Raw genomic sequence first — 55880 nt, 5'->3', positions numbered from 1 at the left:
CGACGACAGCACGTCGGTGTAGTTCTTCCAGGCGAAATGCTCGGGCCAGAACACCGGCGGATAGGCGGCGTTGTCGACCTCGAACTTCACCGACAGCGAGATCATCCAGAGGAAGAACAGGATCGCAGGCGAGACGATCAGGAAGACGCCGATCGCCAAGCCGAGCCGGCCGAGGATGGTGTTGACGGTCATGCCTCGTTCCCCAGCGCAGTCCACTGCGCGCGCCGGCGCAGCACCAGGAGCAGGGCGGTGAGCGCGATGATCAGGACGAAGAACACCACCGCGATCGCCGAGGCATAGCCGAGATCGTAATAGACGAAGGCGACGCTGTAGAGATAGAGGTTGATGGTCTCGGACGCCGAGCCCGGTCCGCCTTGGGTGATGGCGAAGATGATGTCGAAGCTCTTGATCGCGTCGATGGCGCGGATCATTGCGGCGATGAACAGAAACGGCATGATCAGCGGCAGCGTGATGTAGCGGAACATCTGCCAGGTCGAGGCGCCGTCGATCTGCGCGCTCTCATAGGGCTCGGTCGGCAGCGAGGCGATGCCGCCGAGCACGATCAGCATGACCAGCGGCGTCCATTGCCAGGTCTCGACCAGCACCAGCGACGGGATCACCGTACCCGGGTGAAATACCCAGAGCTGCGGTGGCAGGCCGACCAGCGACAGCAGATAGTTCAGAATGCCGAGTTGAGGGTGGAACATCATCGTCCACACCAGGGCGATCGCCACCGGCGTCGCCATCATCGGCATGATGAACAGCGCGCGCAGCAGACCACGTCCCGGAAACCGCGCGTGGAACAGCACCGCGGCAAAGGTGCCAAGCACCAGCGGCAGCAGGACGGACAGCGCGGTGTAGGACAGCGTGTGTCCGACCGCCTCGACGAAGCGGGGGTCGGTGGGCAAGCGCAGATAGTTTGCCAGTCCGACAAACGTCGTGGGCGAGCCGACCTTCCACTCCTGGAAGCTCATCCAGATCGTGAACAGCCAGGGGAAGATGATCACTGCGAGCACCGTCACGAGCGCCGGCACCACGAAAGGCCAGTAGGACGGCGGCCGTAAGGCGCGCTCCGGCGCAGCAGCTTCCGCTGCCGCGCCCGCCTGTTCGACGATCGTGCTCACGCTTTCTCGCTGCGCTCCAGGATCGGGCGGAACTGCTCGTGCGCCTTCTTCAGCTCGGTGGCGGGATCGGCGCCCGACAGCGTCGCGGTGAGCGCCGCGCCGACGATGTCGCGGAATTCGGCGACCGGGATGATCACGGGCAGGCCGAGCTTGCTGATCTTGCCGGAGTCGATCGCCGACTGCAGCCATTCCTTCGGCATCTTCACGCCGCCCTGGATCTCGGCATCGTTGAGCACCGAGTTGCGGAACGGCACGCCGCCGCCGGCCTGCACCAGCCGGGCGCCCTGCGGCTTCGACACCAGCCACTGGCAGAGCAGCCAAGCCGCCTCCTTGTTCTTGCTCGCCGCCGCAATGCCGATGCCGTCGCCATAGGTCGCCGAGTACTGGCCCTTGGGACCTGCCGGCACCACGGTGTAGCCGACCTTGCCGACCACGCGCGAGGCATTGGGATCCTCCAGCGGCGGCGCCCAGCCGACGCCGTCGATCCACATCGCCGAGCGGCCTTGCGTGAACGAGGCCATCGACTCCATCCAGTTGAACCCGGCGACGCCGGGAGGCGCGCAGGTGGTCAGGAGCTTCTGATAGAGCTTGGTGGCCTCGATGGCCTCGGGGCCGTCGGTGAGGATGTTGCCCTTGGCGTCGAGGAATTCGCCGCCATAGTTGAGGAAAAAGTTCGTCCACAGGGTCATGTTGGCGTTGCGCAGGCCGCGGCCGACGAAGCCGAAGGTGCCGTCCTTGGCATCGGTCAGTTTCTGCGCGGCCGTGACCATCTCGTCGAGCGTCTTCGGCACCTCGACGCCCTTCTTCGCGAACAGCTCCTTGTTATAGTAGAGGATGAAGTAGTCGACCGACCATGGCAGCGAGAACATGCGGCCCTTGTCGTTGCTGGCGTAAGTCAAGCCGGCGGCGGAGAAATCGCTGGGAACGAGGTCAGGGGCCGTGAGATTCGGATCCTTCATCATGTCGGTGATGTCGGCGAGCCAGCCGGCCTTCTCGAACTGCCGCTTCTGCACGTGATAGCTCAAGTGAACCACGTCGAAGCTCGGCTTGCCCGACGACAGCTCGATCACCACCTTCTGGCGCTGCTGCTGCTCGGGGATCTGCTCGGACTCCACCTCGATGCCGGTCAGCGCGGTGAATTCCTTGATGTTCTTCTGCAGATTGTCGCCGCGCGGCCCCTTTGCCAGGATCACCTCGAGCTTGGTGCCGGCATATTTCTTCCACTGCGGCTCCGACCGGGCGGGCTGGCCGGTGAGCGCCAGCGCGCCCGCTGCTGCCGTGCCCGCAAGCATGTTGCGGCGCGTGATCGCGGTCATTCAATCCTCCCCAAAACATTCTTGAGATCATTGTTGTTTGGTCGGGAAGTGTAGCGCGATCCACCGGCGCTGCAATAGGGCTTTGCCTCTCGAGGCGCGATCGCGACAACGCAGCGTGGTGCGCTGCGAAATTCCGCTACGCGCCCGCCGCCGTGAAATCCGCACGCTCCAGCATCCAGGAGATCGCGAAGCCCGCGACGAGTCCCCAGAACGCCGCGCCGATGTTGAGCAGCGGTCCGTCGGCCACGGTGACGAGAAAGGCGACGAGGGCGCCGAGCGAGAAGTTCGTCTTGAACGCGGTCACGAACGCCGTCTGTAGCACGCGCAGCATGGCGAGGCCCGCCAGCGCGGTGATCAGCGCCTTCGGCGCGATCAGCAGCAGTGTCGTGAAAGTGGGGGCCAGCAGGCCGAAGCCGAGCGCCAGAACGCCGACCATCATCGCAGCGGTATAATGACGATCAGGCTCGCCGCCGGAGACGACGATGGCATTGGTCGGGCCGGTGAGACAGGTCGAGACGCCACCGACGATGGCGGCCAGTGCCGAGCCGATGCCGCAGGCGACCGTGACGAGATTGACAGGCGGCTTATGGCCCGCGGCGCTCAGCACCGCAAAGCCCTGGCCGTTCTGCACCACGAGCACGGTGACCGCGAGCGGAACGATCAGCTCGATCATGGCGGGGAGCGACCAGGACGGCGTCGGAACGACTGGATGGATCAACGCAAGCTGCAGTGAGGCGCTGTGGTCATATTTGCCGAGCAGGATCGCCGCGACGGTCCCGATCACGAGCGCGCCGATGATGGGCGGACAACGCCGGCCGAGCGAAGGCAGCGCGGTGAGTATCAGCCAGACCATGACCATGGGACCGGCGATGGCGAATTCGCCGAGCACGGAGCGCACCAGGTCGAGGCCGAAGCGCAGGAAGACGCCGGCGACCATTCCCATGACGATCGGCATCGGCACCAATTGCATCGCGCGCTTCACCCACCCGGAGAGCCCGAGTATGAACATCAACAGCGCGGTGCCGTAGAATGCGCCGACCACCTGCGCGAAGCTGAGATGAGTCAGCGATTGGCCGACCAGCACCGTGCCGGGGATGGTCCAGAACAGCACGAGCGGTTCGCGATAACGCCAGGACAGCAGGAGCGTGATCAGACCGTTGATGAAGAACACGCCGAAGATCCACGACGCGATCTCGGCCCGCGAGAGCCCGCCATTGGCGCCGACCGACAAAACGATCGCGACCGGACCGGTGATCGCGAACAGCCAGCCGATGAAGCCGTGCGCGGCGTAGAGCGGACCGAAATCGCCGGCCAGTCGGGCTGCGGAAGGTGGATGGCCGGGCGGCCGTTCAATGGCATTGAACATGAAGGGCAGGCTGAGGCTCTTGTTGTTGTTCTTGGCTTGCTGTTCTTGACTTGTCGTGCTTGGCGTCTCCAACGGATGTTGTGGCGGAAGCGAGCCAGCCGTGCAAGGCTGACGGTGACGTCGTCATCTCGCCAAGAGCGTCGACGCGGCCGTCATGTTCTTTCCGCCAGCTTCAGCCGCTGAGATCAGCGTTGAGTGGCATCCGTCGGAGGCAGGGCAGATCGGCGATATCTTGGTCTCGGGACGGGTCCTCGCCAAGCTGATGCACGGCCGCAAGCCGGGATGGTCGCGACTGGCAGCCAAGGATGGACCGCTGGCGTTGCGTCTGACGATATGAACGGCGGGGACCGAGCTACCCCATCGCGAGCACGCCGACCGACAGCAGCGCCAGCATCACGGTCGATCCCAGCAGTTGCAGCGAACCTTCCGACCGGGTCCGCCAGCGCAGCACCTTGTCGGCGAGGGCGAGCGTCGGATCGTAGAACTCTGCCGCATAGGACTGCTTGAGGATGCGCGGATAGCGCGGGCCGGCGGCCGAGGTCATCAAGATGTGGACGATCGTGGCGGTCGCGATGAAGCCGATGATGCCGGGCCGCAACGCGGTGCTATGCGCGAGCTTGAGGATCAGAGCGGCTCCGGCGTAGGTTGGAATCGCCTGGAACAGGGCGGTGAGCACCATGCCTTCGAGCAGATTGAGAACGGGCGATCTGGGCGTCGCTGAACTGGGAGCAGACGGGCTAGGAGACGATGCGGCGAGCATTGCGAGGATCCGGTGCGGAGGGCCCTCGTCGAGGGCCTGACCGCTTCCTTGTCGCCGACTGGCGCCGCAGCCACCGTGACTCGCATCACGCTTGCCAGACGTCACGTATCGTTGACTACATCCGGCCCTGGCCGTTCACCTGACTCTGCTGATCCCGACGATCCTGCTCCTTGGCGCGATGACGGCCGTAAAGGCATCCGGCGGCGGCGCCCAGCACGCCGTGGTGACCGGCATAATGGCCGGCGACACCGCCGACGATGGCGCCCTTGATGCATCCTTTGGCCTCGGCGGCTTGCGTGGACAGCAGCGCGATGGCGGCGACGGACAAGGCAAACAAGGTCTTCATGATCATGCTCCGCAGGGATGTTTGCTCTCTAACGACAGGCTCGCAGCCTGGTTCCGTGCCGCCGCTTCGGCAGGCGCGACGCGAACCTTTTTCATGATGCCTGCGACCTACCGAGAGAAACGCGCGTATACCCGCCACCGCCAAGCTTGTGTTCACCGTGTCGGCGCATTCTCCCTGCAGACCCTCTGACAGGTGATTGACGACCACTAATCGGTTTCTTCAGAACGGCAACGCGAACCACGGAAATCCCGTCAGTGGAGACAGGATGATCGAGCCCATCAACAAGCAGCGCGTGCGCAAGCTGCTCGAGGCCCATGCCGCCGGAGACTTTGATGTGGTTCTCGCTCATTGCAGCGATGACATCGAACACTTCGCCTCGGCTCCGATCGACATCTTTCCCCATCTTGGTCGGCGGCAGGGCAAGGCCGCGGTGCGCGAGATGTGGGAGGTCACACGAAGCCGCTATGCCGACATCCGGCATGAGATCGTGACCCTGATCTGTGAAGGCGACCAGGTGGCTGCCGACCTCCGCGTCTTCCTGCGCAAGCGCGACAATGAGCGGATCGTGCAATATGATCTCGCCGCCTTCTACACCTTGCGCGATGGCCGGATCAGCCGCATCCGCGAGATCATGGACACGTTCGACCTCGTGCAGCAGGTGCTGGAATGTGATCTCGGCGGACTGCTCGCCGCCAAGACCGCCCGCGCCTGAAACTTCTGCAACAGCGTATTCGAGGCGCGATCACGGAAACGTCACCAACCACGAGCGGCTTCGCGTTGAACCTCGCGGATGCGCCCCGAACCCATTTGCGGGCGAGATACGGGGCATGGGGCATGAGAATAGCATTTCTGGCGATTGCCGGACTGGTGATGGGCGTCGTTGGCGGCGCGACGATTGGAATCGGGCTCGGACTCGCCTGGATCGAGCTGTTCAATACGAGCGAATTTGAAGGCTACGCCGGCATGCTCGTATTTTTCACTTTCATGCCTCTGGGAGCCCTGGTTGGCGGGATCGCTGGCGCAACTCTGTTCGGCATGGCGGCGTTTCGCGACCACGAGGTGGCCATTGCCCGGCAGCGAATGCCGTATGAACGCCGTTAGCAGGCGTGAATCTGTCGCGTCGCGCCGGGGCGCTCTGCATTTGTGCAATGCAAAAACAACCGTTGCGCGTGCCAATCATTCGCGTATGGAGGGGTAGCAGCCAGAGAGTTGGACTAGGCGCACTGCGGAACGTCATTGACGATTCGCCCGGCGTCCGGAGCGCCGCCCTGCAAGCCAGATCAGGATGATGAGCAAGATGACGGAGCACAGCCTCTGGCGTCTGTCGCGTGCATTGCATCGCGCGATCAACGATCGCCAATTCGACGCGCTCGCCGAGATACTCGACGACGACATCGATTGGGCCATCTACGGTCCGATTGATATGTTTCCTTTTCTCGGAGCCCGTCTCGGCAAGGAGGCTGTGCTCGACACCGTCAGGCAAATCGCGAACAACGTCCACATTCGCAAGCTTGAGCGCGAGACGCTGATGCTGGACGAAAGCGCTGCAGCCACGATGGTCCGCTGCGCGATGACGACGCAGGACTCTGAAAAGCCGATCACAGCGCGTCTTGCCCAGTTCATGCAATTTCGCGCCGGAAAACTCGCGCGGCTGCGTATCCTCATCGACACGTTCGATCTGGTGGAGCAGACGCTGGGTCATCCGATCGACCTTCCCCGGATCGGCAGCATCGCATAGATCAACCGTATCGCGGACTGATGCCAAGAGTTGCGCGTGCTGTTGCTCACAACCCAAAACATCGTGACTGACGCGGTCATAATTTTGCGCCAAGATTCCACCATATTCCGGCGAGCAAGTCGGGCGACGGGGGTTGCTCTCATGATATCGAATGGTTGCGCGCTGGCTTTTGTTGTAGCCGGCTTCGAACTTCTTACGTCCGCTGCGCATAGCCAGACGCTGAATGGCCAGACGCTGATCCAGGCGCCGCAACCGATGCAGATCGCACCCTGGCAGCAGATCGCGCCCTCGCAAGACGCTGATGCGGACGAGGCTGAGGATCAGTCCGCCGCAGCCGATCCGATGAAGGGGATCGATGTCGACAAGCTCGATTGGAGCCAGCTTGCGATCGACGAGTTGACCTTCCTCGATCGCCCCGAAGCCGCTGCCGCGGCGAAGCGCAAGGCGGCCGCCGAGAAGGCGGCGGCGCTCGACTGGTCGAACCAGAACAAGGGCAGTCTCGCCTCCGGCGTCTCGGTCAAACAGGCGGTGTCGCCGTTCTGGGATGCCCGCGTCGGTGCCGATATGACAGTCGCGCGGCAGCCCACCACGATGTCGGAATTGCTCGCGGAGAAGGCGGAGAATGGCGGCAGCACGCCGCAATCCGGAGGCTCAGCCTGGGCTGCGGTGACGGCACCTGGGGCCGGCTCGATATGGGACAAGACGGCGATCGAGGCTCGGGTCGATCCCGGCTCGGATCAGGGCCGCCTCGGGACGACGATCACCAAGGCGGTGCCGATCGATCATTACAATCTCACTCTGCAGAATGGCTACAACGTCACGCAGCAAGGTGTGGTGCCGATCCCGGGAGGGGCGGCCAAGACGAGTCGCAGCTTCGATACCGAGCAATCCGCGCGGCTCTCGATCGGCGACACGGGCACCAGCGTAACGGCTGGCCAGACCTTGTCGTCGAGCGATGAGAAATGGCTGCGCAAGCTCGGCGCCGAGCAGAAGCTTAGCGATGGACTGACGGTGTCCGGCTCGGTCAGCGAGACCGCGCAAGGCAGCACCAGCAAGAGCATTTCAGCGGGCTTCAAGCGCAGCTGGTAAGGTTAATGAAATGTGGCTGCCTGCCACGAATGATCGAACCCTCGCCGCAGCTTCGCCGCGTTGCGGCCTAATTTGGCCGCACTGATAGGCTTTGAGAATTTCGTCGTGCGGGGACACCGCGCTCGCTTGAACGCGAACTGAGGAAATAGCCGATGAATGTCATTCGTCCGGACAAGATCGATGGAACTGAAACCGAGCTGGATACGGATCTCGCTGCGGTCTCGGAGGTCGAAGCCGGCATTCGTGATTTCGTGCGTAATGATATCGCCTATCTGCGCCGGCCGAATGCCGCCGCGACGGCTGAGGCCGCGATCGATGCCGATGCGGCGGTCAACAGCGTGACTTCGCTGATCCAGCGTGTGGCCGGCACCTCGCTGTCGGAGATCGAGAACCTGATCGGGGAGCTCGAGAGCTTGCGGGAGCTGCTGCATGCCGAGGGCCAGCGGGTGCAGCGCGAGATCGCGAGCTACGCCCAGCTCAGCCAGGCTGCGATGAAGTCGACCCGGGCCATCGCCGAGAACGTGACCCAGTGGAAACGCGCCGCCGACGGTCTGCGTAGCACCTGATCATTCCGCTTTGTTGTTGAGGTGAACCGCCGCGCGAGTCATCGCGTGGCGGTTTTGCTGTGGGCGACAGGCGCTGTGGAGCGACAGGCTATGTGCCTGAACGGGCCGTGACGGCCCTGCGACCGAATCGTGCCCGTGCGATTTTACGGTCTCACGGGCTGGTTGCGTCTGGGGGGAACTTGATGGAAACAAAGGCCGGACGACACCGAGCGAATGGCGGTCATGGTGCTCATCTGAAGCCGCCAGATCGCGGAAGAGCGGCGACACCGCGCCCCGCCGTTAACGACTGCTTAATCGATCACTCGTTGACCGAGGCCGACGTCTCGAGCGTATAAGAGCCATCGGCATAGCCCTTAACGACCATTCCCGTCGCGAGCATCACCGCGAGCGTCACGCTGGCAAAGATAAAGCCGAGGAGTTTCAGACCACCGCGATCTGCCATACTCATCCCCCACATCCTGATCCCTGGTTGGCTGTCTTATAGAGTCCGGGTTCAGAATGCGTTAGCGCGATGTTGGTTCCGGGAAGACAATCCTGGGCGACGTGACCTTTTCGCCTCAACCCGTGTGTCGTCGTGGCACAAACACCGATGCGAGCACGGAAAACACCAACTCGCCGCGTTGATTATGGCCGCTGTTGCGCGCTTGCAGGATGCCCCATTGCGGGCGCGAGGCGGAGGCGCGGAGCGAATCAATCTCGCTCGAAAAGGTGATCGTATCGCCCGCAAGAACGGGTCTGATCCAGCGCAGCTCGCGGAATCCTGGCGACGGTCCGCCCAGCACGACCGTCTCGCCGCGCGCGCGGGCGAGCTCGGCGAGACGCTGATTGTCCGCGACGATCAGCTTCATGCAGACGGAGCCGACATGCCAGCCCGAGGCGGCGAGCCCGCCGAACAGCGAATTGCGGCCTTCCTCCTCATCGAGATGAAAGCGCTGCGGATCGAACTGCGCGGCGAAGCGTTTGATCTCCTCAGCCGTGAACGTGTAGGCGCCGAGCTCGCGGCGCTGGCCGACCTGAAGATCCTCGAAGAAGCGCATCAGCCCGCCTCCCCACGCCGCTCGACGATGATCGGCGACACCATCTCGCAGAGCTTCTCGCCAGCCGCATTGCGCACGCTGCATTTGAACGTAACGATCCCCGTCGCCGGCCGGCTCCGCGACACGCGCGCCTCCACCACCTCGACATCGAGCATCAGCGCGTCATCGGGCCGCAGCGGCGACAGCCAGCGCACCTCGTTGACACCGGGCGAGCCGAGCGAAGCGGTGCGGCCGATGAAGCCATCGAACATCATTCGCATCATCACCGAGCAGAGGTGCCAGCCGGAGCCTGAGAGGCCCCGGAGCATCGACTGTTTGGCGGCGTCTTCATCGACATGCATGGGCTGCGGATCGAACTCGGACGCGAATGCGATGATCTCGTCGCGGGTGACGTGGCGCGGGCCGAAGCTGCCGAAAGGGCCGGGGGGAAAATCTTCGAAGGTGAGGGTCATGGGATCGGAATGGCTGAAAGAAGCCTGATTGTGGCCGCACTTTGCAGCAATCACAACCAGACCGCTCGCATGGCTGACGTCCGATCCGGTCGCACGAGAGCGCCAGAAGGCGCCGCATACCGCGATCGATGGCTGCCGCCGGTGATGTCGTCTGGTGCTGGATTTGCGCAGGACTTAAAGACGGATGTGCGTTGCGATTCGGGACTTTGCCGGGGGATCAGGATGTTGGAATTTCGCGATTTGTTCCAGTGGGACCGCTTCATCACGCCCACCATTATCAAGACGTTCTATTGGCTCGTCATTGCCCTCGTCATCCTCTGGGGAATCCGCGGTGTCTTCACCGGGCTTGCCGAGATGGCGATCAGCCCGTTCGGCGGCTTCCTGCTGCTGCTCTCGTCGCTCGCCGGCATCATCGTCGGCATGGTGCTGTCGCGCATCGTCGCCGAGTTCGTGCTGATCGTCTTCCGCATCAACGAGCATCTCGGCGCGATCCGCGAGCAGGGGCGGATGTAGTCCGCCCCTCGCCTCAAAGTCCGGCGCCGCTAATTGTTGAAGCGGAAGTGCATCACGTCGCCGTCGGCGACGACATACTCCTTGCCCTCGAGCCTGAGCTTGCCGCCCTCGCGCGCGCCCGCCTCGCCGCCGAGCGCGACGTAGTCTGCATAGGCGATGGTCTCGGCGCGGATGAAGCCCTTCTCGAAATCGGTGTGAATGACGCCCGCCGCCGCCGGCGCCTTGGTGCCGCGATGGATGGTCCAGGCGCGGGCCTCCTTCGGGCCGACGGTGAAGTAGGTGATGAGGTCGAGCAGCTGATAGCCGGCGCGGATCAGCCGGTCGAGGCCGGCCTCTTCGAGCCCGAGCGTCTCGAGAAAATCGACGCGCTCCTCGCGCGACAGGGTCGCGATCTCCGACTCGATCTTGGCCGAGATCACCACCGCGATCGCGCCTTCCTCCTTGGCGCGGGCGAACACCGCCTGCGAGAAGCTGTTGCCGTCCTTGGCCGAGCCTTCCTCGACGTTGCAGACGTACAGCACCGGCTTTGAGCTCAAGAGTCCGAGCATGCCGAAGGCGCGCTCCTCCTCGGGCTTGCGCTCGAGCAGCCGCGCCGGCTTGCCGTCGCGCAGCAGCACCAGCGCGCGGGTGACGAGATCGTGCTGCTCCTTGGCGTCCTTGTCGCCGCCCTTGGCCTTCTTCGCCAGATTGTCGACCCGCTTCTCGAGGCTGTCGAGATCGGCCAGCATCAGCTCGGTCTCGATAGTCTCGATGTCGGCCAACGGGGCGATCTTGCCCTCGACATGGGTGATGTCGGAATCCTCGAAGCAGCGCACGACATGCGCGATCGCGTCGACCTCGCGAATGTTGGCGAGGAACTGGTTGCCCAGGCCTTCACCCTTGGAGGCGCCCCGCACCAGGCCCGCGATGTCGACGAAGGTCAGCCTGGTCGGAATGATCTGGCCGGACTTGGCGATCGCCGCAAGCTTTTCCAGCCGGGGATCGGGCACGGCGACCTCGCCGACATTCGGCTCGATGGTGCAGAACGGATAGTTCGCCGCCTGCGCCGCCGCCGTCTCCGTCAGCGCGTTGAACAGCGTCGACTTGCCGACGTTGGGCAGACCGACGATCCCGCATTTGAATCCCATGACCCGTCTCGCATCCTCTCACGGCGACGTCGCGCGCGCCTCACGCGGCGCCGGCGTCGCCCTTGTCCAGAAAACCCTTGGCCTGCAGCGCCAGATGCACCTTGTTGGCGAAGGTGGAGTCGCGCTTGCCGGTCAGCAATTCCGCGTTGTCGGCCACCGCCTCGCACAGCGCCTCGACCCAGGGCATCTCGCTCTTGGCGAAGTCCGACAGCACGTGGCCGTGCACCAGCTCCTTGACGCCGGGATGGCCGATGCCGAGGCGGACGCGGCGGTAGTCGTTGCCGAGATGCGCCGAGATCGAACGCAGCCCGTTGTGGCCCGCGATGCCGCCGCCGACCTTCACGCGCAGCTTGCCCGGGGCAAGCTCGAGCTCGTCCTGAAACACGGTGACGTCGCCGACGCCGAGCTTGAAGAAGCTAGCCGCTTCCTGCACGGCACGGCCGGATTCGTTCATATAGGTCGTGGGCTTCAGCAGAATGACGCGCTCGCTGTCGAGCGTGCCTTCCGAGGTCTCGCCCTGAAACCTGCGGCGCCACGGCGAGAAGCGGTGGCGTCGAGAAATCTCGTCCACGGCCATGAAGCCGATATTGTGCCGGTTGCGCGAATATTTCGCGCCGGGATTGCCGAGACCGACGAACAGCAGCATGGCGCGGGACCGGGACCTGCCGTCGCTGCGGAGCGCACGGGGACTGCCCGCGCGCTCCGACAGTGGATCGGCTTACTTCTTCTTCTCGGGGGCCTTGGCCGCGGCAGCAGGGGCCTTCGCAGCGGCAGCGGGAGCCTTGGCACCGGCGGCCGGAGCGGCGGCAGCGGCCGGGGCCGCGGCAGCGCCAGCGGCGGCCTTCTGCTCCTCACCATAGCCCGACGGCGGCACGATGGTCACGAGGGTCGCGTCCTCACCACGCGACAGCGTCTTCACGCCGGTCGGCAGCTTGACGTCGGAGACGTGCAGCGAGTGGTTGATTTCCAGCGCGCTGACATCGGCCTCGATGAACTGCGGGATGTTCTCCGCGAGGCACTCGAGCTCGAGCGTGTGGGTCACGATGTTGACCGTGCCGCCACGCTTCACCCCCGGCGAGCCTTCCGAGCCGACCACGTGCAGCGGCACGCTGACGCGGATGGTCGCGCCCTGGCCGAGCCGCATGAAGTCGACGTGGATCGGGAAGTCCTTGACCGGATCGAGATGGAAGTCGCGCGGGATCACCCGGTGCTTCTTGCCGTCGAGGGTGACGTCGAAGATCGTGGTCAGAAACCGGCCGGCGAGGATGCGCTGGCGCAACTCGCGGTCTTCCACCGAGATCGGCAGCGGGGGCTGGTTGTCTCCATAAATCACTCCGGGCACTCTCCCGGCGCGACGCTCTGCCCGTGCGGCCCCCTTGCCGACTGACGGACGGGCGGTCGCCTTCAGTTCTCTGACGGTCGCCATCTTGCTCAAGTCCTTGTTTTAAAAAGTTAAAGGCCGCAATGCGGCCCGTTGCTGGACGTCCCTTCGGCAAGCCTCCAGGGGTGCGGGGGCCGCGGACGTGGCGGCGTTCTAGCGGCAAACCCGGGAAATGACAAGGAAATGAAGGGGCCGGCGGCCCCATCCACCCGCCCCGGTGCGGTCCGCCCGGCCTCAACCGTCCGCGTTGCCGGTGCCCGGCTGACCGCCGGCCGCCCCGCCCAGTCGGGCCTCCAGCGCCGCGATCCGGGCCTTCAGCGCCTCGTTCTCCTCGCGGGCGAGCCGGGCCATGTCCTTGACCGCCTCGAACTCCTCGCGCTTCACGATGTCCAGATCGTTCAGGATCTTTTCGGCCTGGTTGCGGATCACGGAATCGACCTCGCGCTTCATGCCCTGGGCGGCGCCGGCGGCGTCGTTCATCAGGCGGCCGATCTCGTCGAAAAACCGGTTGTTGGTCTGGGTCATGGTCAAACTCCGCTGGCGCGACGCGCGCGATCACACAATGGCGATCCGGCCCGCCGGCTTCAAGATGGGCTCGTCTTGTCACGCCTCGGTTTCCTTGTCATCGTACTTGTGAGGCCGGTTCGCCGCGCTGTATGAGCGGCCCCGAAGGATCTCGCGACGCCGCTGCGGCGGGGTCCGTTCAAAGCCCGCATCGCCTGCGTGCTTGCCGAAACGGAAAGCCGTGCCCACGAAAGCCTGTGAATGACGCCTCTCCTCATCGACTTTCCCGTGTTCGACCCGGTCGCGATCGCGATCGGTCCGTTCGCGATCCGCTGGTACGCATTGGCCTATATCTGCGGCATCGTGATCGGCTGGCTCTACGCCCGCTCGCTGCTGAAGAAGGACCGACTGTGGGGCGGCCCGGCGCCGATCTCGCTGCTCCAGCTCGACGACTTCATCCTGTGGGCCACGATCGGCATCATCCTGGGCGGCCGCACCGGCTATGTGCTGTTCTATAATCTGCCGTTCTTTATCAAGAACCCGCTCGAGATCTTTCAGCTGTGGAACGGCGGCATGTCGTTCCATGGCGGCTTCATGGGCTGCGTGGTCGCGGTGATCTGGTTCGCCCGCCGCAACGGCCTGCCGATCCTGTCGCTCGGCGACATCACCACCGCGGTGGCCCCGATCGGCCTGCTGCTCGGCCGCATCGCCAATTTCATCAATGGCGAATTGTGGGGCCGCGCCGCCGATGCGAGCGTGCCCTGGGCGATGATCTTCCCGCACGATCCGACCCATCTGCCGCGTCATCCGAGCCAGCTCTATGAAGCGGGTCTCGAAGGCGTCGTGCTGTTCATCGCGCTGGCCATCATGATCCGCTTCGGCGCGCTGAAGCGGCCGGGCCTGATCCTCGGCGGCTTCATCGGCCTCTACGGCATCGCGCGTATCGTCAGCGAGCTGTTCCGCGAACCCGACGTGCAACTCGGCTTTCTCTGGCGCGGCCTCACCATGGGCATGGTGCTCTCGGTGCCGATGCTGATCGTCGGTGCAATCCTGGTGATCAGGGCGTTGCGCCAGCCCGAGGTCCATCACGCCACTCCCTCGCTGCAGGCCCAGCCGTGATCGAAACTTCTCCGCTCCAACCCGAGATCAAGCGGCTGATCAAGGCGTCCGGACCGATGCCGGTGTGGCGCTACATGGAGCTGTGCCTGATGCATCCGGAGCACGGCTACTACATCTCGCGCGATCCGCTCGGACGCGAGGGCGATTTCACCACCGCGCCGGAAGTGAGCCAGATGTTCGGCGAGCTGCTCGGCCTGTGGGCGGCCTCGATCTGGAAGGCGGCGGGCTCGCCGCAGCAGTTCCGGCTGATCGAGCTCGGGCCCGGCCGCGGCACCATGATGTCGGATGCGCTGCGCGCGCTGCGCGTGCTGCCGCCGCTGTACCAGACCATCTCGGTGCATCTGGTCGAGATCAATCCGGTGCTGCGGGAAAAACAGAAGGCCACGCTCACCGGCCTGCGCAACGTCACCTGGCACGACAGCTTCGACGAGGTGCCGGAGGGGCCGAGCGTCATCTTCGCCAACGAATATTTCGACGTGCTGCCGGTGCACCAGATGGTGAGGCGCGAGACCGGCTGGCACGAGCGCGTGGTCGAGCTCGACGATGACGAGAACTTCGTCTACGGCACGGCCGCCGATCCGACGCCGGGCTTCGAGCTGTTGCTGTCGCCGCTGGTGCGCGCGGCGCCGGCCGGCGCGATCTTCGAATGGCGGCCGGATACCCAGATGATGGCGATCGCCCGCCGTCTCCGCGAGCAGCGCGGCGCCGCCGTCATCATCGACTACGGCCATGTCCGCAGCGACGTCGGCGATACGTTCCAGGCGATCGCCCGGCACAGCTTCGCCGATCCCTTGAAGACGCCCGGCCTCGCCGACATCACCGCGCATGTCGATTTCGACGCGCTGTCGCGCACCGCGGAGGCGGTCGGCGCGCGCGTGCACGGCCCGATCACGCAAGGCGAGTTCCTGCAGCGGCTCGGCATCGAGACCCGCGCGCTGACCCTGATGCAGAAGGCCTCGCCGGAGGTCTCCGAGGATATCGCCAGCGGCTTGAAGCGGCTGACCAGCGGCGGCCGCGGCGGCATGGGCTCGCTGTTCAAGGTGCTCGGCGTATCCGATCCGTCGATTCCCGTGCTCGCCGGTATCAGCGACGAGCACACCAGCGAGAAGACCGGAGGCGCATGATGCTGCTGTCATCGGATGTGATGTCCGCCATTCCGGGCCTGCGCCACGCGTTCTTCACTCGCGAGGGTGGCGTGTCCGAGGGCATCTATGCCGGTCTCAATGGCGGGCTCGGATCGAACGACGTGCCGGACAGCGTCCGCGAAAACCGCCGCCGCATGGCGGCTCAACTCGGCGTCGCGCCGGAGCACTTCCTGAGCGTGCACCAGATCCATTCGCCTGACGTCGTGGTCGCGACCGGGCCGTGGGACGGCGCCGCCAGGCCGAAGGCCGACGCGCTGGTCACCGCGACGCCCAACCTTGCGATCGGCGTCACCACGGCGGATTGCGGGCCGATCCTGTTCGTCGATCCCGAAAGGCGCGTCATCGGCGCGGCCCATGCGGGCTGGAAGGGGGCGCTGACGGGCGTGCTCGAATCGACGCTGCAGGCGATGGAAGAGCTCGGCGCCGAGCGCGGCCGGATCATCGCCGCGATCGGTCCGTTGATCCGTCAGCCGAGCTACGAAGTGGGCGCCGAATTCGTTACCCGCTTCATCGATGACGATGCCGAGCATGCGCGCTTCTTCCTGCCCTCGACGCGCGAGGGACACGCGATGTTCGACCTCGGCGGCTTCATCCGGATGCGGTTGGAGACCGCCGGCATCTTGCTGATCGACGACCTCGGGCTCGACACCTATTCCGACGAGCGCTTCTTCAGTTACCGCCGCTCGGTACACCGGAAAGAACCGGACTACGGGCGGCATGTCCATGCGATCATGCTCGAAGGCTGAAGCGGGGCGCGATTGTGGCCGCATGTGGATTGCTTAACCCTTTCTCTACAAGTGGGTGCACTCTGTCCCGTTCTGTGGCAGCCGCGACCTAGACGTTAATCGATTTTAACGATATCGCTCCCGACGATGAGGGGAGCGTCGACAACACTTGAACTGATCAGCCGCGCCGCGCAGCACGCCTGCGTTGCCGCCGTGGTGATCGTTTCCGCCGCATCGCTCGGCGGCTGCGCCAGCGGCGGCAACGGTGGTCCGGCCAGCGCCTATGCGATGGCGCCGGCGTCGGATGGCGCGACCATCGCCTTCGAGCAGATCGACGGGCCGCCGCCGCAGATCTTCGATCGCATGGTCGGCGTGCTCGACAGCGAGTCCAAGCTGCGCAGCCTCGCCATCGTATCGCGCGAGGCACCCGCGGCCTATCGCGTCCGCACCTATCTCTCGGCGCAGGTCGTGAACGGCAAGAGCGTGGTCGCCTGGGTGTTCGACATCTACGACCGCAATCAGCAGCGCGCGCTGCGCCTGTCCGGCGAGGAGCCGATCGGCCGCGGTGGCGGTCGCGATGGCGGTCGCGATCCCTGGGCCTCGGTCGACGACATGGTGCTTCGGAAAATCGCGCAGGCCGGCTTCAGCGGGCTCGCCAGCATGCTGAACGGCACGGCGCCGGCCGGGAACGCGCCGGCGGCTCCGGCCACCCGCGGACCTGCCGTCGCCGCCGCCGAGCCTGCATCGCAAGGCTCCGTATCTGCCATGTCGGACGGCAGCAGCGTCGCCGCCCTCGGCTACACCGACCATTAGGCAAACAGGCGCATTTTGCGCCGTTTTTTGACCTGGAAAACACCTGCGGCGGGTTGCCATGCGCGCAGTGTCCTTGATATCACCTCGCCCGTAGAAAACCGCCGGTTCCACGGATTGCCCGATATGCTCAACAAGGTCTCCAGCGAACCGCGAGGAGAAATCGCGATGTCGGCCAAGAACGGCTCCATCAAGCTCGTCGCCGGCAACTCCAACCCGCCGCTCGCCGCCGCGATCGCCAGCGAATTGGGATTGGCGCTGACGAAGGCCGTGGTTCGGCGCTTCGCGGACATGGAGATCTTCGTCGAGATCCAGGAGAACGTGCGCGGCTCCGACGTCTTCATCATCCAGTCGACGTCCTATCCGGCGAACGACCTCCTGATGGAGCTCCTGATCATCACCGATGCGTTGCGCCGCGCCTCCGCGCGCCGCATCACGGCCGTGGTTCCCTATTTCGGTTACGCCCGGCAGGACCGCAAGTCCGGCTCGCGCACGCCGATCTCGGCCAAGCTGGTCGCCAACCTGATCACCCATGCCGGCGTCGACCGCGTCATGACGCTCGACCTGCATGCCGGCCAGATCCAGGGATTCTTCGACATCCCGACCGACAACCTGTTTGCCGCGCCGCTGATGGTGCGCGACATCAAGGATCGTTTCGACCTCTCCAGCGTCATGGTGGTCTCGCCCGACGTCGGCGGCGTGGCGCGCGCCCGCGGCCTCGCCAAGCGCATCAACGCGCCGCTGGCCATCGTCGACAAGCGCCGCGAGCGTCCCGGCGAATCCGAGGTCATGAATGTGATCGGCGACGTCTCGGGCCGTACCTGCATCCTGATCGACGACATCGTCGATTCCGGCGGCACGCTGGTCAACGCCGCCGATGCGCTGCTGAAATACGGCGCCAAGGACGTCTACGCCTACATCACCCATGGCGTGCTCTCCGGCGGCGCCGCGACCCGCATCAGCTCTTCCAGGCTGAAGGAGCTCGTCATCACCGACTCCATCCTGCCGACCGAAGCCGTCCGCGGCGCCCCGAACGTCCGTGCCTTGCCGATCGCTCCGCTGATCGCCGAAGCCATCGGCCGCACCGCGGCGGAGGAGTCGGTGTCGAGCCTGTTCGATTGAGGTTGATGGACTGAGGTTGTCGCGTGCGACGGGCTGGTCGAGGCCTTTCGGCTGACTATACAGAACAAGGCCGTCTGACCCAGTCGGTCGTCCCCACATTGAAAACGTCGCTTTGAGCCCTACTGTCATTCCCCGCGAAAGCGGGGAATCCCGTACGCCGTGGCCCATCGATCCAATCACGAACGTCTCGGCGTACTGGATCGCCCGGTCAAGCCGGGCGATGACGGCAGAGTGTGTGGCCATCAGCGCGCCCGGCGAGCGCCGTCTCCGTAGCCCGGATGAGCGCAGCGACATCCGGGTTCACACGAACTGTGCACTTGAACCCGGATATCGCTGCGCTCATCCGGGCTACGAATGCGCTCGCAATGCCTTTCATCGCAACGTTGTCTATCGACATGTGGAGATGAGCCTCAGCGATCCCGCGACGCATTTTGCGTCCGAGCTATGCCCAATGATCCGCCCTCCTCACAAAGGGCGCAGGGAAGGCCGGGCGCTGGCCGCGCCCGTGGCCCGCCTGCAGAAAAGAAAGCAGGCGGCAGTCACCACAGGTCTGGCCGAGGACACCCGGCCTTCCCCGTGCGATGGTTTTGACGGCTGCTTCGCGTTCTCCCCGGTGCGCCGGCTTTTGGCCACCGTATCGCGACAATGCGCTTACGCGCATCGCACTGGATACCAGCTTCGGGGTATCAGGACCGCGCGACTTGACCGTGCAGGCCGGATCGTTCGTCGGCGCAAATCACTTCACGCTGCGACCCGACATGCCCACCGCATTCCGCTGCCGACGTCCGTGACGACCGCGATACGTCCCCTCCGACGCAACGGAACGGGAGGAGAATAATGCTGATTTTGCTAAATCGTCAAGCTATTTTCGTTTTTCGGAAGGGGTTGACGGGAATTTCGCGGCAACGCCCGATTTGCCGACGTCTCTGGCACGACAATGCGCGGGCAAATACCAAAAGTCACACAAGCCGCCGCCTGCAAACTGCGTCTGACAGATCTCTCGGCACGCGCGTCGCTCCGGATCAAACAAAACACTGTCATTGTCGCGCCGCTCGCAATGACAACAACCGCCGTCATCGCCCGGCTTGACCGGGCGATCCAGTATTCTGCGGCAGCAATGCGTCATCGAGACGTCACGGTGTACTGGATGCCCGCCTTCGCGGGCATGACAGCGAGAGGACGATTGGCATTTGTTCCTGCGGCTCGCGCCCTGACCAACTTTGTGCGAACCTCACCTGATCCGCTCGTAGCGCTGCGCAGAGCTTTGCAAGTCCAGCGCCATCTGATACCAGACGCGCGCGGCAGTCGGTCGCGCGCTCAACCGATGGAGGCCATCATGCGCAAGATCCATGATCTCGACAACCTCCCCAGCTTTCAGCGTCACGCGTAAGCGGCGGAATTCCTATCCCTCGGAAACGTATGTGAAGCGTGGACGGCGGTTCGTTCACGGCGACGTCGAACTGAGCGAGAAGCTCGGCCGCAACGATCTATGCCCATGCGGCTCCGGACGCAGGTTTCAAGGCCTGCTGTATGAAGTCAGGACGCTATGACGGCACTAACCGCGACGACTACTTTCAGGGAGTAAGGTGGTTGGTGGCGCGAGGGGCTGACACGTAGGTCCGATGGACCTTCCGCGGAGTTGCGCTTGTGCCATGCCCCTCACGCGGATTGCTGCGCAATCCGACCTCTCCCCGCCAAGAGCGGGGAGAGATTGCACCGGCTGCACCGACAACAATTGCCCCAATGAACCGGCCCATCTTTCAACGTGTCCGAGCTATTGCTGCGACAACGGTGCGCTCCCTCTCCCCGTCCTTCACGGGGAGAGGGTTGGGGTGAGGGGCAGCCGCACGGGCAGTCCGGTAGGCCGATTGGGCTGATCCGCCTTACGCACTGATTGATTTCGGCTGTCACGGAGCAGATTCGGGAATAAAACGGACCGAGCGGCTGATGGAGAGGAGTGTGCATGAACCGGGTTAACCGAATCTCATGTTCAAGAGTCTGTGCGCTGCGGATATCGGGGCTTCTTCTAGTCGTAAGCATATTTGCCCACGCTCAGGCATCGGCTTGCCCCGGGCCAAGCTCAGAACGAGATATCATATACGAACGTGTCCCGACTGAGCTTGGTGCACCCGTTATCGTCGAGGTAACGATCGTGAGCAGGGAAGCCGATATTATCGATTCTTCGAGCGGGGGACAGATGGCTGTGATGAGCGCACGAGTTGATCGGGTTATTAAGGGATCGATTGGCGGTGACGTACTCAAAATAGTTACTTATCTCACTGATTGCAGCAGGGTTGGAGTCGGATTCGGCATTGTCGCCGGAAGCCTTCGACTTGATCCTCATCGCGGGGTTGAACTGGTAGCAATTCAGGAATCCAACATGCGGGCCTGGTCCCGTGAGTTTTGGCAAAGGCAGATGGAGCTGCTTGCGGCTCAAAAAGATGGAAAGTGATCTGACGTAGTCATTGTGCGCCAACTCGCACCATGCATGCTCACCGCTTCTTCCATCCACCGCGCTTGCCTGGCGCGCCACCCGTCGATCGCGGCGCGGGCCCGAACTCCGGGCCGGACTCGCGGGAGTTGGTCGGCTGAATGATCTTGCTGCTGCTGCCGAAGGGCTTTGGCGGCAGCTTGGCGTTGGGGCGGTAGGGGAGGGACTCCGGGCCGTGCATCTCGTCGAGGTGGGGTTTGTGGACTTTGGAGGTGGAGGTAGTCCCCGTGGGGCGCCCCTCACCCCGACCCTCCAAGGGCGAGCTTCGCTCGTCCCGCCCCCGTGAAGAACGGGGAGAGGGTGAGGAGGCACTGCCGTCGCGGCTCGAAGAGCCAAGGATGTCGTCCATTGAAGGCGCCAGCGGATCGCGCTCGCGCGACTTGGAGCTGCCTCGCGCGGACGTGCCGCGGCCCTTCATCGCAGCCGTCGGCAGATTGGCGGCGTCGCCGTATTTCTTGGCGCCGGCGTAAGAGCCCGCCTTGCCCTGCACGGTGCGCTGCTTGGCGGTGGGGTCGTCGACGACGGCAAGCTCGGTGGCGCGGAGGCGCTTGACCTCGTCGCGGAGGCGGGCGGCCTCCTCGAAGTTCAGATCGGCGGCGGCCTCGCGCATGCGGGTTTCGAGATCGGCGAGCACGGCCTCGAAATTGTGGCCGATCGAAATGACGTCGTCGGTGGTGGTGCCGCCGCCGGTCTCGATCAGCACGTGGTCGCGCTCATAGACCGAGTTGAGGATGTCGCCGATCGACTTCTTCACGCTCTCCGGCGTGATGCCATGGGCGGTGTTGTACTCGACCTGCTTCTCGCGGCGGCGCGCGGTCTCGGCCATCGCGCGCTCCATCGAGCCGGTGACCTGGTCGGCGTACAGGATCACCTTGCCGTCGACGTTGCGCGCGGCGCGGCCGATGGTCTGGATGAGCGACGTCTCGCTGCGCAGGAAACCTTCCTTGTCGGCGTCGAGGATCGCGACCAAAGCGCATTCGGGAATGTCGAGGCCCTCGCGCAGCAAATTGATGCCGACCAGCGCGTCGAACGCGCCGAGCCGGAGGTCGCGGATGATCTCGATGCGCTCGATGGTGTCGATGTCCGAGTGCATGTAGCGGACGCGGATGCCCTGTTCGTGCAGATATTCGGTGAGGTCCTCGGCCATGCGCTTGGTCAGCACGGTGATCAGCGAGCGATAGCCCTTCTGGGCGGTAGCGCGGACCTCGCCGAGCAGATCGTCGACCTGGGTCCGGGCGGGGCGGATGTCCACTGGAGGATCAATGAGCCCGGTCGGGCGGATGACCTGCTCGACGAACACGCCACCGGCCTCGTTCAGCTCCCAGCCGCCGGGTGTCGCCGACACCGCGACCGTCTGCGGCCGCATCATGTCCCATTCCTCGAACCGTAGCGGGCGGTTGTCCATGCAGGAGGGCAGGCGGAAGCCGTATTCGGCCAAGGTCGCCTTGCGGCGAAAGTCGCCGCGGAACATGCCGCCGATCTGCGGGATGGTGACGTGGCTCTCGTCGGCGAACACCAGCGCGTTGTCTGGCACGTATTCGAACAGGGTCGGCGGTGGCTCGCCGGGCAGGCGGCCGGTGAGATAGCGCGAGTAGTTCTCGATGCCGGCGCAGCTGCCGGTCGCCTCCATCATCTCCAGGTCGAAGGTGGTGCGCTGCTCCAGCCGTTGCGCCTCGAGCAGGCGGCCCTGTGCGTGCAGCTGGTCGAGCCTGATTTTCAGCTCGTGCTTGATCGACTTCATCGCCTGCACCAAAGTCGGGCGCGGCGTGACATAGTGCGAATTGGCGTAGACCTTGATGAACTCCAGCTCGTCCTGCTTGTGGCCGGTGAGCGGATCGAACTCCTCAATATTCTCCACGGTGTCGCCGAACAGGTTCACGCGCCAGGCGCGGTCCTCATAGTGAGCCGGGAAGATGTCGATGACGTCGCCGCGGACGCGGAAGGTGCCGCGGGTGAAGTCGTGCTGGGTGCGCTTGTATTGCAGGGCGACGAGGTCGGCGATCAGCTGGCGCTGGTCGATGCGCTCACCCTTCTTCAGCGCGAAGGTCATCGCGGTGTAGGTCTCGACCGAGCCGATACCGTAGATGCAGGACACCGAGGCGACGATGATGACGTCGTCGCGCTCGAGCAGCGCGCGCGTTGCGGCATGGCGCATGCGGTCGATCTGCTCGTTGATCGAGGAATCCTTCTCGATATAGGTGTCGGTTCTGGGGACGTAGGCCTCGGGCTGGTAGTAGTCGTAATAGGAGACGAAGTACTCCACGGCGTTGTCGGGGAAGAAGCTCTTGAACTCGCCATAGAGCTGCGCGGCCAGCGTCTTGTTCGGCGCCAGGATCAGGGCCGGGCGCTGCGTCGCCTCGATCACCTTGGCCATGGTGTAGGTCTTGCCCGAGCCGGTGACGCCGAGCAGCACCTGGGTGCGGTCGTTGCGCGCGACGCCCTCGACCAGCTCCTTGATCGCCTGCGGCTGGTCGCCCTTCGGCTCATAGGCCGACTTGATCTCGAAGCGGACGCCGCCCTCGCTCTTCTCGGGCCGCGGCGGCCGGTGCGGGGTCCAGACCTTCAGCGAGCCGTCGTCCTTGCGGAACTCGGGGCGGCCCTCGCGGATCAGCGATTCCAGCGCCTCTGCGGTGGCCTTGACGCCGAGCGCCTCCATCTTGCTGCGCGGCGGACGGGCCAGTGCTTCGTCGTCATCCTCGGCGGTGGGCAGGCCGAGCTGGCGGGCCAGCTCCGGATCGAGCGTCGGGATGGTGGCCGATGTGCCGTATTTGGCCTGCGGCGCCTCGGAGAGGCCGGTCAGCTCGGCGCCGTCATCGGGCGTGCTCCCGGCGCGAGCGCCGGCCGGCTGCGGATTCGGTCGCAGCGGCATGGCGCGATCGCCGCTGTCGCGTGCGGTCACATCGGCGCTCTTGGTCCGGGTCGACGCCCGCGCGCGGTGCGCGGCGGCCTCGCCGCCGGTGCGGCGGTCCCAGGAATTATCCGGCGGCGGCTGCAGCCCCGTCGACGAACCAATCCCGCTTTCGCCGCGGTTGATCGCGGGATTGAGCAACTCGGCGAGCGCCGGCGCGATCGGCTGCACGTCCGGGCGGTGCGCCTTCGATTTCGGCGTGCGGCCGGGCTTCTTGGAGATGTCCTTGGAGGTGTCGGGAGTCTTCGCCATGGCCCGAATATGGGACCGATGGCCGCGACTTGAAAGAGTGAACGCGCTTTGCCCACGGACTGCTGACAGCAGGGTGGCAGCAGCCCCTGTGGATCATTCGCTCCAGCTCGCCGGCGACCGCCTGGGGTCGATCGCCGGAACCGGGCGCCCGCAGAGCGGTGGGCGCCGACACGCTCGACTGCTGACGATTGATGTCAGTGACGCGTTGGAGGATCGACAATGTCGAGATGAACGCCGTGGCAGGCGATGCATTGCAGCGCCCAATATTCCGAGCCGCCGCGACCATTGATGACGCTGAGGATGCTCAGTTCCGCATCGCAGTCCGGGCATCGCGTGCGAACCGAGTAGGTGAGGTGTTTGAGGGCAGGCTCAGCCATGAATTGCAGTCCGCATCACGAATACACTCGGCATTTCGAATTGGCGATTTGAATGTCGGCTTGGAGCGTTATTTGGAGAGTTGGATTTCAAGCGTTGCAGTGGACTCTCTGTGCCCGCACTCTCGGAGATTGTTCCACGCTGCGCTATCCGTCTTTTCCCGGGGGTTGTGCAATATCCTCCCTTCGCTGCAAATAAGCCGCACTATCTCCACCGTTTGCGGAACCGATCGATGTGGCTCTTGGCGTCAGCGATCGCCATGTCTGCATCGGACCACGCGAAGCCGACTTCGAGAGAGGGGAATGACACACCATTGATCACCACCGGAGTCATGTCCGCGCGGCGGATCCGCGCGTGCCACAAGCCCCTTCCTGCTTCGAACGGCTCGATGGCGAAGTCCTCGTACAAATACGTCATTGCCAAGTCCCGATGTCCCGAACGGCAATGACAGCATGAATACGTCTCGGCAGATGTGAACGGGTTCACACGTTCGCGTCTTTTTTGACGGTATCCTTGCGGGGCGCGTTCCGTGTGGCGGATTGGGCGGCGGCGCGGATGATCCAGCGCCGGAAGGCGGTGAAATCGCGCTGTCCGGCCTGGAAGCTGCGATAGACCAGATACCAGCGCTCGCCTTTGGGTACGGTCAGCGCGAATGGTGCAACCAGACGTCCTGCGGCGAGATCGTCATCGATGTAGGGACGAATGCCCATCGCGACGCCGAGGCCGTCGATCGCCGCCTGCAATGCATGGCCGTAGTACTGGAATTCGGTGCCGCGCGCGGTCACGCGCGTGATGCCGGCCGCCTTCAGCCATAGCGGCCAGTCCTCGGCCGCATGCGAGACGCGCAGCAGGCTCGGACCCTTGAGATCGGTCGGCCGCTTCAGCGTCGCTGCCAGCCGCGGCGTGCACACCGGGACGAGGTCGGCGGCGAACAGCGGTTCGGCCACGAGGCCCGGCCAGGCGCCGTCGCCGAGCCGGATGCCGCAACTCCAGTCGTCGCCGAACGGCACCGCCGCGCCGCCCGTGGTGATGCGGACCTCGATGTCGGGCTCCACCTTCCTGAAATCGGCGAGCCGCGGGATCAGCCATTTCATCGCAAAGGTCGGGCCGACGCCGAGCGTCAGCACCCGCATCGACGACGGTGCCATGATCTGCGCGGTCAGGCTCGACAGGGCGTCGAAGATCGGCGTCAGTCCGCTCTGATAGGCGCGTCCAGCCGTGGTCAGCGCCAGCCGGTTGGCCTTGCGCTCGAACAGCACGACGCCGAGCCGCTGCTCGAGCAGGTTGACCATCCGGCTGATCGCGGCGGCGGAGACGTTGAGCTCGGTTCCGGCGGCGGCGAAGCTGCCGGTACGGGCGGCCGCCTCGAAGGCCTTGATGCCGTTCAGGAACAGAAGTCGCCGCATGCGAGCCCTCAGGAAAACTGATGGAGGGCAAGATAACTCGGTTTGCGCCGCCGCCGCCAGTGCGAGATGTTGGCCGCGAGAGGAGATCAGCCATGACGCCCGTCCTGATTGCAGCGCTCGGATTGCTGATGGTCGCGACGGCGTTCCTGTCGGGCCTGTTCGGCATGGCCGGAGGGCTGATCCTGATCGGCGTGCTGCTCGCGATCATGCCGCTCCCGGCGGCGATGGTGCTGCACGCGATCACGCAGATGGCCTCCAACGGCTGGCGCGCGGTGCTGTGGCGCCGGCACATCCGCTGGCGGCCGGTTGCGGTCTATCTGATCGGCTGCGCGCTGGCGCTCGGCCTGTGGTCGCTGATCCGCTACGTTCCGGACAAGCCGGTCGCGCTGCTGATGCTCGGCGTCACGCCGTTCATGGCGCGGCTGCTGCCGGCTTCGCTCAGGCCCGATCCGGAGAGCGTCTGGCAGGGCGCGACCTACGGCATGATCTGCATGGGGCTGATGCTGATGACCGGCGTGTCCGGCCCGCTGCTCGACACCTTCTTCCTCGGCGCGCGCTTCGACCGGCGCTCGATCGTCGCGACCAAGGCGACCTGCCAGGTCGCGAGCCATCTCACCAAGCTGATCTATTTCGGCGGCATCATCGACCAGGCGGCGAGCCTCGATCCCGCGCTCGCAGCTGTTGCGATCGCCGCATCGATGCTCGGCACGACGCTGGCAAGGCGCCTGCTGGAGGCGATGAGTGAGCAGCAGTTCCGGACCTGGGCCAGCCGCATCATCACGGCGGTCGCGAGCTACTACATCCTCTATGGCGGCTGGCTGCTGCTGCTCGCGCAGCGCTCCGTCGCAGCGGAATGAGGGACGCATGAGCGGAGATCCCCTGGTGCTGGATTTCGTCGAATGGATCGCGCGCGAGCCGCGCAGCCACGCCGAGGTGGTCGCGACCTGGCGCACCAGCTGTCCGCGGCTGACGGTGTGGGAGGATGCCGCCGATCTCGGCTACGTCGCGCGCGAGCAGATCGCCGGGGTAGGCCTCTGCATCGTCGTCACCGAGGCCGGCGCGCGACTGCTGCGCGACAACGGCCGTGTCCTGGGCTAGAACCGGTCCGTCAAGGGGAGGATGGACCGGGCATGGCGTTGAAGCTGTTCGAACTCGTCGGGCGTGACGCGGGGCGTCCGTTCAGCCCATTTTGCTGGCGCACGCGGATGGCGCTGGCGCACAAGGGCCTGAGCGCCGAGTCCATCCCCTGGCGCTTCACCGAGAAGGGAGCGATCGCGGCGCACGGCTCGGAGAAGGTCCCGGTCATGCTCGACGGCGACCGCGCCGTAGCGGACTCCTGGGCCATCGCGAACTATTTGGAAGACAATCATCCGGACCGGCCGTCGCTGTTCGGCGGCGCCGGCGGCCGTGCGATGGCGCGGTTCATGAACGCCTGGGGCGACATCGCCATCGTCGGCGGCATCTTCCCGCTGATCATCGCCGATATCCCGAACAATCTGGCGGCGGAAGACGCCGCCTATTTCCGTGCGTCGCGCGAGGCGCGGTTCGGCAAGAGCCTCGAGGACATCATGGCGACGCGCGACCAGGCCGTGACCGGCTTCCGCCGCTCGCTCGAGCCGCTGCGCCAGACCTTGAAGACGCAACCCTTCATCGGCGGCGACGCGCCCAATTATGCCGACTACATCGTGTTCGGCGGCTTCCAATGGGCGCGGGTGGTCAGCCCGTTCCGCCTGCTGGAGGGGAGCGACAGCGTCTACGCCTGGCGCGAGCGGCTGCTCGATGCTTTCGATGGGCTGGCGCGCAAGTCGCCGGGCTTCGCGCTCTAGGCGGCAGGCGACCGGCGCGACCGCCACGCTGTCAGGCCATCTTCCAGATCGCGGCTGCCGACCAGCCGCGCGAATTGTTCGCTCTCGACCTGCAGCCCTTCGCCGATGGCCATGTTGAGACCGCGCGTGGCCGCGGTGATGACGCTGGCGACGGCGTCGGGGCCGTGGCGGATGATGCGCTGGGCGAGTGCGCGTGCCGCCGGCAGCAGCTCGTCATGCGGCACGATGGCGTTGACGAGGCCGATCTCCAGCGCGCGCTGCGAGGTGAACGGATCACCTGTCAGCAGCCATTCGAGCGCGCGCTTTCGACCGACCAGTCGCGGCAGCCGCTGCGTGCCGTCGAAGGTCGGCGGCATGCCGAGCCGGATCTCGGGTTTTGCGAAGCTCGCGCGATCGCTGGCGACGGCCAGATGCACCGCCTCGGTGATCTCGCAGCCGCCGCCGAAGGCGAGGCCATTGACGGCGGCGATCACCGGCTTGCGGAACGCCTCCAGCCGCGCCGTCATCGTTTGCCCGCGGCGGACGAAGTCGCGCAGCGCGGCGTCGCGGCCCGCGGCGACGCTGCCGCTGAACTCATGGATATCGGCGCCGGCCGAAAAGGCGCGCTCGCCTGTGCCGGTGAGGATCACGGCCCGGATGCCGGGATCGGTCTCGATGCGGTCGAGCGCTTCCATCAGCGCATCGATCAGCGCGTAGCTCAGCGCATTCAGCCGCTCGGGCCGGTTGAGCGTGAGCAGGGCGATGCGGTCGGAGACGTGACACAGGACGGGATCGGCCATGACGGCGCCTCGCGGGCTGGAAGGACTTGCCAGCCAGACTAGGCGCGGGACTGCCCGAGGTATATTCACTGGGCAGTATACCCATGTCGAGCGCAGTGATGCCCCGTTCCTCCGATCCGACCCGAAGCCGTATTCTGGCGGCGGCCAACAAACTGTTCTATGCCGACGGCATCCGCGCGGTCAGCGTCGATGCGGTGGCGGAGAAGGCCGGGATCACCAAGAAGACGCTGTACTATCATTTCCGCAGCAAGGACGATCTCGTCGCCGCCTATCTTGATGCGCGCGACCAGCCGAACCTGGAGCTGTTCAAGCGCTGGTTCGACGAGGCGAAGGGCGGCCTGCCGGACAAGATCGCGGCGATCTTCAGCCAGCTCGCCGTGTCCGCACGTCACCCGAAATGGCGCGGCTGCGGTTTCCTGCGCACCACCGCCGAGCTCGCCAATCTGCCTGGCCATCCTGCGATCAAGATCGGCGCGGCGCACAAGAAGAAGTTCGAGGCCTGGTTGCGGCAGACGTTCGAGCAGCAGGGGATCGCAGGCGCAAGCGAGCTTGCGCGGCAGATGCTGCTACTGCTCGACGGCGCTTTCGCCGTCGTGCTGCTGCACCGGGACGCGAGCTACATGGCGACGGCGGGCGACGCGGCGCGCGCGCTGGTCGCGGCGGCGCTCCCTCGCAAGACACTCAGCCGGCGCAGCCGCGGCCCCTGACCTGCTCGCCGCGGACGACTGTCGCCACCACCTGGCTGGACATGGCTTCGAAATCGGACGGCTTGAGGTAGCCGGCGACGTAGGCCTCCTGGGTGAGGCGGTCGATGCGGCGATCCTCGGGCGAGGTCCAGACCCCGGCAATGTAGGTCGCGCCGGCCGGTCCATAGATCTCGGGATAGCGCTCGTTCTGGTTCTGCCGGTGATAGTAGTAGTGGCCGACGCTGCTGATGAAGCTCTTGCGCTTCTCGCCGCAGCGGTCGCTCCAGGCGCGGTCGAGCGCCTTCAGCGCGCCCTGGCGCTGCGACTGCCGCGCGTCGCGAGTGTACTTCTCGTGATCCTCGAACTCCGCGCCGCTCACTGGCGGAAACGCTTTCGCCTGGGGCGGCGCCTCTTTCAGGAAGACGTGTCCCGCGACCTGCCAGACGACGATGGCGGCGATGATGAAGAGGAGCCGGTTCATGGCCCGCTCTCGATCAGCGCCGGTCGCGATTGGCCTGCCGGATGCGGCAGACCGACGATTCGTCCGACCACAGACCGGGCCCGGCGAACATCGGGACGTCCTCGCGGATGTCGGCCGGGAAGTCCGCCTTGGTGATTCCCTGCTCGTCGAAGGCCGCATACAGCGCTTCCTTCACGCGCTCATCGAGCGGCGTGCTGACGCTGGCCGCCGCCTCCTCCATGGATTTGTCGGAGCAGACCTTGATGCCGAGGAAGTTGCGCTTGCAATCCAGCTTCGCGACATAGGCGCGCGTATAGGCGGTGAGCGCCTCGACGAGGTTCTGCTTCTGGGTCTTGTCGCAAGGCGAGAGCTTGTAGGCCGTCGCGGCCTGCAGCGCGTCCATGCGCAACGCATCGAGCTTGGGGTTCTTGTCGCTCTGCGAGGTGTGCTTGGCGAGCCACGCCTTGCGATCGAATTTTTCCCTGGACCTGGCATCGCCGAACGACATGTCCACGGTCGCGGACAGCGGTGCCACCACGGCCACCGTCTCGGACCCGCCAGCAAGGTTCGACACCGTTTCGATCGGGCCCGACCAGGTCGACGCGCCCGGCAACGGAAAGCCCCTTACGGCCCAGCTCACACCACCGAATGCCACGCCCACGGTGCCAATAAATCGCAACATGAAACCGACCCATCCACGAACGTTCCCAAGGTAGTTCATGCGGGTTAATGCATCCATCAGCGCCCCCGGATGCGTGCATTGGCGTGAAGAGATCGTGACCGGCTTCGGCAGCTTTTGAAGACAATGGCGAATGAAGGCGCCGCCGCTTCAGGTCCTGACCGGAAGCACCGAACGTTCGGCGAGCAGCGTGATCGTGGCGTCGAGGTCGGGCAGCACGGCGACGCATTTCTCGCGCGACTGATCGGTCGGCGGCACGATGTCCGGCACCATCAGCGTGATCGCGCCGGCGGCGTGGGCCGCGGCGACGCCGGGATTGGAATCCTCGATCGCGACGCAGGCCGGCGCCCGCGTCCGCAGCCGCTCCGCGGCTAGCAGATAGAGATCCGGATGCGGCTTGGCGCGGCTGACATCGTCGCGCGTCAGCACCGCGTCGAAGCGATGATCGATGCCAGCCAGGCGCAGATGCTCTGCGGCCGTGTGGCGCGACGACGAGGTGACGACAGCTTTCGGCAGACCGGCTGCGTCAATCGCATCGAGCAGGTCGACGACTCCGCGCTTCAGCGGCATGCCGGCATGGAGGATCTCGGCGGTCTTGGCGGCGAACAGCCTGTTGACCTCGACAAGGGGGAAATTGTCGCCGAAATGATCGCGCAGGGTCCGCTCATTGTCGGGCCCGGGAATGCCGATCATCGCGTGACAGAGCTCGGTGATGCCCTCGGTGTAGCCGAGTGCCTTCATCGCCGCGATCGACGCTTCGAGATAGACCTTCTCGGTATCGAGCAGGGTGCCGTCCATGTCGAGCAGGACAGCCTCCACATGCCAGCGGGTCACGAGGTCGCCTCCGATGGGCGGGCGAGTTTTGCGAGGCATCTGGCGCACAGGCAGTCGTTGAACCCGCTCTGCCCGGCCTTCGGCAGCGGCAGACGAACGGACTCGTCGAAGCACCAGCAGCTGCCGTGGGGATCGCAGGTAAATTCGGTTCCGCACGCTTCGCAGCTGAGCGTGCGCGCGGTAACGTTTGCTAAACGATTTGTCACGTTCGGAACCACGCGCCGCGCGCCCTTTTCATGTCCGGTTCATCTGCACGAAGAAGTATAGTGCGCAGCAGGAGCCTGCGCCAGCGCAGCGGTATCGAGCTGCTCGTGAACCTGGCGCACCGACCCGGGACCTGATGAGGATTTGGCATGGCGCGTGATCCGAAGGCCGCACTCGTCGCCTTGAACCGCTTCGGCTTCGGCGCGCGGGGCGGGGCATCTGGCGATCTCGTCAATGCGGCGGCGGATCCGCGCGGCTTCGTCAAGGCCGAGCTCGCGCGGCCCACGGGCGCGCTGCTCGAGGTGCCGGGCCTGCAGGGCACGCCTGCGCTCGCTGACGCGGTCTTCGCGTATCAAGACGAGGTGAAGAGGGCGCGCGAAGCCGCGGCGAAAGCCGAGCCGCCGCCGGAGCCGCCCGGCCAGACGCGCGGCCTATCGATGAACGGCGCCGATCCGCAGATGGCGGCGCCTCCGGCCAACGGCACAACGGCAGCCACCGAGCCGGCGATGCAGGCTGTACCCACGAAGCCGGCGCAGCCGCAGCAACCTCCCAACGTTGTCCAGAAGACGTTCCGCGCCGAGGCGCTGGCGCGAGTGCAGCGCGCGGTGCTTGCGGATTGCGGCGTCACCGAGCGTCTGGTGGCGTTCTGGTCGAACCATTTCTGCATCTCCGCCGGCAAGGGCGAGCTGGCGCGGATGTGGGCCGGCGCATTCGAGCGCGAGGCGATCCGACCGCACGTGCTGGGGCGTTTCGCCGATATGCTCAAGGCGGTGGAGCAGCATCCGGCGATGCTGTTCTTTCTCGACAATCAGGAATCGCTCGGCCCGGATTCGCGCGCCGGCCAGAGCCGCAAGCGCGGCCTCAACGAAAACCTCGCGCGCGAGATCATGGAGCTGCATACCCTCGGAGTCGGCGGCGGCTATACGCACGAGGACGTGACGTCGCTCGCCCGCATCATCACCGGCTGGAGCTTCGCCGGACGCAATGCGCGCAACGGCGCGCCGGGCAGCTTCGTGTTCAATGCCAATGCGCACCAGCCGGGGCCGCAGACCTTGCTCGGCAAGATCTATCAGGACGATGGTCTGGCGCAGGGCGAAGCCGCGCTCGCCGACATCGCGCGCCATCCCTCGACCGCCAAGTTCATCGCCACCAAGCTCACGCGCCATTTCGTCGCCGACGATCCGCCGCCGGCTCTGGTGGCGCGGCTCGAGGCCGTCTTCAAGAAGACCGACGGCGACCTGAAGGCGGTGACGTCGACGCTCGTCGAGTCCGACGAGGCTTGGTCGGCGCCACTGACCAAGATCCGCTCGCCCTATGAGTTCCTGATCGCCGGCGGCCGATTGCTGGCGCGTGTCCCCGACGATCCCGGCTTCTATCTCAATTCTCTCAACACGCTCGGCCAGCCCTTGTGGGCGCCCGCCGGACCGAACGGATTCGGCGACAGCAATGCGATGTGGGCCGCGCCGGAAGGCATGAAGCTGCGGCTCGACATCTCCTCCCAGCTCGGCGCGCGCCTCGGTAACAATCTCGATCCGCGCGAGCTGCTCGAACTCGTCGCGGGCGATGCCAGCTCGACCGAGACACGTCGCACCATCGAGCGCGCGGAATCACGCCAGCAGGCGCTGGCACTGCTGATGATGTCACCTGAATTCCAGAGGAGATGATGATGGATCCGATGAGGACGCGGCTACTGACCTCGCGACGTCATCTGCTGCTGGCCGGCGCATCCTTCGCCGCATGGGGCTACGTGCCGAAATTCGCGCGCGCGGCCGACCAGCGCGATCCGCGGCTGATCGTCGTCATCCTGCGCGGCGCGCTCGACGGGCTCGCCACTGTCGCGCCGGTCGGCGATCCGGATTACGCCGGGCTGCACGGCGCCATCGCGCTCACCACGGCTGGGCCGAATGCGGCGCTGCCGCTCGATTCGTTCTTCGCGCTGCATCCGGCGATGCCGGAATTCGCGCGGATGGTTCGCGACAAGCAGGCGGCTGTCCTCCATGCGGTCGCGACGCCGTATCGCGAGCGCTCGCATTTCGACGGGCAGGACGTGCTGGAAAGCGGATTTGCCGGGCCGGGGCGCGTGCAATCCGGCTGGCTCAACCGTGCGCTCGAAGTGCTGCCGCGCGGGCCGCGCGTCGCCGGCGCGCTCGCGGTCGGTCCGACCGCGCCGCTGGTGCTGCGTGGCGCGGCGCCCACCGTGGGCTGGGCGCCAGTGACCTTGCCGCAGGCCGACGACGAGACGGCAATGCGGCTGGTCGATCTCTACACGCATCGCGATCCCGCGCTCGCCGCGGCGCTGTCGCAAGGGTTGAAGCTGGAGAAGGTCGCATTCGGCGACGACATGAAGCCGAAGCCCGGCGGCAACCAGATCGCGGCGATGCGCCAGGTGGCGCGCGGCGCGGCCAAGCTGATGGCAGCCGATGACGGTCCGCGGATCGCGGCGCTGGCGTTCGATGGCTGGGACACGCATGCCAATGAAGGCGGCGCGGTCGGCCGGCTGGCGCAGCCGCTGTCGGGCCTCGACGGCGCGCTGGCCGAATTCGAGAGCGGGCTCGGTCCGCGCTGGCGCGACACCGTGATCGTGGTCGCCACCGAGTTCGGACGCACCGCCAGGATCAACGGCACGCAGGGCACCGATCACGGCACCGGAACGATCGCGCTGCTCGCGGGCGGCGCGGTGAAGGGCGGACGCGTGATCGCCGATTGGCCCTCGCTCAGGACGGCGAGCCTCTATCAGGGCCGCGATCTCGCGCCGACCACCGATCTGCGCGCGGTCTTCAAGGGCGTGCTCGCCGATCATCTCGGCCTGAGCGAACGCGCCCTCGGCGAGACGGTGTTTCCCGAGAGCGCAGCCGTGAAGCCGATGAAGGGGCTGATAGCCTAGCCGCCTTTGCTCTGCATTCGGCTGCCGCCAAAGGCTCGTGACATCGCCGCACCCGCGACGATGTCTTGAAGCGCATCGCGGCCCGAAGTCTGCTATTCCTGGAGCCCGCGGCACATTATCCAGGAGATCAGCATGTTCATCGCCATGAATCGTTTTCGCGTTGCCAAGGGCTCGGAAGCCGCCTTCGAGCAGGTCTGGCTGTCGCGCGACAGCCATCTCGACAAAGTGCCCGGCTTCGTCGAATTCCATCTGCTGAAGGGCCCGGAGGCCGAGGACCACACGCTCTACGCCTCGCACACCATCTGGGCCTCCAAGACCGCCTTCGAGGACTGGACCAAATCCGAAGCCTTCCGCATGGCCCACAAGGGCGCGGGCGACAACAAGCCCCTTTATCTCGGCCCGCCGCAGTTCGAGGGGTTCGAGGTGAGGCAGACGGTGGGCGGGAAGAAGTAGCTCTCTTTTCAACTTGATGCCGCCTCGAAGCCGCTGCGCTCCCTTTCCCCGTGAAGAACGGGGAGCGGGAGCGCGGACGTACTTGCTGTGAACGTCTCGCGACAAGCGCCCTGATCACCGGCCGCAGTTGTCGGACGCCGTTCAAGGCTGGACCAGCGTGACTGTCGAAGCGACCAGTTGACGCGCATGCCGTGTGAGGCGCCCGGGAACCAGAGCCACGAGACCTCGTTATTGCCTGTCGGAGACAGGTCTCCGCCGATGCCGGGCGGGCCGCGTTCGCCATCCCTCCACGGTTGCCTCAGCCCACGGCTTGGCGCGCTGCCCGTCCTTGCTCGGAAAAGAGAGTTTGATGATCAGCCGACAACCGCTCAAGGCCCGCACCACCGAGGAAGTCCTGGGGCTGATCAGCGCTCTGGCCGTCGCTTTATTTGCTGTCATCATAATCGCGCTCCTCTATTTCGGCCGCGATATCCTCGTTCCGGTCGCCCTGGCCATCCTGCTCAGCTTCGTGCTGGCGCCGCTGGTGGCGCAGCTGCAGCGGCTGCGCGCTCCGCGCGGGCTGGCTGTCGTCAGCGTGGTCTTTCTCGCCTTCGTCCTGATTTTCGCTCTCGGCAGCTTGCTGGCCACGCAGCTCACCCAGCTCGCCAGCGAGTTGCCGAACTATCAATCCACGATGAGCAACAAGATCCAGTCCTTCCGCGACACCAAAGCCGGTCGAGGGACACTCGAGCGTGCGTCGGACATGCTCAGGGACCTCGGCAAGGAACTGGACAAGCCGAAGGAGCCGGAGGCACCTCGGCCGGCAGGCGGGCTAAGGGGGAATTCATCGACGCCTGTTGCTCCGATCCCCGTGGAAGTCCGCCAGCCCGATCCCGGAGCACTGGATAGTCTCCGAACGCTGATCTCGCCGCTCATCCATCCCCTGGCGACGACCGGCATCATCATCATCTTCGTGATCTTCATCCTTCTTCAGCGCGAGGATCTCCGGAACAGACTCATTCGCCTCGCCGGCTCGTCCGACCTGCAGCGCACCACGGCGGCGCTCGATGACGCAGCCTACCGGCTGAGCCGACTGTTCCTGACCCAACTTGCCCTGAACGGCGGCTTTGGCGTTGTGATCGGCCTGGGGTTATGGCTCATCGGCATTCCCAGCGCCATTCTCTGGGGGATTCTCGCCGCGGCGCTGCGATTTGTCCCCTATATCGGCGCCGTCATCGCTGCAGCGTTTCCGCTGGCACTGGCCGCGGCGGTCGATCCCGGCTGGACGATGCTGATCTGGACGCTGGCCTTGTTCGTCGTGGTGGAGCCGCTGCTCGGCCACGTCATCGAACCCATGGTTTACGGGCGAAGCACCGGCCTGTCCCCGGTGGCCGTGGTCGTTTCCGCCGCGTTCTGGACCGCGCTGTGGGGGCCCATCGGGCTGGTGCTCGCGACACCGCTGACGGTCTGCCTCGTCGTCATCGGGCGGCATGTGGAAAGTCTCGAATTCCTCGATGTGATGTTCGGAGATCGTCCGGCGCTGTCCCCGCCCGAGATCTTCTACCAGCGCATGCTCGCGAACGATCCGACGGAAGCGGCCGAGAAAGCCGAGGAGTTTTTGAAGGAGCGGTCGCTGATCGCGTATTGCGATGAGGTGGCGGTGAAGGGATTGCAACTGGCCCAAGCCGACGCCGATCGCGGCGCTCTCGCCTATGATCGTCTTGCAACGATCCGGGACGCGGTGGCGGAGTTGACCGTCGATCTCTCCGATCAGATTGACAGTCCGACGATGGTCGGCGAGGCGACCACCGACCCGGAGGCGGCGTCAGCGATAGACGACACGGCGGGCAGCGGTGCGGTCGATGCGATCCCCATATTGAGCAAGGATCGTCTAGCAGAGGGGTGGCAGAGTGAACGGCCACTGCTGTGCGTCGCGGGCCGAACCCCGATCGATGAAGCCGCAGCCGTGCTTCTCGCGCAGCTGTTCTCGGCGCACGGTCTGGGAGCGAAGGTGTCCGGAGCCGAGGCGCTGTCCACCGCGAACGTCATCAAGCTCGAGCCGGCAGGCGTCGCCATCGCGTGTCTGGTTTATCTCGGACAATCCGGCGTCGCACATATGCGCTACAGCGTCCGACGCCTGAAGCGGCGGCTCCCGAGGGCCAAAGTGATGTTGGTCTGCTGCGCACCGGATGTCGACCAGGACGCCGCGAAAGCCTTGCAGGAAGCCACCAAGGCCGACCTGGTCGCGGCCGGCATGGGCGAGGCCGTCAGGACGTGCGTGGAGGCGGCGCAGGGGCAGACGTCTCCGCCGGTCCCATCGGCGCAATTGGATCCGAGGACGAACGTGGCGTGAGACCTGGTGCAGGACGGGACAGTCCTGCTCATAGGAGACGACCGACCCAAAAAAACGCGGCCCCGGTCAGAGACGGCGACTGACGGGGACCGCTGACACGCGTGATCTTTGACGGGGGGCCTGATCAAGCGCTCGGTCACAGCGTAGGCTTGAGCCGTGACGGCTGAGTGACAACGGCGCTCCTCACACCGTCTTGCGATAGACGATGAAGCCCGAGCGCTCGGCGACTTTGTCGTAGAGCGCTTGCGCGGTGGTGTTGGTCTCGTGGGTCTGCCAGTAGACGCGAGGCGCGCCCGCCTGGCGCGCCTGCGCGTAGACTGCTTCGATCAACGCGCGGCCAACGCCCTTGCCGCGCGCGGCTTCGCTGGTGAACAGGTCGTTGAGGTAGCAAAGCGGCGCGATCGCGGTGGTGGCGCGGTGATACAGATAATGCGCGAGGCCGATCAGTTCGCTGCCGTTCTCGGCGACCAGCGCATACACCGGCTCATCGGCATCGAAGAAACGCTCCCACGTCGCGGCGGTGATCTCCACCGGCAGCGCGGTTGGCCCGAAACGACCATAGAACGCGTTGTAGCCGTCCCACAACGGCAGCCAGCGCTCATAGTCCTCGCGGTCGATGGCGCGAATGGTCAGGGCGTCGGTCATCGGAGCTTCACCGTTGATCAGGTCGTACGAAGCCCTCGATAATGGCCGTGCGATCCGAGATCAATCGGGGACAGGAAGGCCCGCGTCGGCGGCCGGCGGCCGCAGCAACTGGACATGGATGGTCTGATCCTCCGCGGTCATCGGGGAGAGCGACAGTTCGCCCCGCCGCTCGATCAGGATCAGCAGTGACGCCGCCAGCAGGATCGCGAGGGCCAGGGTCACGGCAACGATTACGACCGTTGATTTCATCGCCATTTGGAGCGCGAGACAATCATCGCCTGTTGTCGCGAAAACCGCGAAGGGTTGTCAAAATGGCTTCGTTCTAAGCGGGCATCGCGAGGAAGGCCTCGATCGACCAGATGACGAAGGTCACACCCACGCCCACCGAGACCGTGCTGGCGACGATGATCGCGGCCACGGCAGTGGTCAGGCGGGGGGAGAGGGTGAGCGTCGCGTCGTGGTGAAAGCCGCCGATGGGATCCTGCAACGGCGTCCCGCGCCGCCTGGAGTCCAGCAACGACGCGTGACCGCTCATCTGGTCGAACTTTGCAACGGAAGCACCACGCCACCGGGACATGCAGTCGTCATCCCTTACCCGTACGTCCGCGAGCGAATCACTCGCAGAGGTAAATTCTAAGGTCGGGCTGGGCAGGATTGCGGCGGCGAACGACCAAAAATGGCCAAAGCATGGCGCTGGCGGTATTTGTTCCCGCCTTCGCGTGTATTTTCCCCGCTGTTCTACGGGCGGTCGGTAGTCTTACGGTGAACGCTCAATCGTAGTCGGCGGCGATGCCGGCCGAATCGATCAGCGCCGGCTGCCAATCCATCGCGACGAAGCCCGGCGTCTGTTCTACCCGGCGCAGCCAGTTCCGAATCTTCGGAAAGGTCGAGAGGTCGAACTCGCAGCGGTCGGCCACATGGGTGTAGCCGTAGAGCGCGATGTCGGCGACCGTGAGTTGCTTCGCGGCGAAGTAGTCGTTGCTCTTCAGATGATTCTCCATCACTTGCAGCGCCGCATAGCCGCGCTCCATCCAGTCTTCCAGCGCGTGGGTCTGCAGGTCGCGTCCGCCCTTCACCAGCAGCAGCCAGAAATAGGCGGCGCCGATGTTCGGCTCCAGCGCGTGCTGTTCGAAGAACATCCATTGCAGCGCTTCGGCGCGCTCGATGCGCGACTCCGGCACCAGCGGCGTGCCGCCGGCGACATACCACAGGATCGCGTTGGACTCGGCGATGTAACGATCCTCGCCGACCTCGAGCAGCGGCACCTGGCCGCTTGGATTCTTGGCGAGGAAATCCGGCGTGCGGCTCTCGCCCCTGAGGATGTCGATCTCGATCGCCTGATAGGGCGCGTTCAGAAGCGCCAGCGCAAGGCGGACCTTGTAGCTGTTGCCTGAGCGCTGCATCGAATAGAGCTTGTACATCCGGCCAATGTCGAGTTCGAGGAATCGTCGCGTGGGAGAATCGCGCATCGGGACGCCAGATCGTCCCGCAATGCGGCCAGACAATGATGCCGATGCGCCCGGCCTGCAAGACCCGATGGGTGGAAAAAGTCGAAAAGCGCTACTGCACTGCACGCGCGAACAACAACTTTCCAAAACAATCAAACGAGCGAGATCACGCGATCGAGATCACGCTTGTGCGATGCGCGCGCGGCCGTGGATCGCGGTGGCGCGATCCGTCATCGCGCGACTCAAGGTGAGCATGAAGAGAGCGATCAGCACGATGAGGCCGAGCGGGATCGTCGTCAGCCCGGCGATGCTGCGCGACAGCAGCGGCACGATCCAGGCGGCAGCGAGCAGGCTGAGCTCGTAGTCGCGGAAGCCGTGGGCGAGGCCGTGGCGCACGAAGAAGATGATCGCGACGGCGAGCACCACGAGGTCGTAGTCGAGCACATAGGGTGTCGCGAGAAGGCTCGCGCTCGCCAGCGCCGATGCCTTGAGGTCGAACGCGGCCTCGCTGCGCCACAGCCAGGCGAGGCCGGCAGCGAGCAAGAGCCCAAGCAGCGTCTGCAGCGCGTAGGCGCTTTTGACATCGGCGCCCCAGTGGCGCGCCGCTGAGAACAGCGACTGGATCTTCTCCCAGCCGGTGCCGCCTTGTTCGAGCACCACCGTCTGTGTGAAGGTCATCGACTGGAAGAAGGCATGCCAGACGTCGTGGCCGAGCGCGACGAAGCTGATCGCGACCAGCGCTGCAACCGTGGCACCCGCGGCTGCAATCGTCGGCCAGCGCGCGCCTGCGACGAGCGCGATCGGAATCAGCACGCCGAATTGCGGCTTGTAGGCCAGCAGGCCGATCAGCACGCCGGCGATCCACGGCCGGCCGCGCTCCATCATCAGCAAGGCGCCGCCGAGCAGCGCGGCGGTGAAGAACGCGTTCTGGCCGTGACCGATGTTGACGAACACGGCCGGGAAGGCGGCCGCGACCAGCAGCGTCTCGGGCCGTGGCAGGATCGCGCGCATCACGGCGAGATAGGCGAGCAGGCTCGAGACCACCCATAGCGCCAGCCCGCCCGCATAGGGCAGGAGCGCGGTGATGGCGGCGATGGCAAAGAAGAACGGTGGATAGTGCCAGCCGAAGAACGGCACGTCGCGGCCGTGGAACACTGCCTTCTCCATCGCGTGCTGCAGCGGCGGATCATACGCATCGGCGGCCTTGCCCTGAAGGGTCAGCACGCCTGCCGCATAGACGTTGGAGAAGTCGGTGCCGATTGGCTTGCCGTTGCGGTCGATCAGGCCGTCGGACAGCGCGATCCAGCCGGCGATGGCCGCGATCGAGACCACGAGCAGGATCCAGCTGTAAGACTTGATCCGCGCGGCTGTCAGCCAGCCGCCGGATCGGAGCGCGCACCCGAGTGTGGTCATTTCGGCCTGAAAATTGGGACAATCGTTGGCGCACGCTAGCCCGGCCGCTTTAACGTTCCCTAAAGTCTTGGGAGCCATGTGCCCAAGCTTCTTGCGATGCAAGCCTTCGGGCCTTAAAAGCAGACGTTTCCCTGACATGACTGGTCGTGGCCCGAAAAGGGTGATCCACGACGCGTGATCCAAGACACCTTATCCAAGACGCCTGCATAGGAGCTGATGATGTCCTTTCTCGCCGCTGCGCTCGACCGTGTGAAGCCGTCCGCGACCATCGCGGTCACGGACAAAGCGCGCGTCCTCAAAGCGGCGGGCCGCAACGTCATCGGGCTGGGTGCCGGCGAGCCGGATTTCGATACGCCCGACAACATCAAGCAGGCCGCGATCAAGGCGATCCAGGACGGCAAGACCAAGTACACCGCGGTGGACGGCATTCCCGAGCTGAAGGACGCCATCATCGGCAAGTTCCAGCGCGAGAACGGCCTGACCTACAAGCCGAACCAGGTGATCGTCGGCGTCGGCGGCAAGCAGGTGCTCTACAATGCGCTGATGGCGACCATCAATCCCGGCGATGAGGTGATCATCCCGGCACCTTACTGGGTCAGCTATCCGGAGATGGTGGCGCTCGCCGGCGGCGAGCCGGTACCGGTGGTCTGCACGTCGGCGCACGGCTTCAAGCTGCAGCCGGAGGCGCTGGAGAAGGCGATCACGCCGAAGACCAAATGGCTGATCCTGTGCTCGCCATCGAACCCGACCGGCGCGGCCTACACCAAGGCCGAGCTGAAGGCGCTCACCGACGTGCTGGTCAAGCATCCGCATGTCTGGATCATGACCGACGACATGTACGAGCACCTGGTCTATGACGACTTCGTCTTCACGACGCCGGCGCAGATCGAGCCTTCGCTGTTCGACCGCACGCTGACCGTGAACGGCGTCTCCAAGGCCTATTGCATGACCGGCTGGCGCATCGGCTATGCCGGCGGCCCCGCGCAGCTGATCAAGGCGATGGCGACGATCCAGTCGCAGTCGACCTCGAACCCGTGCTCGATCGCGCAATGGGCGGCGGTGGAGGCCTTGAACGGTCCGCAGCACTTCATTCCTGAGAACAACAAGGTGTTCAAGGAGCGCCGCGACCTCGTGGTGTCGATGCTCAACCAGGCGAGCGGCATCGAGTGCCCGCGTCCCGAGGGCGCGTTCTACGTCTATCCGTCCTGCGCCGGCACGATCGGCAAGACCACGCCGTCGGGCAAGGTAATCGATAACGACCAGACCTTCGTCACCGAGCTGTTGGAGACCGAGGGCGTCGCCGTCGTGCAAGGCTCGGCTTTCGGCCTCGGCCCGGCGTTCCGCATCTCCTACGCCACCAAGACCTCGGATCTCGAGGACGCCTGCAAGCGTATCCAGCGCTTCTGCGGCAATCTGAGGTAATCGGGCAACAGCTGCCTCGAAACACCAGAAGCCCATATCCAGGCCGAAAGGCGCCATGTTTTGAACATGGCGCCTTTCTTCTGTCCGGAGTGAAGTTGGTTGCGTGGGGTTGGAGTTCGATGCGGCTGCTTGTGCTGTCGACCGTGGCGATGGTGATGATCATGCCGTTCGCGCAGGCCCATCAGGGCCGGCCGATGCGTGCCGGCGTGCTGGAATGCGAGGGGCGCCGCACCACCGGCAAGATCGTGATGTCGCAGGCCCGCCTGCGCTGCGTGTTCCGCAGCCAGGGCCGCGAGCCGGAGCGCTATGTCGCCAGGGTGCGCCGCTACGGGCTCGATCTCGGACTCACGGATGAGACGCGGATGGCCTGGGCGGTCAGCGCGCCCGTCAATGATTTCGGCCGCAGCGAGCTGCGCGGGCGCTATGGCGGTGTGTCCGCCAGTGCGGCCGCGATGTTCGGCTTCGGCGGCAGCTTCCTGTTGCGCGATTCCGACCGTGCGGCGGCCCTGCAGCCCATCAGTCTGCAGGGGCAGACCGGGCTCAATCTTGCGGCAGGGATCACCGAGGTGGAGCTGATGCCGCTGCTGCCGATTCATCCGAGCCCGAGCCAGCCTTCATCCTACTTCTCGCGCTATTATCGCTGAGTACGGCGACAATGCCTCGCAGCAGCGGGGCCGTGGCTCGTTCAGCCTGATGAACGCGCGACGCTTCTGGTACGGCTGTAAGCCTTGTGGCATAGATGTGATCGCCCGTGATCATCGCTCCGATCGACGGGTCTGCATCACACCTTCATTTCAGCCGGAGTTTATTCATGCGCTCGACCATCCTTGCCGGGCTCACTGCTGCGGTCCTCTGCCTTGCCGGCGCTGCCCAGGCGCAAGACCGCGTGCGGGTCGGCGTCCTCGAATGCCGCGGCGGCGCCAGCGTCGGCTTCATCGTCGGCTCGGTGACCCATCTCGGCTGCGTGCTGCGCGCCGACGGCCTGCCGGAGGATCGTTACGTCGCGACCATCCGCAAGGTCGGCCTTGATCTCGGTATCACCCAGGAATCGCTGCTCGCCTGGGTGGTCTATGCCCCCGTGGCGCGGCTCGGGCCCGGCGATCTCTCCGGCGACTATGCGGGCGCGCAGGGTTCCGCGGCGGTGGGCGTCGGACTCGGCGGCAATGTCCTGGTCGGCGGCTCCTCCAATTCGATCGCGCTGCAGCCGCTCAGCGTGCAGGGGCAGGTCGGCCTCGCCGTCTCGGCCGGCTTGGAAAGCCTCGAATTGCGTCCGGGACGTTGATCCTCCCTTCGCTGTGACCAGCCGCTCTTCCCGTCATCGTGCGGGAAGAGCGAGCCGTTCTCTGCACTGCAGCGACGTTTTTCGCGGGACCCCTGCTTGCCAAAGCGGCAGACGAGGCAGAGCATTCGGCTTTGCCGACCCAATCACGGGCCGAGCTCCAGAAACAGGAGGCGGCGAATGGGACAAGACCTGAGAAGTCCCCGAGGTCCACGGTGCATCGCGCTGGTGGGCCCTTTCCAAAGCGGTAAGACCACTCTGTTGGAAGCGATCCTGGCGCGGACGGGCGCGATCCCGCGCGCCGGCAGCGTCGATGCCGGCACCTGCGTCGGCGATGCCAGCCCGGAGGCGCGCCATCACAAAATGAGCGTCGCGATGACGGCGGCGACCACGACCTTCATGGGCGACAGCTATACTTTCCTCGACTGCCCCGGCTCGATCGAGTTCGCGCACGACATGCGCGCCGCGTTGCCCGCCGTGGACGCCGCGATCGTGGTCTGCGAGGCGGACGAGAAGAAGCTGCCGCAATTGCAGATCATCCTGCGCGAGTTGGAGGAACTGCGCATTCCGCGCTTCCTGTTTCTCAACAAGATCGATCGCGCCAATGCGCGGATCAGGGAAACGCTCGCCACCTTGCAGCCGGCCTCGCGCGTACCGCTGGTGCTGCGGCAGATTCCGATCTGGCATGGCGAACTGATCGAGGGCTTCGTCGATCTCGCGCTGGAGCGCGCCTTCATCTATCGCGAGCACAAGGCATCGGAGGTGATCGCGCTCGAAGGCGGCGATCTCGACCGTGAGAAGGAGGCGCGCTTCTCGATGCTGGAGAAGCTTGCCGATCACGACGACGCGCTGATGGAGCAACTGCTCGAGGACATCCCGCCGCCGCGCGACGCCGTGTTCGATGATCTCGCCCGCGAATTGCGCGAGGGCCTGATCTGCCCGGTGCTGCTCGGCTCCGCCTTGCGCGAGAACGGCGTGCTCCGACTGATGAAGGCGCTGCGCCACGAGGCGCCCGGTATTGCCGAGACCGCGCAGCGGCTCGGCGTGAAAGCGAGCAAGGAGGCGCTCGGCTACGTCTTCAAGACGCTGCATCTGCAGCATGGCGGCAAGCTGTCGCTGACGCGCGTGCTGGCGGGACATCTCGACGACGGCGCCACGTTGCATGCCGCCTCCGGCGAGGCGGCGCGCGTCTCCGGCATCCTCGCCGCGACCGGCGCCTATGACAGCAAGCGTGCGGCAGCGGAAGCTGGCGACACGATCGCGCTCGGCAAGCTCGATACCGTCAAGACCGGCGATACCATCGCCACCGGCAAGGCCGCGCCTCCGGCGCTCGCGAAGATTGCTCCGTGTCCGCCGGTGCTGGCGCTCTCGATCGCCGCCGTCGACCGCAAGGATGACGTCAAGCTCGGCCAGGCGCTGCTGCGGCTGAACGAGGAAGATCCGTCGCTGACGATGGTGCAGAACCAGCGGACGCACGATACCGTGCTGTGGGGACAGGGCGAGATGCATCTGCGCGTCGCCCTGGAGCGCCTGCGCGACCGCTTCGGGGTCAATGTCAAATCGCATGCGCCGGCGATCGGCTATCAGGAGACCATCCGCAAATCGATCACGCAGCGCGGCCGGCACAAGAAGCAGTCCGGCGGCCACGGCCAGTTCGGCGACGTCGTGCTCGACATCAGACCTCTGCCGCGCGGTGAAGGCTTCCGCTTTGCCGAGAAGGTGGTCGGCGGCGCCGTGCCGCGCAACTACATCCCGGCGGTGGAGGAGGGCGTCGTCGACGCGCTGGCGCGGGGGCCGCTCGGCTTTCCGGTAATCGATGTCGAGGTTACGCTCACTGACGGCTCGTATCACAGCGTGGATTCGTCCGACCTCGCCTTCCGCACAGCGGCGCGGGCGGGCGTCGGCGAGGGACTGCCGCAATGTGCGCCGGTGCTGCTGGAGCCGATCCACACCGTGGAGATCGTTTGTCCGACGGACGCGACCGCCAGGATCAACGCGATCCTGGCGGCGCGGCGCGGCCAGATCCTATCGTTCGACACCCGCGACGGCTGGCCGGGCTGGGATTGCGTCCGCGCAATGATGCCGGAAGCCGAGATCGGCGAACTGATCGTCGAGCTGCGCTCAGCCACCGCAGGCGCCGGCAGCTTCACCCGGACCTTCGACCATATGGCCGAGGTGACGGGCCGCGCCGCCGACCACATCATCGCCTCGCACCGCGACGCGGCGTAGATCGCGTCGCCGCAGCAGGGCCGGCCCGCCCACCTCCACGAGAGGACTGGCGGGCCGATGTCTCGCGCGCAAGCGCATGGCGTTCGGGACCGCATGCTCATCACGTCTGGCCTGATCGAACGATCGCTTCTCCGGTCAGATACGGTGCCGTAGTTGTACGGGAGCGTGCTGAGCAGCACTCCGCATTGCCTCGGAATGATCAGCAATCCGAGTGAGTTGGAACCCGCGTCGATGTCGCCTGCGAAGCCGTGATGTGGTTACCGCAGGCTTGCCGCTCCGCACGAATTAAACACCCATTAACCATGGAACTCGAAGGTCCCGAGATGTTGCCGGCATTGCAGCGACGCGATGCCCCTGTTCCAGTTTCCCTTGGGCCCTTAACGGATGTGTCGGTGGTGGCGCAACGCCGTCTTCTACGTTGGTGCTGCGATCGTCATGATGACCGCGGCGACCTCGGATGTGCACGCCCAGGCCGTCGCCCCAAGCCAGGTGACACCGCCCAGCCTGCGTCCGCCGCAGCCTCCCGCGGGCGCCGTGATCGTCACGCCGCGTTCGTCCGCTCCGAACGCGCCGGCCGGCGCGCGTGAGCTGACGGTGCTGGTCGGCGCGGTGCGCATCGAGGACGGATTCGCGGAGCTCGCGAGCGCCGCCGAGACACTCGTGGCCGCGCTTGCGGGCAAGCGTGTCAGCGTCGAGGCCATTTATGCGGCGGCCGCAGAACTCGAACAGGCCTATGTCCGGGCGGGATTTCCGCTGGTCCGCGTGGTGGTGCCGCCGCAGCGACTGGTCGACCATGGTCCGCTGCGACTGGTCGTGATCGACGGCTTCGTCGAACGGGTCGACGTGTCGGCCTTGCCGGCGCAAGTGCGTGAGGTGGTCCGCAGACGGACCGCCACGCTGGTCGGCCGTCGTCATGTCACGCAGGAGCAGATCGAGAACGCATTGCTGATCGCGGGCGAGGTGCCCGGTGTGCGATTGAGGAGTACGCTGGCTCGCGGCGTCGCGGAGGGAGGCGTCGGCCTGATCCTGGACGGCGAGCATCATGTCGTGGCGATCTCCACCGGCGGCGACAACCGCCTGTCCAAATCGCTCGGGTTCTGGCAGGCGCGGAACGCGGTCACGGTGAACAGCGCGCTCGGCTGGGGCGAGCAGTTCTATGCCTCGGTCGGCTCCGGCACGAACCCCAATGATTTCGTTGCGGGCCGTCCTCCGCTGCTGCTCTACGGCGCGGGCGTGGTGGTTCCTCTCGGTAACAATGGCCTCACCTTCAATCCGGAATATACGAGGTCGATCACGCGAACTGCGGCCACGGCGAATGTCCCGGCGACATACGGCACGTTCGAACGTTATTCAGTGCGATTCCGCGATCCGCTTCAGCTCACGCGCAGCAGCTCGCTATATGCGAACGCTGCGCTCGAACTGATCGACCAAAAGTCGGACGCCCCGGAGTTCGGTGTCACGCTGAATCACGATCATTACAGTGCGTTGCGCCTCGGTCCTGATTACGCGACGACGCTGCCATGGGGCGCCGGACTGCAACTCGGCGCACAAGGCTCGTTCGGACTTGCGGGCCGCGGGCCGCTCGACGTCGACGCGTCCGGCGTTCCGTTGTCGCGACAGGGCGCGAGCTCGCAATTCGTCAAATGGTCGGCCAACGCGCGGCTGACGCAGCCGCTGGCAGGCGGGCTGCAACTCGACGTGCTGATGGCTGGCCAGTACTCGCAGAACCGGCCGCTGTTGCGGCCGGAGCAGATCGCTCTGGATGGCACCGATGCGTTGACCGCCTTCTCGACGGGAACGTTCACGGCCGACCAAGGCGTCACTGTGCGGGGCGAGCTGTCACGCTCGTTCGCGCTTCCAGCCGGCGCGATGAATATGAGTCTGTCTCCGTATCTGTTCGGTGCGTATGGCCGGGGCTGGATCGTCAACGCAACCGCTGCGGAGCAACCCGTCTTCAACGCGGAGTCCGTGGGCCTCGGCATTCGCAGCGGTGTCGGAGCGGTGACCGGCTGGACAGCCGCGAACCTCTCATTGGAGGTCGCCCGCGGCTTTACCGATCTCGGTGGCGTCAGGGCAGGATGGCGGGGGACGGTATTGCTGAACGTGTCGTTCTGATTTCCGCGCGCTCCCCGCCCGCCCCTCTCACATGGTGACCCCTTCGTTAACGCGAAGGCTGCCGAAATGGCGAAACATTTCATCAAATGTCAGTTCGAACCGGTTCCAATCCGGGCGGCCGCGCGCGCGACGACGCAGAAGCGCGGCTTCGAGCATCGTAGCGCGATTGGTTGAGTATCGATGACGAGCGCGTGTAGGACACTGGTATCGCAAGCCGGGATCAGGCGTCATGTCAGCCTGGCCCTGTTGTGGGGCACGACCTCCCTGCTGGTGCTGGCATCGCGGGCAGGCGCGCAGAGCGTGCTGCCGCAAGGTGCGTCGGTCGCCTCCGGTCAGGTGAGCTTTGCCAACCCGAGTAGCAATGCGCTGACGGTAAACCAGACCTCGGCGAAGGCCATCGTCAACTGGAACAGCTTCTCGGTCGGCAGCAATGCCAGCGTGAACTTCGCGCAGCCGAATGCCGATGCAGCGATCCTGAACCGCGTCACCGGCAACACGTCCTCGACCATCGCCGGCAAGATCACCGGCAACGGCCAGGTGTATCTGGTCAACCCGAACGGCATCGCGATCACGCCGAGCGGATCGGTGCAGGTCGGCGGCTTCGTCGCCTCGACGCTCGACATCAGCGATGCGGATTTCAATGCCGGCCATCTCAACTTCACCGGCAAGGGCGCCTCGGCCGCTGTCAGCAACGCCGGCACGATCAGCGGCGCTCCGGGATCGTATGTCGGCCTGATCGGCGGCTCGGTGTCCAACAGCGGCACTATCAATGTGCCGCTCGGCAAGGTCGGGCTCGGAGCCGGCGAGCAGGTCACGCTCGATCCGAGCGGCGACGGCTTCCTGCAGGTCGCGCTCCCGACCGGCGCCAAGGCGGCGGACGGCAAGGCGCTGCTCGACGTCTCCGGCAAGATCAGGGCGGCCGGTGGCCGGGTCGAGATTCGCGCCGCGGCGGCGCAGCAGGCGGCACGCGACGTCGTCAACGTCTCCGGCGCGATCTCCGCGCGCTCGGTATCCGGCCGCCCCGGCTCGATCCTGCTCGGCGGCGGCGGTGGTGCCGTCACGGTGTCCGGCCGTCTGGCTGCCAATGGCGGCCGGCGCCAGGCCGGCGGCACGATCGTCGTCAGCGGCAGCAAGGTGGCGCTGACCGAGACGGCGAAGATCAGCGCCAACGGCACGAGCGGCGGCACGATCCTGATCGGCGGCGACCAGCGCGGCGGCAGTGATCCCGCGGCCAAGCTTGTTGGCGGCAATGTCCAAAACGCCCAGACCACGACGGTCGCGCAGGGCGCGACGATCTCCGCCAATGGCAGCCAGGGCGAGGGCGGCAAGATCGTGCTGTGGTCCGATCAGTTCACGGACTTCCGCGGCACGATCAGTGCGACCGCCGGCGGCGCCGGTAATGGCGGCGCGGTCGAGACCTCAAGTCACGGCGTGCTGAACTACCAGGGCACGACCGACGTCACCGCGCAGAACGGCCTTACCGGCACGCTGCTGCTCGATCCCTACAACGTCACCATCTCGAGCGGCAGCGACACCGCAATGTCGAATTCCGGCGGCACCTATTCGCCGACCGGCAACTCCTCCATCCTCTCGATCGCGACGCTTCAGACCGCACTGGCGAGCGCCAACGTGACGGTCAATACCGGCAGCTCGGGTGCGCAGAGCGGCAACATCACGCTTGCCAATGCGCTGACTTGGACCAGCGGCAACGCGCTGTCGCTCAGCGCAGCCGGTGCGATCCTGCTCAATGCTGGCGTCACGGCGAGCAATGGCAGCCTGCAGCTGACGGGATCGCAGATATCCTTCAACAGCTCGATCAATCTCGGCGGCACGCTGACCGCAACGGCGACCGCAGGCGGGAGCAGCAGCGGGGTCAGCTTCACTGGCGCCAGCGTCACGACGGGCGCGGGCGCCAGCACGATCGGCGGCACATCGTCGAGCGGGTCCGGTCTCAGCTTTGCGGGAGTCACGAGCCTGTCGAGCGCGGGATCGTTCTCGGTGTCCGGCACCTCGACGACCGGCTATGGCGTGTATCTCGGCTCGTCCGCGTCACTGTCCACCACCGGGACCGTCTCGCTCTCCGGTACATCCGGCTCCAATACCGGACTCTATGCCGATACGTCCTCGAGCATCATCAACGTCACGGGCAATCTCGCCGTGACCGGCGGCAGCACGTCGGGGATCGGCTTCTACTTCTTTGCCGGCACCAACACCCTGACGAATTCCGGCGCAGGCTCGTTCGCCATCACCGGAAATTCCGCGGCTGCCACGAATTACGGCGTCGCCATCAATTCCAACCTGATCAGCTCGGGCAATGTCACGATCTCCGGCAACAATACGAATGCGGCCTATGGCCTTTTTCTCAACGGCACGACCATCACCGACAATGCCGGTAATCTGACCCTCAGCGGCAGTTCGACAGGAAACAACGCGGTCTGGGACCAAGGCAACGGCGTCCTGAATCTGGTCAACAACGGTGCCGGCACGCTCCAGATCAATGGCAACACCACGAGCTCAAACCGCGGCATTCGTTTCAACACCGGCGCCGACCTGACAACTGCGGGCAGGGTCGTGCTGATCGGCACGTCCAGCAGCGGCGATGGCCTGTCGTTCAAAGGCAGCAACACCATCACCGTCGCGAGTGGCACGCCGACCTTCACAGGGACCTCGACCTCCGGAAATGGCGTCTACTTCCAGGGCGCCGCGACGATCGACAATCAGTCCGGGATCGGGTTCGCCGTCTCAGGCACGAGCTCCAGCGGCTATGGATTGAAGGTCGAGAACGGCGCGAACCTTACCAGCCGTGGCGCCGTGCAGCTCTCCGGAACCAGCACCAGCGGGCTAGGACTGGTCGTCGTCGGCGGCGACACCATCACGGCGTCTTCGGGATCGCTGACCCTGTCGGGGACGAGCAGTTCGACCGATGGCATCAATCTAACGTCGGGTGGATCGATCGGCACCTCCGGCGCCGTGGCGATGTCCGGCACGTCGACCAGCGGCACGGGGCTGGTGCTGAATGGGGTGAACACCATCACCAACAATGCCGGCAACCTGACGCTGGCGGGATCGTCGAGTTCGGGGTCTGGTGCCTTTCTCTACGGAACAACGTCTCTCACCAATGACGGCACGGGCACGTTTTCGCTGAGCGGCAGCAGCACCAGCGGCCAGGGGATCTTCGACTACCTCAACGCAACTGTCGCCACTTCAGGCAATATCAGCATCGCTGGCAGCTCCAACAGCGCCGTCGGACTTTATTTCCTCGGCATGAATACCGTTTCCAGCAGCTCTGGCAACGCCACGTGGTCCGGCACCTCGCAGACCAATCAGGGTGTCTGGTTCAATAGCGGCAGTTCGAGCCTGGTCAATTCCGGTGCCGGGACGCTCGGTCTCAGCGGTTCGAGCAGCAGCCTTAGCGGGATCGCGTTCAACGGCAGTACCAGCTTGTCGCTGTCCGGCGGCGTCAACATGTCCGGCACATCCGCAAGCGGCGCCGGCCTGTATTGGCTCGGCAACAATACGCTCACCATCGCCAGCGGCGCGCCGACCCTCGTGGGATCCTCGACGACGGGCACGGGGGTCTATCTTGCGAGCACGACGGTCGACAATCAGACCGGCAGCTTCGTGACGCTCGCTGGCAACAGCGCCAGCGGCTCCGGGCTGGTGGTTGGAAACGGGGCCTCGCTGACCACCACCGGCGGCGGCGTCCAGGTGTCGGGCTCCAGCAGCAACGGGACCGGTTTCTCGACCGGTGGCGGCAACGCAATCGTGACGACGTCAGGCGCGTTGACGTTGTCGGGAGCGACGTCCTCGGGTGGCGCATTTGGCTACGACATGTCCGCCAGCGGAACGACGATCGCCAACAACGGCGCGGGCGTGCTCACGTTGACGGGCAACGGCGGCGGTAAGCTTGCAGCTAGCATCGCATCGAATACGGCACCTGTCGTGCTCAGTGGAACCGGAACAGTGACCCAGAGCGGCGGATCAATCACGGCGACAGCGTTGAAGCTGGTGGGGACCGCGAGCTATGCGCTGAACGCGAACAATCTGGTGGGCACGCTCGCCGCCGGCGCAATAGGCTCGCTGAGCTTCTTCAACGCGCGGGCTCTGACGATCGGCTCCGTGCAGGGAACAAGTGGTATCAGTGCGAGCGGCAGCGCCACTGTTGTGACCTCAGGGAATCTGACCTTGGCCAGCGGGGCGACCGTCTCCGCCGTCAGTCCTGTTCTGTCCACCGCGATGGCTTTCATCAACGCTGCCGGGGCGAATGCGGTCGCGGCGACATCGGGACGCTGGCTGATCTATTCGAATACGCCGAGCTCCGACAGCTTCGGCGGCCTCGACAGCGGCAACACCGCGATCTGGAATGCGACCTATGCCAGCCGGCCGCCCGGCAGCGTCACGGCCTCCGGCAACCGCTATCTGTTCGCGATGCAGCCGACGCTGACGTTCACGCCGAACAGCTTCAGCAAGACCTATGGCACCGACGCGACGGCAACGCTCGCGGCCGGCTACAGCGTATCGGGCTATCAGTCCGGCGTCGCCAATTCCTTCCTCGGTGATACGGCTGCAATCGCGTTCAGCGGAGCTCCCTCTCTGACGTCTGGCGGAGCTGCTGCGACCGCAAGCGTAGCCGGCGGTCCCTATGCCATCGCCATTATCCCAGGTTCGCTGGCCTCGGCCGCAGGTTATGCGTTTGGCTTCGGCAGCGGTACTCTGACGGTCACCCCCGCGCCGGTGATCGTGTGGGCGCTCGGCGGCACGTCGGTGTTCGGCGTGCCCTCCTCCGACCCCGGCCTTGCGGCGACCGGTCTGCAGAACAGCGAGAGCGCGAGTGTGCTCACGGGCCTGTCGAACAGCTTCGGCATCACGCCACGGACGCCGCTTGGCAGCTACACGCTGTCGGTGGCGGGAACGCTGACGAATTCGAACTATGTCGTGGTCGGCACATCTACGGCCTCATGGCGCGTCACTCCACCGGAGCCGCCGAACTTGATGCCTAGTCTTCGCGGCGGATCTGCAGGCAAATGGGTCTGCGCGACCGCTGACCTGGGCAGTGTGGCACACCATCCTCTTTGCGGCTGGCGGGTGTCACGTCAATGATGATAGTGTCTGAGCGAGAGCCGAATATCGGTAAACGATACGGGAGCCGGCGCGTCGTCCTGACGATGCTGCTGGGGACCGCGTCGATCCTGGTGCTGGCGTCCCGTGCAGGCGCGCAGAGCGTGCTGCCGCAAGGTGCATCGGTCGCCTCCGGCCAGGTGAGCTTTGCCAACCCGAGTAGCAATGCGCTGACGGTGACCCAGACCTCGGCGAAGGCCATCGTCAACTGGAACAGCTTCTCGGTCGGCAGCAATGCCAGCGTAAACTTCGCGCAGCCGAATGCCAATGCAGCGATCCTGAACCGCGTCACCGGCAACACGTCCTCGACCATCGCCGGCAAGATCACCGGCAACGGCCAGGTGTATCTGGTCAACCCGAACGGCATCGCGATCACGCCGAGCGGATCGGTGCAGGTCGGCGGCGGCTTCGTCGCCTCGACACTCGACATCAGCGATGCGGATTTCAATGCCGGCCGTCTCAACTTCACCGGCAAGGGCGCCTCGGCCGCTGTCAGCAACGCCGGCACGATCAGCGGCGCTCCGGGATCCTATGTCGGCCTGATCGGCGGCTCGGTGTCCAACAGCGGCACTATCAATGTGCCGCTCGGCAAGGTCGGGCTCGGCGCCGGCGAGCAGGTCACGCTCGATCCGAGCGGCGACGGCTTCCTGCAGGTCGCGTTGCCGACCGGCGCCAAGGCGGCGGACGGCAAGGCGCTGCTCGACGTCTCCGGCAAGATCAGGGCGGCCGGTGGCCGGGTCGAGATTCGCGCCGCGGCGGCGCAGCAGGCGGCACGCGACGTCGTCAACGTCTCCGGCGCGATCTCCGCGCGCTCGGTATCGGGCCGTTCCGGCAACATCGTGCTCGGCGGCGGCGGTGGCGCCGTTACGGTGTCCGGCCGTCTGGCTGCCAATGGCGGCCGGCGCCAGGCCGGCGGCACGATCGTCGTCAGCGGCAGCAAGGTGGCGCTGACCGAGACGGCGAAGATCAGCGCCAACGGCACGAGCGGCGGTACGATCCTGATCGGCGGCGACCAGCGCGGCGGCAGTGATCCCGCAGCCAAGCTGGTTGGCGGCGACGTTCAGAATGCCCGGACCACGACGGTCGCGCAGGGCGCGACGATCTCCGCCAATGGCAGCAAGGGCGAGGGCGGCAAGATCGTGCTGTGGTCCGATCAGTTCACGGACTTCCGCGGCACGATCAGTGCGACCGCCGGCGGCGCCGGTAATGGTGGCGCGGTCGAGACCTCAAGTCACGGCGTGCTGAACTACCAGGGCACGACCGACGTCACCGCACAGAGCGACCGTACCGGCACGCTGCTGCTCGATCCCTACAACGTCACCATCTCGAGCGGCAGCGACACCAATCATGACGCGAGCTTTGCCGCGACCGGCAGCGGCTCGATCATCAACGTGACCACGCTGCAGAACGCGCTCGCCAGCGCCAATGTGACGGTGTCGACGGGATCGTCCGGCGCCGAGGCTGGCGACATCACGCTCAACAGCTCGTTGTCGTGGGTTGCCAATACGCTGCTGACCTTGAATGCGGCTGGTGGGATCATCCTTAATGCCGGCGTTACCAACTCCGGCGCGTCCAGCGGATTGACGCTGACAGCGAACGGCAGCGCCGGCATCTCCGGCGCGGCATCTCTCGCCAATTCGGGCATGCTCACCCTCAACACCGCCGCCGGCAGCTCAAGCACCTATTCGGGCGCCATCTCCGGCTCCGGCAGCCTCGTCTACAACGGACCTGGCACGCTGACGCTGTCCGGCACGAACTCCTACACGGGCGCGACGACGATCAATGCCGGCACGCTCGGCTTCACCCACGATCAGGCCAGCACCACGGGTGTTACCGTTGCCAGCGGCGCGACCTTGTCGCTGTCGAACAATGCAGCCGTCAGCAATCCAACCGCCGGCGTGACGACCGTGGCTGGAACGGTCGGTGGCAATGGAACGCTCTATGGCTATTACGCCGGCGGTGGCGACGCCGCCGGGCTCGTATTGACCGGAAATGCGACGCTGAGCGCGTCCGGAGGTTCGCTCGCGCTCAATGGCTCCGCTTCCGGCACGCACAGCTGGGGCGTCCAGCTCGCCTCGGGGGCGAACGTCACGACCAATGGCGCGGTCACGCTCAATGCGAGCGGCTCCGGTACGGCCGGCTACCGCCGCGCCTTCATCGTCACGGGCAACGCCGCAATCAACGCTGCGACCGGTGGCTTGACGGTCAACATAGCGGAGTCGGGCGGCGACGTACGCTTTTCGCCACAGGGCAACACGCTGACGCTGGGAGGGACGCAGAACTGGAACATCAACAGTCCCGGATGGAGCGATGCCTGGTCAGCGAGCAACGGCGCTTTCAACCTGACGACGCTGGCGAACGCCAATGTTTCGCTCGCGAGCAACGGCAATGGCTGGAACTCGAACATGACGGGATGGACGTGGACGCTGGGGGCGGGCTCGCAAGTGGGCATCACCGGCGTCCTCCTCAACGGCACGCTCGGACTTTCCGGCACGGGGACGCTGACCACCCCGCTGCCACTTACGGGGAACAGCACGATATCCACTCCCAACGGCTCTGATGCGGCCACGATTTCAGGTGCCGTGTCCGGTGGCTACTCCCTCACAAAGGACGGCCCGGGAAGTCTCATCCTGGCGGGCGCCAATACCTATACGGGCACCACGACGGTGAATAGCGGCACGCTCGCTCAGAGCAACACGACAGCGTCCTCAGCATTCACGGTCGCGTCCGGCGCTACGCTTCAGGTGGGCAATTCCTCGTTCGACTATACCTTCAATCCCACCACTGCTTCCGCGATCAGCGGGGCCGGAACGCTGCAGAAGATTGGCACGAACATCGTGACGTTTGCGGGCACCTCGGCGAGCGCCACCTTCACGTGGGGCCTGTCGAGCGGCGGGTTGATCGACGTCCAGGCCGGAAAACTGGTCGGGGGCAACTACCAGCACGACATTTGGACTGGCAATCTCTCCAGCCTTAACGTGGCCTCTGGCGCGGTGTTCGATGGCGTCGAGGCAAACCTGGTCCTCGACCGGATTACTGGCTCTGGTTCGATCACATCCGGCTGGGGAGCCCCCATCTACAGCGGGATGACCATCGGTGCAGCAAATGGCTCCAGCACGTTCAATGGCGTCATTTCCAACCGTTGGGGCAACGCCGCCATCACCAAGCTGGGCACCGGGACCATCACGCTCTCCGGCGCGAACACCTACACCGGCGCGACGACGGTCAACAGCGGCACGCTTGCCCTGAGTAACACGACATCGTCCTCCGCATTCACGGTCGCATCCGGCGCCACGCTTCAGGTAGGTAATTCGTCGTTCGACTACACGTTCAATCCCACCGCTGCTTCCTCGATCAGTGGTGCAGGAACGCTGCAGAAGACCGGCACGAACACCGTGGCGT

Annotated in this window: 57 protein-coding genes (2 of these 57 cut by a window edge); 29 read left to right on the top strand and 28 right to left on the bottom strand. The window is 65.4% G+C overall.

Features of this window, described 5'->3' with window-relative positions; genetic code table 11:
* From BRADO_RS28010 to BRADO_RS27980, 6 genes are all read right to left on the bottom strand, one after another.
* Positions 1-192 carry the 5' portion of a carbohydrate ABC transporter permease gene (locus tag BRADO_RS28010; protein ID WP_012029571.1) on the bottom strand. Its footprint begins 633 nt before the window's first position, so only the first 192 of its 825 coding nucleotides appear in the window; its start codon is at positions 190-192; its stop codon lies beyond the left edge, outside the window.
* Entirely contained in the window at positions 189-1124 is a 936-nt protein-coding gene (locus BRADO_RS28005; RefSeq protein WP_012029570.1) for a carbohydrate ABC transporter permease, read from the bottom strand. The genes BRADO_RS28010 and BRADO_RS28005 overlap by 4 nt, the downstream gene beginning before the upstream one ends.
* On the bottom strand, positions 1121-2440 hold the full coding sequence (locus BRADO_RS28000) for a sugar ABC transporter substrate-binding protein (RefSeq protein WP_012029569.1): 1320 nt from the start codon (positions 2438-2440) through the stop codon (positions 1121-1123). The genes BRADO_RS28005 and BRADO_RS28000 overlap by 4 nt, the downstream gene beginning before the upstream one ends.
* Before the next feature lie 136 nt (positions 2441-2576).
* Positions 2577-3806, bottom strand: coding sequence for a benzoate/H(+) symporter BenE family transporter (locus tag BRADO_RS27995; protein ID WP_012029568.1), 1230 nt, complete (start codon positions 3804-3806; stop codon positions 2577-2579).
* 352 nt (positions 3807-4158) lie between these two features.
* The gene (locus BRADO_RS27985) at positions 4159-4485 is read right to left on the bottom strand and encodes a hypothetical protein (RefSeq protein ID WP_041757051.1); all 327 of its coding nucleotides are present in this window, start codon (positions 4483-4485) and stop codon (positions 4159-4161) included.
* A 196-nt stretch (positions 4486-4681) separates the two neighbouring features.
* Entirely contained in the window at positions 4682-4912 is a 231-nt protein-coding gene (locus BRADO_RS27980; RefSeq protein WP_041757778.1) for a hypothetical protein, read from the bottom strand.
* A 265-nt stretch (positions 4913-5177) separates the two neighbouring features.
* Between BRADO_RS27980 and BRADO_RS27975 the strand changes: the two genes are divergently transcribed.
* From BRADO_RS27975 to BRADO_RS27955, 5 genes are all read left to right on the top strand, one after another.
* Positions 5178-5624, top strand: a complete 447-nt coding sequence (locus BRADO_RS27975) for a nuclear transport factor 2 family protein (RefSeq protein ID WP_041757049.1) — start codon at positions 5178-5180, stop codon at positions 5622-5624.
* 122 nt (positions 5625-5746) lie between these two features.
* Complete coding sequence (locus BRADO_RS27970; protein ID WP_012029564.1) at positions 5747-6013, top strand: hypothetical protein; 267 nt, start codon at positions 5747-5749, stop codon at positions 6011-6013.
* Between the two features lie 196 nt (positions 6014-6209).
* On the top strand, positions 6210-6650 hold the full coding sequence (locus tag BRADO_RS27965) for a nuclear transport factor 2 family protein (RefSeq protein ID WP_041757776.1): 441 nt from the start codon (positions 6210-6212) through the stop codon (positions 6648-6650).
* Positions 6651-6791: 141 nt separating this feature from the next.
* On the top strand, positions 6792-7739 hold the full coding sequence (locus BRADO_RS27960) for a hypothetical protein (RefSeq protein WP_012029562.1): 948 nt from the start codon (positions 6792-6794) through the stop codon (positions 7737-7739).
* A gap of 152 nt (positions 7740-7891) precedes the next feature.
* Positions 7892-8305 (top strand): hypothetical protein, encoded by a 414-nt coding sequence (locus BRADO_RS27955; RefSeq protein ID WP_012029561.1) that lies wholly within the window; start codon positions 7892-7894, stop codon positions 8303-8305.
* A 298-nt stretch (positions 8306-8603) separates the two neighbouring features.
* Here BRADO_RS27955 and BRADO_RS35185 read toward each other — a convergent pair whose 3' ends face one another.
* The 3 genes from BRADO_RS35185 to BRADO_RS27940 form a co-directional block, all read right to left on the bottom strand.
* Positions 8604-8753: a hypothetical protein gene (locus tag BRADO_RS35185; RefSeq protein WP_157872622.1), complete on the bottom strand. Its 150-nt coding sequence runs from the start codon at positions 8751-8753 to the stop codon at positions 8604-8606.
* Positions 8754-8862: 109 nt separating this feature from the next.
* Positions 8863-9342 carry a MaoC family dehydratase gene (locus BRADO_RS27945; RefSeq protein ID WP_012029559.1) on the bottom strand — a complete coding sequence of 160 codons (480 nt, stop codon included), beginning with the start codon at positions 9340-9342 and terminating at the stop codon, positions 8863-8865.
* Positions 9342-9794 carry a MaoC family dehydratase gene (locus BRADO_RS27940; RefSeq protein WP_041757047.1) on the bottom strand — a complete coding sequence of 151 codons (453 nt, stop codon included), beginning with the start codon at positions 9792-9794 and terminating at the stop codon, positions 9342-9344. Before BRADO_RS27940 ends, BRADO_RS27945 begins: the two co-directional genes overlap by 1 nt.
* Positions 9795-10016: 222 nt before the next feature.
* On the opposite strand from BRADO_RS27940, the gene BRADO_RS27935 reads away from it, so the two are divergent.
* Positions 10017-10307 carry a DUF4282 domain-containing protein gene (locus tag BRADO_RS27935; protein WP_041757045.1) on the top strand — a complete coding sequence of 97 codons (291 nt, stop codon included), beginning with the start codon at positions 10017-10019 and terminating at the stop codon, positions 10305-10307.
* A gap of 29 nt (positions 10308-10336) precedes the next feature.
* Here BRADO_RS27935 and ychF read toward each other — a convergent pair whose 3' ends face one another.
* From ychF to BRADO_RS27915, 4 genes are all read right to left on the bottom strand, one after another.
* Entirely contained in the window at positions 10337-11434 is a 1098-nt protein-coding gene (gene ychF / locus BRADO_RS27930; protein ID WP_009029536.1) for a redox-regulated ATPase YchF, read from the bottom strand.
* A 40-nt stretch (positions 11435-11474) separates the two neighbouring features.
* Positions 11475-12080 (bottom strand): aminoacyl-tRNA hydrolase, encoded by a 606-nt coding sequence (gene pth, locus BRADO_RS27925; protein WP_012029556.1) that lies wholly within the window; start codon positions 12078-12080, stop codon positions 11475-11477.
* A 72-nt stretch (positions 12081-12152) separates the two neighbouring features.
* The gene (locus tag BRADO_RS27920; protein WP_063822897.1) at positions 12153-12860 is read right to left on the bottom strand and encodes a 50S ribosomal protein L25/general stress protein Ctc; all 708 of its coding nucleotides are present in this window, start codon (positions 12858-12860) and stop codon (positions 12153-12155) included.
* Between the two features lie 189 nt (positions 12861-13049).
* On the bottom strand, positions 13050-13340 hold the full coding sequence (locus tag BRADO_RS27915; RefSeq protein ID WP_012029554.1) for an accessory factor UbiK family protein: 291 nt from the start codon (positions 13338-13340) through the stop codon (positions 13050-13052).
* A 240-nt stretch (positions 13341-13580) separates the two neighbouring features.
* Here BRADO_RS27915 and lgt point away from each other — a divergent pair, with 240 nt between their 5' ends.
* From lgt to BRADO_RS27895, 4 genes are all read left to right on the top strand, one after another.
* Positions 13581-14438, top strand: a complete 858-nt coding sequence (lgt, locus tag BRADO_RS27910) for a prolipoprotein diacylglyceryl transferase (RefSeq protein WP_012029553.1) — start codon at positions 13581-13583, stop codon at positions 14436-14438.
* Positions 14435-15562, top strand: coding sequence for a class I SAM-dependent methyltransferase (locus BRADO_RS27905; RefSeq protein ID WP_012029552.1), 1128 nt, complete (start codon positions 14435-14437; stop codon positions 15560-15562). Before lgt ends, BRADO_RS27905 begins: the two co-directional genes overlap by 4 nt.
* A 20-nt stretch (positions 15563-15582) precedes the next feature.
* On the top strand, positions 15583-16329 hold the full coding sequence (gene pgeF, locus BRADO_RS27900) for a peptidoglycan editing factor PgeF (protein ID WP_012029551.1): 747 nt from the start codon (positions 15583-15585) through the stop codon (positions 16327-16329).
* A 126-nt stretch (positions 16330-16455) separates the two neighbouring features.
* Positions 16456-17121, top strand: a complete 666-nt coding sequence (locus BRADO_RS27895; RefSeq protein ID WP_041757042.1) for a hypothetical protein — start codon at positions 16456-16458, stop codon at positions 17119-17121.
* On the opposite strand, the gene BRADO_RS35315 is transcribed toward BRADO_RS27895, so the two are convergent.
* Positions 17118-17297 carry a hypothetical protein gene (locus tag BRADO_RS35315; protein WP_162093065.1) on the bottom strand — a complete coding sequence of 60 codons (180 nt, stop codon included), beginning with the start codon at positions 17295-17297 and terminating at the stop codon, positions 17118-17120. The two genes, BRADO_RS27895 and BRADO_RS35315, sit on opposite strands and share 4 nt — an antisense overlap.
* Between BRADO_RS35315 and BRADO_RS27890 the strand changes: the two genes are divergently transcribed.
* The 4 genes from BRADO_RS27890 (at position 17287) to BRADO_RS35180 (ending at position 20692) form a co-directional block, all read left to right on the top strand.
* On the top strand, positions 17287-18240 hold the full coding sequence (locus BRADO_RS27890; RefSeq protein ID WP_012029549.1) for a ribose-phosphate pyrophosphokinase: 954 nt from the start codon (positions 17287-17289) through the stop codon (positions 18238-18240). The two genes, BRADO_RS35315 and BRADO_RS27890, sit on opposite strands and share 11 nt — an antisense overlap.
* Before the next feature lie 937 nt (positions 18241-19177).
* Complete coding sequence (locus tag BRADO_RS35310) at positions 19178-19630, top strand: hypothetical protein (protein WP_162093040.1); 453 nt, start codon at positions 19178-19180, stop codon at positions 19628-19630.
* The gene (locus tag BRADO_RS35925) at positions 19590-19790 is read left to right on the top strand and encodes an SEC-C metal-binding domain-containing protein (RefSeq protein WP_012029547.1); all 201 of its coding nucleotides are present in this window, start codon (positions 19590-19592) and stop codon (positions 19788-19790) included. The genes BRADO_RS35310 and BRADO_RS35925 overlap by 41 nt, the downstream gene beginning before the upstream one ends.
* Before the next feature lie 602 nt (positions 19791-20392).
* On the top strand, positions 20393-20692 hold the full coding sequence (locus BRADO_RS35180) for a hypothetical protein (protein ID WP_157872621.1): 300 nt from the start codon (positions 20393-20395) through the stop codon (positions 20690-20692).
* A 40-nt stretch (positions 20693-20732) separates the two neighbouring features.
* Here BRADO_RS35180 and uvrB read toward each other — a convergent pair whose 3' ends face one another.
* The 4 genes from uvrB to BRADO_RS27870 all read right to left on the bottom strand — a co-directional run bounded on the left by uvrB (position 20733) and on the right by BRADO_RS27870 (position 25672).
* On the bottom strand, positions 20733-23891 hold the full coding sequence (gene uvrB / locus BRADO_RS27885) for an excinuclease ABC subunit UvrB (protein ID WP_012029546.1): 3159 nt from the start codon (positions 23889-23891) through the stop codon (positions 20733-20735).
* 194 nt (positions 23892-24085) lie between these two features.
* On the bottom strand, positions 24086-24268 hold the full coding sequence (locus BRADO_RS27880; protein WP_009026282.1) for a hypothetical protein: 183 nt from the start codon (positions 24266-24268) through the stop codon (positions 24086-24088).
* A gap of 202 nt (positions 24269-24470) precedes the next feature.
* Positions 24471-24683 (bottom strand): hypothetical protein, encoded by a 213-nt coding sequence (locus BRADO_RS27875; protein WP_035655128.1) that lies wholly within the window; start codon positions 24681-24683, stop codon positions 24471-24473.
* Positions 24684-24748: 65 nt separating this feature from the next.
* Positions 24749-25672 carry a LysR substrate-binding domain-containing protein gene (locus tag BRADO_RS27870; protein WP_012029545.1) on the bottom strand — a complete coding sequence of 308 codons (924 nt, stop codon included), beginning with the start codon at positions 25670-25672 and terminating at the stop codon, positions 24749-24751.
* A gap of 92 nt (positions 25673-25764) precedes the next feature.
* Between BRADO_RS27870 and BRADO_RS27865 the strand changes: the two genes are divergently transcribed.
* The 3 genes from BRADO_RS27865 to BRADO_RS27855 are packed head-to-tail and all read left to right on the top strand — an operon-like array spanning position 25765 to position 27498.
* The gene (locus BRADO_RS27865) at positions 25765-26529 is read left to right on the top strand and encodes a sulfite exporter TauE/SafE family protein (RefSeq protein WP_012029544.1); all 765 of its coding nucleotides are present in this window, start codon (positions 25765-25767) and stop codon (positions 26527-26529) included.
* 7 nt (positions 26530-26536) lie between these two features.
* Positions 26537-26770: a hypothetical protein gene (locus tag BRADO_RS27860; RefSeq protein WP_012029543.1), complete on the top strand. Its 234-nt coding sequence runs from the start codon at positions 26537-26539 to the stop codon at positions 26768-26770.
* A 32-nt stretch (positions 26771-26802) separates the two neighbouring features.
* The gene (locus tag BRADO_RS27855) at positions 26803-27498 is read left to right on the top strand and encodes a glutathione S-transferase family protein (protein ID WP_041757038.1); all 696 of its coding nucleotides are present in this window, start codon (positions 26803-26805) and stop codon (positions 27496-27498) included.
* Here BRADO_RS27855 and BRADO_RS27850 read toward each other — a convergent pair.
* Positions 27495-28277 carry a crotonase/enoyl-CoA hydratase family protein gene (locus BRADO_RS27850; protein WP_012029541.1) on the bottom strand — a complete coding sequence of 261 codons (783 nt, stop codon included), beginning with the start codon at positions 28275-28277 and terminating at the stop codon, positions 27495-27497. The two genes, BRADO_RS27855 and BRADO_RS27850, sit on opposite strands and share 4 nt — an antisense overlap.
* 98 nt (positions 28278-28375) lie before the next feature.
* On the opposite strand from BRADO_RS27850, the gene BRADO_RS27845 reads away from it, so the two are divergent.
* Positions 28376-28984, top strand: coding sequence for a TetR/AcrR family transcriptional regulator (locus BRADO_RS27845; RefSeq protein ID WP_012029540.1), 609 nt, complete (start codon positions 28376-28378; stop codon positions 28982-28984).
* On the opposite strand, the gene BRADO_RS27840 is transcribed toward BRADO_RS27845, so the two are convergent.
* The 4 genes from BRADO_RS27840 to BRADO_RS34420 all read right to left on the bottom strand — a co-directional run bounded on the left by BRADO_RS27840 (position 28959) and on the right by BRADO_RS34420 (position 31142).
* Complete coding sequence (locus BRADO_RS27840; RefSeq protein WP_012029539.1) at positions 28959-29444, bottom strand: hypothetical protein; 486 nt, start codon at positions 29442-29444, stop codon at positions 28959-28961. The two genes, BRADO_RS27845 and BRADO_RS27840, sit on opposite strands and share 26 nt — an antisense overlap.
* Positions 29445-29457: 13 nt before the next feature.
* A complete protein-coding gene (locus BRADO_RS27835; RefSeq protein ID WP_244422904.1) occupies positions 29458-30105 on the bottom strand; it encodes a hypothetical protein in 648 nt (215 codons plus the stop codon).
* Positions 30106-30252: 147 nt separating this feature from the next.
* Positions 30253-30936 (bottom strand): HAD family phosphatase, encoded by a 684-nt coding sequence (locus tag BRADO_RS27830; protein ID WP_041757036.1) that lies wholly within the window; start codon positions 30934-30936, stop codon positions 30253-30255.
* Positions 30933-31142: a cysteine-rich CWC family protein gene (locus BRADO_RS34420; RefSeq protein WP_371259373.1), complete on the bottom strand. Its 210-nt coding sequence runs from the start codon at positions 31140-31142 to the stop codon at positions 30933-30935. Before BRADO_RS34420 ends, BRADO_RS27830 begins: the two co-directional genes overlap by 4 nt.
* 147 nt (positions 31143-31289) lie before the next feature.
* Here BRADO_RS34420 and BRADO_RS27825 point away from each other — a divergent pair, with 147 nt between their 5' ends.
* From BRADO_RS27825 to BRADO_RS27810, 4 genes are all read left to right on the top strand, one after another.
* Positions 31290-32804: a DUF1800 domain-containing protein gene (locus tag BRADO_RS27825; RefSeq protein WP_012029535.1), complete on the top strand. Its 1515-nt coding sequence runs from the start codon at positions 31290-31292 to the stop codon at positions 32802-32804.
* Positions 32801-34024 (top strand): DUF1501 domain-containing protein, encoded by a 1224-nt coding sequence (locus tag BRADO_RS27820; RefSeq protein ID WP_012029534.1) that lies wholly within the window; start codon positions 32801-32803, stop codon positions 34022-34024. The genes BRADO_RS27825 and BRADO_RS27820 overlap by 4 nt, the downstream gene beginning before the upstream one ends.
* Before the next feature lie 132 nt (positions 34025-34156).
* Complete coding sequence (locus BRADO_RS27815; protein ID WP_009026294.1) at positions 34157-34477, top strand: antibiotic biosynthesis monooxygenase; 321 nt, start codon at positions 34157-34159, stop codon at positions 34475-34477.
* Positions 34478-34826: 349 nt separating this feature from the next.
* Positions 34827-36809, top strand: a complete 1983-nt coding sequence (locus tag BRADO_RS27810) for an AI-2E family transporter (protein WP_012029533.1) — start codon at positions 34827-34829, stop codon at positions 36807-36809.
* Between the two features lie 183 nt (positions 36810-36992).
* On the opposite strand, the gene BRADO_RS27805 is transcribed toward BRADO_RS27810, so the two are convergent.
* The 5 genes from BRADO_RS27805 to BRADO_RS27785 form a co-directional block, all read right to left on the bottom strand.
* On the bottom strand, positions 36993-37454 hold the full coding sequence (locus BRADO_RS27805) for a GNAT family N-acetyltransferase (protein WP_012029532.1): 462 nt from the start codon (positions 37452-37454) through the stop codon (positions 36993-36995).
* A 60-nt stretch (positions 37455-37514) separates the two neighbouring features.
* Positions 37515-37709, bottom strand: coding sequence for a hypothetical protein (locus tag BRADO_RS27800; protein ID WP_012029531.1), 195 nt, complete (start codon positions 37707-37709; stop codon positions 37515-37517).
* A 67-nt stretch (positions 37710-37776) separates the two neighbouring features.
* Positions 37777-38031 (bottom strand): hypothetical protein, encoded by a 255-nt coding sequence (locus BRADO_RS27795; RefSeq protein ID WP_041757034.1) that lies wholly within the window; start codon positions 38029-38031, stop codon positions 37777-37779.
* A 193-nt stretch (positions 38032-38224) separates the two neighbouring features.
* Positions 38225-38875, bottom strand: coding sequence for a glutathione S-transferase family protein (locus tag BRADO_RS27790; RefSeq protein ID WP_041757033.1), 651 nt, complete (start codon positions 38873-38875; stop codon positions 38225-38227).
* 207 nt (positions 38876-39082) lie between these two features.
* On the bottom strand, positions 39083-40315 hold the full coding sequence (locus BRADO_RS27785) for a glycosyltransferase family 87 protein (RefSeq protein WP_012029528.1): 1233 nt from the start codon (positions 40313-40315) through the stop codon (positions 39083-39085).
* 219 nt (positions 40316-40534) lie between these two features.
* Here BRADO_RS27785 and BRADO_RS27780 point away from each other — a divergent pair, with 219 nt between their 5' ends.
* The 7 genes from BRADO_RS27780 to BRADO_RS27750 form a co-directional block, all read left to right on the top strand.
* On the top strand, positions 40535-41737 hold the full coding sequence (locus BRADO_RS27780) for a pyridoxal phosphate-dependent aminotransferase (RefSeq protein WP_041757773.1): 1203 nt from the start codon (positions 40535-40537) through the stop codon (positions 41735-41737).
* Between the two features lie 119 nt (positions 41738-41856).
* Positions 41857-42381, top strand: a complete 525-nt coding sequence (locus tag BRADO_RS27775) for a DUF992 domain-containing protein (RefSeq protein WP_012029526.1) — start codon at positions 41857-41859, stop codon at positions 42379-42381.
* A 167-nt stretch (positions 42382-42548) separates the two neighbouring features.
* Positions 42549-43019, top strand: a complete 471-nt coding sequence (locus tag BRADO_RS27770) for a DUF992 domain-containing protein (RefSeq protein WP_012029525.1) — start codon at positions 42549-42551, stop codon at positions 43017-43019.
* A gap of 177 nt (positions 43020-43196) precedes the next feature.
* Positions 43197-45245, top strand: a complete 2049-nt coding sequence (locus tag BRADO_RS27765; RefSeq protein WP_012029524.1) for an elongation factor G — start codon at positions 43197-43199, stop codon at positions 45243-45245.
* Between the two features lie 435 nt (positions 45246-45680).
* Positions 45681-47360 (top strand): ShlB/FhaC/HecB family hemolysin secretion/activation protein, encoded by a 1680-nt coding sequence (locus BRADO_RS27760; RefSeq protein ID WP_041757031.1) that lies wholly within the window; start codon positions 45681-45683, stop codon positions 47358-47360.
* Between the two features lie 180 nt (positions 47361-47540).
* Entirely contained in the window at positions 47541-52460 is a 4920-nt protein-coding gene (locus tag BRADO_RS27755) for a filamentous hemagglutinin N-terminal domain-containing protein (protein ID WP_012029522.1), read from the top strand.
* Between the two features lie 65 nt (positions 52461-52525).
* Positions 52526-55880, top strand: the 5' portion of a protein-coding gene (locus BRADO_RS27750) for an autotransporter-associated beta strand repeat-containing protein (RefSeq protein WP_050781049.1). 2579 nt of this gene lie beyond the right edge of the window; the window shows 3355 of its 5934 coding nt (coding positions 1-3355); its start codon is at positions 52526-52528; the stop codon falls past the right edge of the window.

The sequence above is a fragment of the Bradyrhizobium sp. ORS 278 genome (assembly GCF_000026145.1).
Classification (GTDB): Bacteria; Pseudomonadota; Alphaproteobacteria; order Rhizobiales; family Xanthobacteraceae; genus Bradyrhizobium.
Note: the sequence above shows the minus strand (reverse complement) of the source record. Positions and strands in the feature narration are given on the sequence as shown.

Bases quoted from the DNA above. Each gene is read 5' to 3' on its own strand.
- BRADO_RS27785 (WP_012029528.1), bottom strand. From the start codon at position 40,315: ATGACCACACTCGGGTGCGCGCTCCGATCCGGCGGCTGGCTGACAGCC.
- BRADO_RS27835 (WP_244422904.1), bottom strand. From the start codon at position 30,105: ATGTTGCGATTTATTGGCACCGTGGGCGTGGCATTCGGTGGTGTGAGC.
- BRADO_RS27790 (WP_041757033.1), bottom strand. From the start codon at position 38,875: ATGTACAAGCTCTATTCGATGCAGCGCTCAGGCAACAGCTACAAGGTC.
- BRADO_RS27995 (WP_012029568.1), bottom strand. From the start codon at position 3,806: ATGTTCAATGCCATTGAACGGCCGCCCGGCCATCCACCTTCCGCAGCC.
- BRADO_RS27845 (WP_012029540.1), top strand. From the start codon at position 28,376: ATGCCCCGTTCCTCCGATCCGACCCGAAGCCGTATTCTGGCGGCGGCC.
- BRADO_RS27985 (WP_041757051.1), bottom strand. From the start codon at position 4,485: ATGGTGCTCACCGCCCTGTTCCAGGCGATTCCAACCTACGCCGGAGCC.
- BRADO_RS27850 (WP_012029541.1), bottom strand. From the start codon at position 28,277: ATGGCCGATCCCGTCCTGTGTCACGTCTCCGACCGCATCGCCCTGCTC.
- BRADO_RS35185 (WP_157872622.1), bottom strand. From the start codon at position 8,753: ATGAGTATGGCAGATCGCGGTGGTCTGAAACTCCTCGGCTTTATCTTT.
- BRADO_RS27800 (WP_012029531.1), bottom strand. From the start codon at position 37,709: ATGGCGATGAAATCAACGGTCGTAATCGTTGCCGTGACCCTGGCCCTC.
- BRADO_RS27770 (WP_012029525.1), top strand. From the start codon at position 42,549: ATGCGCTCGACCATCCTTGCCGGGCTCACTGCTGCGGTCCTCTGCCTT.
- BRADO_RS35925 (WP_012029547.1), top strand. From the start codon at position 19,590: ATGATCTCGACAACCTCCCCAGCTTTCAGCGTCACGCGTAAGCGGCGG.
- BRADO_RS27755 (WP_012029522.1), top strand. From the start codon at position 47,541: ATGACGAGCGCGTGTAGGACACTGGTATCGCAAGCCGGGATCAGGCGT.
- BRADO_RS27780 (WP_041757773.1), top strand. From the start codon at position 40,535: ATGTCCTTTCTCGCCGCTGCGCTCGACCGTGTGAAGCCGTCCGCGACC.
- BRADO_RS35310 (WP_162093040.1), top strand. From the start codon at position 19,178: ATGCGCGGGCAAATACCAAAAGTCACACAAGCCGCCGCCTGCAAACTG.
- uvrB (WP_012029546.1), bottom strand. From the start codon at position 23,891: ATGGCGAAGACTCCCGACACCTCCAAGGACATCTCCAAGAAGCCCGGC.
- BRADO_RS27920 (WP_063822897.1), bottom strand. From the start codon at position 12,860: ATGGCGACCGTCAGAGAACTGAAGGCGACCGCCCGTCCGTCAGTCGGC.
- BRADO_RS27775 (WP_012029526.1), top strand. From the start codon at position 41,857: ATGCGGCTGCTTGTGCTGTCGACCGTGGCGATGGTGATGATCATGCCG.
- BRADO_RS27935 (WP_041757045.1), top strand. From the start codon at position 10,017: ATGTTGGAATTTCGCGATTTGTTCCAGTGGGACCGCTTCATCACGCCC.
- BRADO_RS27815 (WP_009026294.1), top strand. From the start codon at position 34,157: ATGTTCATCGCCATGAATCGTTTTCGCGTTGCCAAGGGCTCGGAAGCC.
- BRADO_RS27890 (WP_012029549.1), top strand. From the start codon at position 17,287: ATGTCGGCCAAGAACGGCTCCATCAAGCTCGTCGCCGGCAACTCCAAC.
- BRADO_RS27945 (WP_012029559.1), bottom strand. From the start codon at position 9,342: ATGCGCTTCTTCGAGGATCTTCAGGTCGGCCAGCGCCGCGAGCTCGGC.
- pgeF (WP_012029551.1), top strand. From the start codon at position 15,583: ATGTCCGCCATTCCGGGCCTGCGCCACGCGTTCTTCACTCGCGAGGGT.
- BRADO_RS27870 (WP_012029545.1), bottom strand. From the start codon at position 25,672: ATGCGGCGACTTCTGTTCCTGAACGGCATCAAGGCCTTCGAGGCGGCC.
- pth (WP_012029556.1), bottom strand. From the start codon at position 12,080: ATGCTGCTGTTCGTCGGTCTCGGCAATCCCGGCGCGAAATATTCGCGC.
- BRADO_RS28000 (WP_012029569.1), bottom strand. From the start codon at position 2,440: ATGACCGCGATCACGCGCCGCAACATGCTTGCGGGCACGGCAGCAGCG.
- BRADO_RS27895 (WP_041757042.1), top strand. From the start codon at position 16,456: ATGAGGGGAGCGTCGACAACACTTGAACTGATCAGCCGCGCCGCGCAG.
- BRADO_RS27795 (WP_041757034.1), bottom strand. From the start codon at position 38,031: ATGTCCCGGTGGCGTGGTGCTTCCGTTGCAAAGTTCGACCAGATGAGC.
- BRADO_RS27805 (WP_012029532.1), bottom strand. From the start codon at position 37,454: ATGACCGACGCCCTGACCATTCGCGCCATCGACCGCGAGGACTATGAG.
- BRADO_RS27880 (WP_009026282.1), bottom strand. From the start codon at position 24,268: ATGGCTGAGCCTGCCCTCAAACACCTCACCTACTCGGTTCGCACGCGA.
- BRADO_RS27765 (WP_012029524.1), top strand. From the start codon at position 43,197: ATGGGACAAGACCTGAGAAGTCCCCGAGGTCCACGGTGCATCGCGCTG.
- BRADO_RS27825 (WP_012029535.1), top strand. From the start codon at position 31,290: ATGGCGCGTGATCCGAAGGCCGCACTCGTCGCCTTGAACCGCTTCGGC.
- BRADO_RS27975 (WP_041757049.1), top strand. From the start codon at position 5,178: ATGATCGAGCCCATCAACAAGCAGCGCGTGCGCAAGCTGCTCGAGGCC.
- BRADO_RS27840 (WP_012029539.1), bottom strand. From the start codon at position 29,444: ATGAACCGGCTCCTCTTCATCATCGCCGCCATCGTCGTCTGGCAGGTC.
- lgt (WP_012029553.1), top strand. From the start codon at position 13,581: ATGACGCCTCTCCTCATCGACTTTCCCGTGTTCGACCCGGTCGCGATC.
- BRADO_RS27875 (WP_035655128.1), bottom strand. From the start codon at position 24,683: ATGACGTATTTGTACGAGGACTTCGCCATCGAGCCGTTCGAAGCAGGA.
- BRADO_RS27970 (WP_012029564.1), top strand. From the start codon at position 5,747: ATGAGAATAGCATTTCTGGCGATTGCCGGACTGGTGATGGGCGTCGTT.
- BRADO_RS27960 (WP_012029562.1), top strand. From the start codon at position 6,792: ATGATATCGAATGGTTGCGCGCTGGCTTTTGTTGTAGCCGGCTTCGAA.
- BRADO_RS27865 (WP_012029544.1), top strand. From the start codon at position 25,765: ATGACGCCCGTCCTGATTGCAGCGCTCGGATTGCTGATGGTCGCGACG.
- BRADO_RS27940 (WP_041757047.1), bottom strand. From the start codon at position 9,794: ATGACCCTCACCTTCGAAGATTTTCCCCCCGGCCCTTTCGGCAGCTTC.
- BRADO_RS27860 (WP_012029543.1), top strand. From the start codon at position 26,537: ATGAGCGGAGATCCCCTGGTGCTGGATTTCGTCGAATGGATCGCGCGC.
- BRADO_RS27980 (WP_041757778.1), bottom strand. From the start codon at position 4,912: ATGAAGACCTTGTTTGCCTTGTCCGTCGCCGCCATCGCGCTGCTGTCC.
- BRADO_RS27855 (WP_041757038.1), top strand. From the start codon at position 26,803: ATGGCGTTGAAGCTGTTCGAACTCGTCGGGCGTGACGCGGGGCGTCCG.
- BRADO_RS27915 (WP_012029554.1), bottom strand. From the start codon at position 13,340: ATGACCCAGACCAACAACCGGTTTTTCGACGAGATCGGCCGCCTGATG.
- BRADO_RS27810 (WP_012029533.1), top strand. From the start codon at position 34,827: ATGATCAGCCGACAACCGCTCAAGGCCCGCACCACCGAGGAAGTCCTG.
- ychF (WP_009029536.1), bottom strand. From the start codon at position 11,434: ATGGGATTCAAATGCGGGATCGTCGGTCTGCCCAACGTCGGCAAGTCG.
- BRADO_RS27965 (WP_041757776.1), top strand. From the start codon at position 6,210: ATGACGGAGCACAGCCTCTGGCGTCTGTCGCGTGCATTGCATCGCGCG.
- BRADO_RS27760 (WP_041757031.1), top strand. From the start codon at position 45,681: ATGATGACCGCGGCGACCTCGGATGTGCACGCCCAGGCCGTCGCCCCA.
- BRADO_RS27820 (WP_012029534.1), top strand. From the start codon at position 32,801: ATGATGATGGATCCGATGAGGACGCGGCTACTGACCTCGCGACGTCAT.
- BRADO_RS27955 (WP_012029561.1), top strand. From the start codon at position 7,892: ATGAATGTCATTCGTCCGGACAAGATCGATGGAACTGAAACCGAGCTG.